Source organism: Acinetobacter sp. M5A5_2a (assembly GCF_053345265.1).
Genome location: NZ_JBKEZV010000016.1, coordinates 1 through 57,671, shown reverse-complemented (window position 1 = coordinate 57,671; position 57,671 = coordinate 1). Strand labels below are relative to the sequence as shown.

53 protein-coding genes and 4 tRNA genes (1 of these 57 running past the window's edge) are annotated in these 57,671 nt (G+C 39.7%); 40 read left to right on the top strand and 17 right to left on the bottom strand.

Annotated elements, in window-relative coordinates; translation table 11 throughout:
• A protein-coding gene (filE, locus tag ACLBWE_RS18505; protein WP_447604234.1) for a putative pilus assembly protein FilE crosses the window boundary here: on the top strand, positions 1 to 934 show its 3' portion. 326 nt of this gene lie to the left of the window's left edge; the window shows 934 of its 1,260 coding nt (coding positions 327–1,260); its start codon lies beyond the left edge, outside the window; it ends in the stop codon at positions 932 to 934.
• Positions 935 to 947: 13 nt separating this feature from the next.
• On the top strand, positions 948 to 2,957 hold the full coding sequence (filF, locus tag ACLBWE_RS18500) for a putative pilus system protein FilF (protein ID WP_447604238.1): 2,010 nt from the start codon (positions 948 to 950) through the stop codon (positions 2,955 to 2,957).
• A 55-nt stretch (positions 2,958 to 3,012) separates the two neighbouring features.
• Here the strand turns inward: filF and ACLBWE_RS18495 are convergent, their stop codons facing one another.
• Positions 3,013 to 3,561, bottom strand: a complete 549-nt coding sequence (locus ACLBWE_RS18495) for an NUDIX hydrolase (protein WP_045437523.1) — start codon at positions 3,559 to 3,561, stop codon at positions 3,013 to 3,015.
• 114 nt (positions 3,562 to 3,675) lie between these two features.
• Here ACLBWE_RS18495 and ACLBWE_RS18490 point away from each other — a divergent pair, with 114 nt between their 5' ends.
• The 6 genes from ACLBWE_RS18490 (at position 3,676) to fghA (ending at position 8,859) form a co-directional block, all read left to right on the top strand.
• Entirely contained in the window at positions 3,676 to 4,305 is a 630-nt protein-coding gene (locus tag ACLBWE_RS18490) for a CoA pyrophosphatase (protein ID WP_080026341.1), read from the top strand.
• Positions 4,306 to 4,324: 19 nt separating this feature from the next.
• Entirely contained in the window at positions 4,325 to 4,852 is a 528-nt protein-coding gene (locus tag ACLBWE_RS18485) for a gamma carbonic anhydrase family protein (RefSeq protein ID WP_447604237.1), read from the top strand.
• 136 nt (positions 4,853 to 4,988) lie between these two features.
• A complete protein-coding gene (tsaB, locus tag ACLBWE_RS18480; RefSeq protein WP_198078294.1) occupies positions 4,989 to 5,654 on the top strand; it encodes a tRNA (adenosine(37)-N6)-threonylcarbamoyltransferase complex dimerization subunit type 1 TsaB in 666 nt (221 codons plus the stop codon).
• A gap of 11 nt (positions 5,655 to 5,665) precedes the next feature.
• Complete coding sequence (locus ACLBWE_RS18475) at positions 5,666 to 6,457, top strand: class I SAM-dependent methyltransferase (protein WP_447604233.1); 792 nt, start codon at positions 5,666 to 5,668, stop codon at positions 6,455 to 6,457.
• A gap of 136 nt (positions 6,458 to 6,593) precedes the next feature.
• Positions 6,594 to 8,045, top strand: a complete 1,452-nt coding sequence (locus ACLBWE_RS18470) for a C13 family peptidase (RefSeq protein WP_348951752.1) — start codon at positions 6,594 to 6,596, stop codon at positions 8,043 to 8,045.
• Positions 8,014 to 8,859: an S-formylglutathione hydrolase gene (gene fghA, locus ACLBWE_RS18465; protein WP_447604232.1), complete on the top strand. Its 846-nt coding sequence runs from the start codon at positions 8,014 to 8,016 to the stop codon at positions 8,857 to 8,859. Before ACLBWE_RS18470 ends, fghA begins: the two co-directional genes overlap by 32 nt.
• Here the strand turns inward: fghA and ACLBWE_RS18460 are convergent, their stop codons facing one another.
• Positions 8,860 to 9,132 (bottom strand): DUF2218 domain-containing protein, encoded by a 273-nt coding sequence (locus ACLBWE_RS18460; RefSeq protein WP_447604231.1) that lies wholly within the window; start codon positions 9,130 to 9,132, stop codon positions 8,860 to 8,862.
• 184 nt (positions 9,133 to 9,316) lie between these two features.
• On the opposite strand from ACLBWE_RS18460, the gene rpe reads away from it, so the two are divergent.
• The 14 genes from rpe to ACLBWE_RS18390 all read left to right on the top strand — a co-directional run bounded on the left by rpe (position 9,317) and on the right by ACLBWE_RS18390 (position 19,458).
• Positions 9,317 to 10,003: a ribulose-phosphate 3-epimerase gene (gene rpe, locus ACLBWE_RS18455; RefSeq protein ID WP_003655878.1), complete on the top strand. Its 687-nt coding sequence runs from the start codon at positions 9,317 to 9,319 to the stop codon at positions 10,001 to 10,003.
• A 344-nt stretch (positions 10,004 to 10,347) separates the two neighbouring features.
• Positions 10,348 to 11,169 carry a Cof-type HAD-IIB family hydrolase gene (locus ACLBWE_RS18450; protein WP_426455927.1) on the top strand — a complete coding sequence of 274 codons (822 nt, stop codon included), beginning with the start codon at positions 10,348 to 10,350 and terminating at the stop codon, positions 11,167 to 11,169.
• 104 nt (positions 11,170 to 11,273) lie between these two features.
• Positions 11,274 to 11,669, top strand: coding sequence for a hypothetical protein (locus ACLBWE_RS18445; protein ID WP_003655883.1), 396 nt, complete (start codon positions 11,274 to 11,276; stop codon positions 11,667 to 11,669).
• Positions 11,670 to 11,709: 40 nt separating this feature from the next.
• Positions 11,710 to 13,626, top strand: coding sequence for a copper resistance system multicopper oxidase (locus tag ACLBWE_RS18440; RefSeq protein WP_447604230.1), 1,917 nt, complete (start codon positions 11,710 to 11,712; stop codon positions 13,624 to 13,626).
• On the top strand, positions 13,613 to 14,368 hold the full coding sequence (locus tag ACLBWE_RS18435; protein ID WP_447604229.1) for a copper resistance protein B: 756 nt from the start codon (positions 13,613 to 13,615) through the stop codon (positions 14,366 to 14,368). Before ACLBWE_RS18440 ends, ACLBWE_RS18435 begins: the two co-directional genes overlap by 14 nt.
• A gap of 28 nt (positions 14,369 to 14,396) precedes the next feature.
• On the top strand, positions 14,397 to 15,392 hold the full coding sequence (locus tag ACLBWE_RS18430) for a cation transporter (RefSeq protein ID WP_447604228.1): 996 nt from the start codon (positions 14,397 to 14,399) through the stop codon (positions 15,390 to 15,392).
• 149 nt (positions 15,393 to 15,541) lie between these two features.
• Positions 15,542 to 15,862, top strand: a complete 321-nt coding sequence (locus ACLBWE_RS18425) for a DMT family transporter (protein ID WP_311085339.1) — start codon at positions 15,542 to 15,544, stop codon at positions 15,860 to 15,862.
• An 11-nt stretch (positions 15,863 to 15,873) separates the two neighbouring features.
• The gene (locus ACLBWE_RS18420; RefSeq protein ID WP_447604227.1) at positions 15,874 to 16,353 is read left to right on the top strand and encodes a methylated-DNA--[protein]-cysteine S-methyltransferase; all 480 of its coding nucleotides are present in this window, start codon (positions 15,874 to 15,876) and stop codon (positions 16,351 to 16,353) included.
• 133 nt (positions 16,354 to 16,486) lie between these two features.
• Positions 16,487 to 17,707 (top strand): bifunctional glutamate N-acetyltransferase/amino-acid acetyltransferase ArgJ, encoded by a 1,221-nt coding sequence (gene argJ, locus ACLBWE_RS18415; protein ID WP_447604226.1) that lies wholly within the window; start codon positions 16,487 to 16,489, stop codon positions 17,705 to 17,707.
• A gap of 145 nt (positions 17,708 to 17,852) precedes the next feature.
• Positions 17,853 to 18,917 carry a quinolinate synthase NadA gene (gene nadA / locus ACLBWE_RS18410; protein ID WP_003655894.1) on the top strand — a complete coding sequence of 355 codons (1,065 nt, stop codon included), beginning with the start codon at positions 17,853 to 17,855 and terminating at the stop codon, positions 18,915 to 18,917.
• A gap of 142 nt (positions 18,918 to 19,059) precedes the next feature.
• Positions 19,060 to 19,136 (top strand) — tRNA-Pro (locus tag ACLBWE_RS18405).
• 56 nt (positions 19,137 to 19,192) lie between these two features.
• Positions 19,193 to 19,269: transfer RNA gene (locus ACLBWE_RS18400), tRNA-Arg, on the top strand.
• Between the two features lie 32 nt (positions 19,270 to 19,301).
• Positions 19,302 to 19,377 (top strand) — tRNA-His (locus tag ACLBWE_RS18395).
• A 4-nt stretch (positions 19,378 to 19,381) separates the two neighbouring features.
• Positions 19,382 to 19,458, top strand: a tRNA-Pro gene (locus ACLBWE_RS18390).
• A 250-nt stretch (positions 19,459 to 19,708) separates the two neighbouring features.
• On the opposite strand, the gene add is transcribed toward ACLBWE_RS18390, so the two are convergent.
• Complete coding sequence (gene add / locus ACLBWE_RS18385) at positions 19,709 to 20,704, bottom strand: adenosine deaminase (protein ID WP_447604225.1); 996 nt, start codon at positions 20,702 to 20,704, stop codon at positions 19,709 to 19,711.
• Positions 20,705 to 21,106: 402 nt separating this feature from the next.
• On the opposite strand from add, the gene ACLBWE_RS18380 reads away from it, so the two are divergent.
• Positions 21,107 to 22,282, top strand: coding sequence for a zinc-binding dehydrogenase (locus ACLBWE_RS18380; protein WP_447604224.1), 1,176 nt, complete (start codon positions 21,107 to 21,109; stop codon positions 22,280 to 22,282).
• Between the two features lie 104 nt (positions 22,283 to 22,386).
• Here the strand turns inward: ACLBWE_RS18380 and ACLBWE_RS18375 are convergent, their stop codons facing one another.
• Complete coding sequence (locus ACLBWE_RS18375) at positions 22,387 to 23,334, bottom strand: LysR substrate-binding domain-containing protein (RefSeq protein WP_191000684.1); 948 nt, start codon at positions 23,332 to 23,334, stop codon at positions 22,387 to 22,389.
• Positions 23,335 to 23,580: 246 nt separating this feature from the next.
• Here ACLBWE_RS18375 and ACLBWE_RS18370 point away from each other — a divergent pair, with 246 nt between their 5' ends.
• From ACLBWE_RS18370 to ACLBWE_RS18360, 3 genes are all read left to right on the top strand, one after another.
• Entirely contained in the window at positions 23,581 to 24,801 is a 1,221-nt protein-coding gene (locus ACLBWE_RS18370; protein WP_092710154.1) for an acyl-CoA dehydrogenase, read from the top strand.
• Positions 24,802 to 25,028: 227 nt separating this feature from the next.
• On the top strand, positions 25,029 to 26,351 hold the full coding sequence (locus ACLBWE_RS18365) for an MFS transporter (RefSeq protein ID WP_437119771.1): 1,323 nt from the start codon (positions 25,029 to 25,031) through the stop codon (positions 26,349 to 26,351).
• A 52-nt stretch (positions 26,352 to 26,403) separates the two neighbouring features.
• Positions 26,404 to 27,633 (top strand): CaiB/BaiF CoA transferase family protein, encoded by a 1,230-nt coding sequence (locus ACLBWE_RS18360; RefSeq protein ID WP_447604223.1) that lies wholly within the window; start codon positions 26,404 to 26,406, stop codon positions 27,631 to 27,633.
• Between the two features lie 85 nt (positions 27,634 to 27,718).
• Here the strand turns inward: ACLBWE_RS18360 and ACLBWE_RS18355 are convergent, their stop codons facing one another.
• Together ACLBWE_RS18355 and ACLBWE_RS18350 are read right to left on the bottom strand one after the other, a co-directional pair.
• Entirely contained in the window at positions 27,719 to 28,378 is a 660-nt protein-coding gene (locus tag ACLBWE_RS18355; RefSeq protein ID WP_447604222.1) for a VOC family protein, read from the bottom strand.
• Between the two features lies 1 nt (position 28,379).
• Entirely contained in the window at positions 28,380 to 28,940 is a 561-nt protein-coding gene (locus tag ACLBWE_RS18350) for a TetR/AcrR family transcriptional regulator (protein WP_447604221.1), read from the bottom strand.
• Positions 28,941 to 29,038: 98 nt separating this feature from the next.
• Between ACLBWE_RS18350 and ACLBWE_RS18345 the strand changes: the two genes are divergently transcribed.
• A complete protein-coding gene (locus ACLBWE_RS18345) occupies positions 29,039 to 29,572 on the top strand; it encodes an HPP family protein (RefSeq protein WP_447604220.1) in 534 nt (177 codons plus the stop codon).
• A 78-nt stretch (positions 29,573 to 29,650) separates the two neighbouring features.
• Here ACLBWE_RS18345 and tcuB read toward each other — a convergent pair whose 3' ends face one another.
• The 6 genes from tcuB to ACLBWE_RS18315 all read right to left on the bottom strand — a co-directional run bounded on the left by tcuB (position 29,651) and on the right by ACLBWE_RS18315 (position 36,743).
• Entirely contained in the window at positions 29,651 to 30,784 is a 1,134-nt protein-coding gene (tcuB, locus tag ACLBWE_RS18340; protein ID WP_447604219.1) for a tricarballylate utilization 4Fe-4S protein TcuB, read from the bottom strand.
• The gene (gene tcuA, locus ACLBWE_RS18335) at positions 30,774 to 32,180 is read right to left on the bottom strand and encodes an FAD-dependent tricarballylate dehydrogenase TcuA (RefSeq protein WP_447604218.1); all 1,407 of its coding nucleotides are present in this window, start codon (positions 32,178 to 32,180) and stop codon (positions 30,774 to 30,776) included. Before tcuA ends, tcuB begins: the two co-directional genes overlap by 11 nt.
• Positions 32,181 to 32,283: 103 nt before the next feature.
• A complete protein-coding gene (locus ACLBWE_RS18330; RefSeq protein WP_447604217.1) occupies positions 32,284 to 33,213 on the bottom strand; it encodes a LysR family transcriptional regulator in 930 nt (309 codons plus the stop codon).
• 131 nt (positions 33,214 to 33,344) lie between these two features.
• On the bottom strand, positions 33,345 to 34,139 hold the full coding sequence (locus ACLBWE_RS18325; RefSeq protein ID WP_424614537.1) for a substrate-binding domain-containing protein: 795 nt from the start codon (positions 34,137 to 34,139) through the stop codon (positions 33,345 to 33,347).
• Positions 34,140 to 34,224: 85 nt separating this feature from the next.
• The gene (tcuC, locus tag ACLBWE_RS18320) at positions 34,225 to 35,535 is read right to left on the bottom strand and encodes an MFS transporter (RefSeq protein WP_424614539.1); all 1,311 of its coding nucleotides are present in this window, start codon (positions 35,533 to 35,535) and stop codon (positions 34,225 to 34,227) included.
• Between the two features lie 278 nt (positions 35,536 to 35,813).
• On the bottom strand, positions 35,814 to 36,743 hold the full coding sequence (locus ACLBWE_RS18315) for a LysR family transcriptional regulator (protein WP_004641378.1): 930 nt from the start codon (positions 36,741 to 36,743) through the stop codon (positions 35,814 to 35,816).
• A gap of 298 nt (positions 36,744 to 37,041) precedes the next feature.
• Between ACLBWE_RS18315 and ACLBWE_RS18310 the strand changes: the two genes are divergently transcribed.
• The gene (locus ACLBWE_RS18310) at positions 37,042 to 38,427 is read left to right on the top strand and encodes a long-chain fatty acid transporter (RefSeq protein ID WP_447604215.1); all 1,386 of its coding nucleotides are present in this window, start codon (positions 37,042 to 37,044) and stop codon (positions 38,425 to 38,427) included.
• 33 nt (positions 38,428 to 38,460) lie between these two features.
• Positions 38,461 to 39,828 (top strand): amidohydrolase, encoded by a 1,368-nt coding sequence (locus tag ACLBWE_RS18305; RefSeq protein ID WP_447604214.1) that lies wholly within the window; start codon positions 38,461 to 38,463, stop codon positions 39,826 to 39,828.
• Positions 39,829 to 39,888: 60 nt separating this feature from the next.
• On the opposite strand, the gene ACLBWE_RS18300 is transcribed toward ACLBWE_RS18305, so the two are convergent.
• The gene (locus tag ACLBWE_RS18300) at positions 39,889 to 40,896 is read right to left on the bottom strand and encodes an AraC family transcriptional regulator (RefSeq protein ID WP_447604213.1); all 1,008 of its coding nucleotides are present in this window, start codon (positions 40,894 to 40,896) and stop codon (positions 39,889 to 39,891) included.
• Between the two features lie 217 nt (positions 40,897 to 41,113).
• Here ACLBWE_RS18300 and ACLBWE_RS18295 point away from each other — a divergent pair, with 217 nt between their 5' ends.
• The gene (locus ACLBWE_RS18295) at positions 41,114 to 42,139 is read left to right on the top strand and encodes a fatty acid desaturase (protein ID WP_133748106.1); all 1,026 of its coding nucleotides are present in this window, start codon (positions 41,114 to 41,116) and stop codon (positions 42,137 to 42,139) included.
• 87 nt (positions 42,140 to 42,226) lie between these two features.
• Here the strand turns inward: ACLBWE_RS18295 and ACLBWE_RS18290 are convergent, their stop codons facing one another.
• Positions 42,227 to 42,835 (bottom strand): LysE family translocator, encoded by a 609-nt coding sequence (locus ACLBWE_RS18290; protein ID WP_447604212.1) that lies wholly within the window; start codon positions 42,833 to 42,835, stop codon positions 42,227 to 42,229.
• Between the two features lie 255 nt (positions 42,836 to 43,090).
• Between ACLBWE_RS18290 and ACLBWE_RS18285 the strand changes: the two genes are divergently transcribed.
• From ACLBWE_RS18285 to ACLBWE_RS18265, 5 genes are all read left to right on the top strand, one after another.
• A complete protein-coding gene (locus tag ACLBWE_RS18285) occupies positions 43,091 to 43,963 on the top strand; it encodes a LysR family transcriptional regulator (protein ID WP_447604211.1) in 873 nt (290 codons plus the stop codon).
• Between the two features lie 366 nt (positions 43,964 to 44,329).
• A complete protein-coding gene (locus tag ACLBWE_RS18280; RefSeq protein WP_133748070.1) occupies positions 44,330 to 45,316 on the top strand; it encodes a DUF1852 domain-containing protein in 987 nt (328 codons plus the stop codon).
• Positions 45,317 to 45,337: 21 nt separating this feature from the next.
• Positions 45,338 to 46,381, top strand: coding sequence for a methionine synthase (locus tag ACLBWE_RS18275; RefSeq protein WP_005048816.1), 1,044 nt, complete (start codon positions 45,338 to 45,340; stop codon positions 46,379 to 46,381).
• A 187-nt stretch (positions 46,382 to 46,568) separates the two neighbouring features.
• Positions 46,569 to 47,060 carry a flavin reductase gene (locus ACLBWE_RS18270; RefSeq protein WP_004794389.1) on the top strand — a complete coding sequence of 164 codons (492 nt, stop codon included), beginning with the start codon at positions 46,569 to 46,571 and terminating at the stop codon, positions 47,058 to 47,060.
• Between the two features lie 686 nt (positions 47,061 to 47,746).
• Positions 47,747 to 48,298, top strand: a complete 552-nt coding sequence (locus ACLBWE_RS18265; RefSeq protein ID WP_447604210.1) for a TetR/AcrR family transcriptional regulator — start codon at positions 47,747 to 47,749, stop codon at positions 48,296 to 48,298.
• On the opposite strand, the gene ACLBWE_RS18260 is transcribed toward ACLBWE_RS18265, so the two are convergent.
• Together ACLBWE_RS18260 and ACLBWE_RS18255 are read right to left on the bottom strand one after the other, a co-directional pair.
• Positions 48,295 to 49,590, bottom strand: a complete 1,296-nt coding sequence (locus ACLBWE_RS18260; protein ID WP_447604209.1) for an ImmA/IrrE family metallo-endopeptidase — start codon at positions 49,588 to 49,590, stop codon at positions 48,295 to 48,297. The two genes, ACLBWE_RS18265 and ACLBWE_RS18260, sit on opposite strands and share 4 nt — an antisense overlap.
• Positions 49,591 to 49,691: 101 nt before the next feature.
• Positions 49,692 to 50,021, bottom strand: a complete 330-nt coding sequence (locus ACLBWE_RS18255; RefSeq protein ID WP_447604208.1) for a darcynin family protein — start codon at positions 50,019 to 50,021, stop codon at positions 49,692 to 49,694.
• Positions 50,022 to 50,142: 121 nt separating this feature from the next.
• Between ACLBWE_RS18255 and ACLBWE_RS18250 the strand changes: the two genes are divergently transcribed.
• Positions 50,143 to 50,742: a TetR/AcrR family transcriptional regulator gene (locus ACLBWE_RS18250; RefSeq protein WP_447604207.1), complete on the top strand. Its 600-nt coding sequence runs from the start codon at positions 50,143 to 50,145 to the stop codon at positions 50,740 to 50,742.
• Positions 50,743 to 50,767: 25 nt separating this feature from the next.
• On the opposite strand, the gene ACLBWE_RS18245 is transcribed toward ACLBWE_RS18250, so the two are convergent.
• Positions 50,768 to 51,631: a LysR family transcriptional regulator gene (locus ACLBWE_RS18245; RefSeq protein ID WP_447604206.1), complete on the bottom strand. Its 864-nt coding sequence runs from the start codon at positions 51,629 to 51,631 to the stop codon at positions 50,768 to 50,770.
• Between the two features lie 223 nt (positions 51,632 to 51,854).
• Between ACLBWE_RS18245 and ACLBWE_RS18240 the strand changes: the two genes are divergently transcribed.
• From ACLBWE_RS18240 to ACLBWE_RS18225, 4 genes are all read left to right on the top strand, one after another.
• Positions 51,855 to 52,748, top strand: coding sequence for a PhzF family isomerase (locus ACLBWE_RS18240; RefSeq protein ID WP_447604205.1), 894 nt, complete (start codon positions 51,855 to 51,857; stop codon positions 52,746 to 52,748).
• A 623-nt stretch (positions 52,749 to 53,371) separates the two neighbouring features.
• Complete coding sequence (locus ACLBWE_RS18235; RefSeq protein WP_447604204.1) at positions 53,372 to 54,904, top strand: TolC family outer membrane protein; 1,533 nt, start codon at positions 53,372 to 53,374, stop codon at positions 54,902 to 54,904.
• Positions 54,901 to 57,039 carry a type I secretion system permease/ATPase gene (locus ACLBWE_RS18230; protein ID WP_447604203.1) on the top strand — a complete coding sequence of 713 codons (2,139 nt, stop codon included), beginning with the start codon at positions 54,901 to 54,903 and terminating at the stop codon, positions 57,037 to 57,039. Before ACLBWE_RS18235 ends, ACLBWE_RS18230 begins: the two co-directional genes overlap by 4 nt.
• Positions 57,036 to 57,671 (top strand): biotin/lipoyl-binding protein (locus tag ACLBWE_RS18225; RefSeq protein ID WP_447604202.1); only part of this gene is annotated, 636 nt, incomplete at its 3' end. The genes ACLBWE_RS18230 and ACLBWE_RS18225, both read left to right, overlap by 4 nt.

The following is a 57,671-nucleotide window of genomic DNA, read 5'->3' as shown; positions in this document are numbered from 1 at the left end:
ATCAACTGCATCAACTGCATCAACTGCATCAACTAACACTAAATCTGCGGTTTCAACACAGACAAAAAAAGGTACAGAAAAGCCTGAAGCCATTGAGAAAAAGTTTGGTTTGGGTAGTAGTAAAGAAAAAATAATAATCAAGGATTCTGCTCTCAAACAAGCAGCTGAAGACAAAGTAAAGTCAAATCCAGTTCCATCCTCGACTAAGGATATAGTTACTCCATCAGGACTAACACAAAAAAAGGATGAGAAGAATTACATTACAATTAATGGTGTTGAATACGTTAATAATGAATACCTAGAGAAACAAGAGTTTAACCTTGAAGGTAAAAAACGTTTTTATATTATGCCAGATGGCTTAGGTCGTACGGAGTCTATTGAACGTAAAAAAGGTGTTAGTCAGTCTATTCTTGATAATGTATTAAATCGGTCACGAGAAGATCAAGTCTCTTCTGTTGTGCTGGCTCCTACTTATGTACGTCTTTCACACCAAGAGTTAGCAAGCACTTTTGAAAATGATATGTGCTTTATTAAAGATGATAATAAGTCAATTAAAAAATTAAGCCGGAATAAAGAAGTTGGTTTATGGCCAAGAAAACCGCTCAAAGAGAAGTTTGAATACGAAGTTGTAAAAATAGATTCACCTATTAAGAATGTACAGGTAGCATCTTATGCTACATCCAATGAAAAGCCAGTATATTATTGGCCACTCGCAGTCTTTTTAGATGAAAAGGGTTGTGTTTTAGAAGGAGCCAGTGGTTTTAAGAGTAAGGCATATCCTGCGACAATTTTACAACATGCATCGATTTCAGGTGTTTTACAAGTACCTGATCGGTCTTATTATATAATGTTGACGCCTTTATCTTCTGCTGTGGACATGCCGGATCAAGAGCTATCGAATCAGGGACAAATTAAAATTTCAGTATTACGTTAAAAATAAATTAGGAATTATGATGAGTAACAAAATTTTATTACCTTTTGCATTATCCACACTGGCAATCTTCTTAAATGGTTGTGGTGGTGGCGGTTCAACAATTAACGAAGATCCTACACAAGGAGGGGGTGGTATTCCAACCACCAATTTAGCTTGTAAAGCAGCTAATATTTCAGATGAATCTTGTTTAAACTTTGAACTGGATTATCCAATTGCTGGCCTAAATTTTGATTGTAGTTTATCTCCTAATCAGCATTACATTACAAAACTAGACCGTAACTCGGTTGGAGGCGCTTGTAGTATTAGTAGTGGTAGGTCAGATGAAACGATATCACTTTATTTGCAAGGAAGTAATGCGCGTAAGATCTCTTTAGGAACGATAAAGCTTGATTCACTTGGTAAGTATGGGACTGTACATTTAACTGTATTAGATATGGCTACAGCATTAACTGGTCAGACTCCAACTTCCATGAGCAATACTGATCCAACGATTAAAGTTGCAATGGCTTTAATTAAGTTATTTCAGAGTATTGGTATTGAACGTGGCGATAACGTGATTGGTGATTTACAGCCAACTCAATTTACTCAAGATAAGAAAGACTTACTGAGCAGTTTGACACAAGATGTGACAGTAGCTGAATGGAAAAGTGGTCAATATGCAACCATCTTAAAACCTTGGTTAGATGTAAGCAAAGTTTCTGATGACCAAGCTTACGAGTTGCTGGTTCAATCAACAAATATCGCTAATGCTGCATTATATCAAGCAAATGAAGCAATATATGCTGGGATTAATAATCTACCAGCACCTCTTCCACTGGGTTTTTATGGTTGCAATCAGACATCTTTAACTAATTGCTTTAGCACCTCTTCAAGTAATTTACGTCACATGATGGGCAATATGTTCTTGCTTACAGACCGTCAAGGCTATGGGTTTGGTTACGGTTTACAATGGCGAGGGGATGCCACTCTTTCCAAAGATGATAAAGGTAATGTTTTAGGTGTGTTGCCTGCCATTATTTTATTGACCAAAGCAAAACCTGTACAGATGGTTGCTTCAGGACAAAGAGGATGGTTGAGTCCAATTACCAAAGAAATTCAGTCTAGTCAGCCACTACGTTTAAGTATAGACAGTAACGCGAATAATGATTTACAAATTTATCAAGGTAAACTCGTTAATGAATATGCTGTAGCTGGGAACGAAGGTTTTTATAAACAGTTAACACGTACAACTACTGCTGGAAATGCACAACATTATGGTTTGTGGCGTCAAGCTGTAGGTACGGAAAGTTATAATGGTTCTTTAGATATTTTAAAAGCAAATCCAGTAAGTTATTTAGGAAAATCTATTTTTAAAACATCGAAAAATGTGAGCTCTGGCCAGCGTTATGTATTCCCATTGTATGCAACTTTAACTTTTAAGTTTAATACAGCAGGACTTGCTCCAATTGATTTGGGCATTGTGGTTGATCAGTATGGTGATATTCGTACAGATATTAAGCCAAATGCAACTGATACCGACAAATCAGGCCAATGTGCGACAGTAGCAGATAGTAGTCTGATTGATAGTAATGGTATTCAACAATATCGGATCGGGACTACAGGCGGTACACAATCTTCAGATAATGATAGTTCGATTACAGTTCGTATGATTTTATCAAATCCTCAGTTAGGTAACCTTAATGGGATTATGATGGGACTTAATTCTATAGTGAAACAGGATTCTGATATAGAAGATAATATAGATGATTCGATTTCAGTGAGTGGTGCTAAGATTAATATTTTCAATCTATTAGCCGGTCAAAATACGGGTAATAGTATTAATTTGAGTACATTTGAAAATACGACAGTGAATTGGATTAACTTACACGCTTATTATCAGGCTGTTTATAATAATATTAAGGATATTAGTCCGGCACCAACCGATGCTGAAAAAGCTTTGGCTCAACGCATGATTGGTACCGTAACGATTAAACTGGCGGATCAATCTATTTCAGCTTGTAATGCGATTAAAACTAAATCTTAAAATATTAAACAAATAAAAAAGACCGCTATGCGGTCTTTTTTATTTGTTTAATTGATTAACCGGTATGGTCTAAACGAGTGCCCAAAGTTTCAAGATGGGTTGGGAAAACTTGTTGTTTACGGTCTTCAAAATAATGTCTTAGTGTATGTTCAACGCTAGGAAAGGCAAGTTCGCCCCATGGAATTTCATGCTCTTCAAACAGACGACTCTCAATGCTTTCTTCACCTGCACCAAAAATTCCATCTTTCAGCTGTGCTTTGAAAAGTACATAAATTTGACCAATACGCGGAATATTGTACATACAATACAGTTGTTCTATTTCTATCTCGGCTTCTGCTTCTTCGCGAGTTTCGCGTGCTGCACCTTGTTCCATGGTCTCGAACAATTCCATATAACCAGCAGGTAAAGTCCATAAACCATAACGAGGTTCAATCGCACGACGACAGAGTAATACTTTGTCTTCCCATAACGCTAAGGCACCGCAGATTACTTTGGGATTTTCATAATGAATATTGCCACAATGAGTACAAACACGGCGTACTTTATGATCACCTAAAGGAATTTTTTGTTCGGTTTTATGCCCACACGCTACACAGAAACTCATAATTATCATCGAGTATAGAGATGCCTCAGCATAACTGAATTTTTAGACTTACGCATCAACTCTATTCCCTAAGTTTATTTTTCAGATATGATGCAAAGAGAGACAGAATAATAGGTGAATGGTATGGAAGAGCACTTGCTAACACAAAAGTTACAGCAAAGATTGCGCTTTTCCACCCGCATACAAGAAGCACAAGCAGCAGTACTGATTGCTATTACAAATGAAAATGATCCTAAGGTATTGCTTACACGCCGTTCAATACATATGAACAACCATGCGGGGGAAGTTTCTTTTCCGGGTGGAAAGCGTGACCCCAGTGATACCAGTAATATCGTTGTAGCTCTAAGAGAAGCTCAGGAAGAGACCGCTTTAAATCCTTTTGATGTGCAGTTGTTAGGTGATTTGCCAATGCAACGTGCAAGAAGCGGATTATCTGTAAAACCCATTGTTGGGCTTATTCCTCCAGAGGTTAACTTAATACCTCAGCCTACCGAAATTGATCGAATTTTTTTTGTGCCTTTGCAAGAATTAATTGATACAAGACCCATGCCTTACGAAGTACGTTATGCCCATCAATCTTTATACTTTCCGAGTTTACAGATTGATAATGAAATTATTTGGGGTTTAACTGCTCGTATGTTAGTTGCTCTGTTTAAATATGGATTGGGTTATCAGAAAGAGTGGCCATTTTTACTCAACTCACCAACATTTGGTATGCCAAAATTTTCTCATAAGAATAAGTGATCAGGATTGATAAATTATGATGTATAGCTATCAAGGACAGCATCCAAAAGCATTATATGAACCATGGGATGGTTGGGTTGCTCCAACTGCAACACTTATTGGGCAGGTGGAACTAGGCCGTCAGGTCAGTATTTGGTTTGGTGCAGTAGTTCGTGCTGATAACTGTGTAGTGCGAATTGGTGATTTTTCTAATATTCAAGAAAATTCTGTCTTACATACCGATGCTGGACTTGAGCTAAATATTGGTGAATATGTCACCGTTGGGCATAAAGTCATGCTGCATGGTTGTACGATTGGTGATAATAGTTTGATTGGTATGAACGCCGTAATTTTAAATCGGGCTCTAATCGGTAAAAATTGTATTATCGGAGCCAATGCCTTAATTCCTGAAGGGAAAGTCATTCCAGATAATTCAGTGGTTATGGGGTCGCCCGGCAAAATTGTTAAGACTTTAGATGAAGACGGTGCTGCAAAAATACGGTTGAGTGCATTGCATTATGCTGAACATTTTAAAAGTTATAGTGATTTAAAAGAATTTCACTTTTAACTCTTTTTTAGCAATATATTTTTTATGCCAAGTTAAATCTTGGCATTTTTATTTAGACAGAGAACAACTCGCCTATCAGAGCCGAGTGGGGTATCATAACCCTCGTTTTTAATCTGATTTAATACTAAGGTTGTGCATGAAATTGCTGGCGTTGGAAACTGCAAATGAGCAGTGTTCTATCTCATTAGTCGATGAAACCCAAGAACTGTTTTTTCAACTCGATACGCGGGCGAAAGCACAAACCCAAACCATTTTGCCGATGATTGAGCAGGGGTTACAACAAACAGGTCTTGAGGTTGCTGGTCTGGATGCAATTGCCTTTAGCCGTGGGCCGGGTTCTTTTAGTGGCGTCCGAATTAATGCAGCTGTGACTCAGGCGTTGGCATGGTCACAAGATTTACCCGTTATTCCCGTTTCGAGTTTGCAAGCTTTAGCACAAGCAGCATACCGACTTGAAGGTTTGGAACAGGTGACTGCGGTTCTCGATGCTCGTATGAATGAAGTTTATATTGCAAGTTTTGTTCTAGATGAGCATGGAATTATGCAATGTATTGATGAAGAAAAATTAATGGGCTATGAGCAAGCGGCTGCTTATGCAAAACATTGCTTAATTGGTTCGGGTGCGAAGCTCCTTCAAGCTGATGCAGAGCATCAAACAATCACTGCAACAGCACAAGACATCGCTTCTATTGCACGTGTTTATGCAGCACAAAAGCAGTGGGTTGATGCTGAACATGCTTTACCAGTTTATTTACGTGATGATGCATGGAAAAAAATAGCAGATCAGGGTAAAGCAAAATAAAGGCACTACTCATGCACATATATTTTGAAGTAGATTTTCAAGAGCAAGCACAGCACTACCAAGCTGTGCTTTGTTCTAGAGGTGTGACTGTAGAATTGCAGCCAGTTGAAAAGCTCAATGCACGTTTTTTGCGTTTAAATCCTGAATTGGCGCTTTGCGTAGATGAAAACGGGCTATGGTTATCAGCAAATGGCATGAAAATGCAGCCAGACTGGAAAGCCGAAATTTCCCGTTTAAAACGTGCGAGTCTTAAATCAGAAATGATTGCTCGGGCTTGTCAGTTAGGTGAAAAACCTGTCTTAATCGATGCTACGGCTGGTTTAGGCCATGATAGTTTGCTCATGGCTTATCTTGGCGCACAACTACAATTGGTTGAGCGCCATCCAATTTTATTTACCTTACTTGAAGATGCAAAAGCTCAAGCTAAACAAGATGGCTTTTTAAGTCAGTTTATGGATCGGATTCAACTGATCTTTGCTGACTCTGCAAGTTATTTACAACAGTTACAGCAAACAGCTCAAATGGTTGATGTGGTTTATCTAGACCCTATGTTTCCGCAGCGTGACCAGAATCATCAAGCAATCAAAAAACAAGCTCAAGTTAAAAAACAGATGCAGCTTTTACATCTACTTTTACCCGAAGATGGTGAAATGGATTTGGGGGATAATTTGCTGGTTTTGGCACAGAAAGTTGCTAAACGTGTAGTGGTTAAACGCCCACGTCATGCTATTTTCTTGGCAAATCAGGAGCCAGCTCATCAATGGCAAGGAGATGCTTGTCGTTTTGATGCGTATTTTCAGTAGGCTTATGTAAGGTTAGGTTTTATTGCTTGAATAATGCACAAATATATGTGATATAGTTCAAAAGCATGATTGCTAAAATTCTTAGCAGGCATACACTTAAGATGCCTGACAAAAACGAAATTTTTGAAAACCTTTTATGATTGATCTTAAACCCTCCATTAACTTTTGGCATGATTTTAAAAGCAACCAAATTGCCGGAATGTGGCTGTTTTTGGGATCAAGACGTTCTTTACAAATTGTACATCCATCAATTCTTCAGCTCATTGTCTGGGGAATTTTAGGGGGATGTACTAACTCTCTTTATAGCTGGCTTGTGGCTGGTCAAATCGGTGATTTCAATTCACAAGGTTTAATTGGTTACGCACTTTGGCCGTTTATTGCCTTAATTGTTGGTATTTTTTTATCACAGCGCACCAACCAACCTCGCTTAATGCTAGTACCTGCTTTACTTTGGTTGGTTCTAGATACAAATATCTTATTAATTCAATGTTTAATTCAGTATTTGGGTTCTAACGGTTATCTCAATTTTATTCCCGATGCTATTTATAACGGAATTTTACCAAGCCTATTTGTGGCTTTGTTCGTATGGCAAAGTTTAGCGGTGATTTGGGTTTTCTCACGCGAGCTCAAGTGGCCTTGGTGGGAACGTGCACTCGTCATGGTTGCGACTATTGCGACGATGGTGGTCTGGCAACTTTCTGTAAAAGATCAACCGATTTGGAAGGTCGAAGATTCAGCTCCAACATTTGCTGAAGATGCTTTTTATGCACAAAGTAAGCTACTGAATGACTCGTTAGAGCAAGTCCAATATGGTGAGCAGGCAAAAAGTCATTGGTATTTTTTAGGCGTGGCAGGTGATAGCTATCAAGATGTTTTCAAGTCGGAAGTAGTCCGTATTAAAGAACAGTTTGATACACGCTTTGGTACTGTGGGTCGTTCGATGATGTTGGTCAATAATCCAGATACCCGTACTGAAATCCCGATTGCCTCTAAAACCAGTATCGAGTTAGCCCTACGCCGTATGGGGCAGCAAATGAACCGTGATAGTGATGTGCTATTTCTATATATGACTTCACACGGTGAACAGAATCACTTCGAAATTGAAAATGCGCCATTAGATCTAGGGCAAGTAGACCCTAAATGGTTGCGTGAAACACTTGATAAATCCGGCATTCGCTGGCGTGTGATTGTCATCTCTGCCTGTTATTCAGGAAGCTTTATTCCTGCCTTACAGTCTCCTGATACTTTAATTATTACTGCCTCTGCTGCTGATAAAACTTCTTTTGGATGTAATAACGAAGCTGACTATACTTATTTTGGTCGAGCTTTGTTTGATTTGGCTATGCGAGAGCAATCTTCGATGAAAGATTCGTTTAACACAGCTAAGCAAACTGTAACCAAATGGGAAGTGGCCCAAGGTGTAGAACCTTCAGAGCCTCAGTGGATGATTGGTAAAAATATGGAACTTATGCTACCTCAATTGGAAAAGTATCTATTTCCTCAGCAAAATACCGGTAGTGTAGATATTGCTCAAACAAAAACAGAGGCCAAAAACGATGCAACTCCTGCAAACAAACCGCTGCTTTGAAGGTGAGCAACGTGTTTACCAATTTGAATCTCAGTTATTAAAAGGGCCAGCTAAGTTTGGTGTGTATTTGCCACCAGCCGCTTTAGAAGGTAAGCCTTGTTCAACTTTGTTTTATCTCGCTGGGTTAACGTGTACTGAAGAAACCTTTGCCATAAAAGCGCACGCACAACATATGGCGGCACAATTAAGTCTAATACTGATTACACCCGACACTTCTCCTCGTGGAGAACAAGTTGCAGCAGGGGATAATTGGGATTTAGGTCAAGGCGCAGGTTTCTATATTAATGCAACGCAAACACCTTGGTCTGAGCATTATCAAATGGAAAGCTATTTGATTGATGAGTTATATCCACTCATTTTGAAAAGCTTTCCTGTAAACGCTCAACAAGTTGGTATCTTTGGGCACTCAATGGGTGGCCATGGCGCATTAACTTTGGCTTTTAAATATCCTGAGAAGTTCAAGTCTGTATCTGCTTTTGCACCGATCTGTGCACCAACTGAATGTGCATGGGGTGAAAAAGCCTTTAGTCATTATTTAGGTACAGATCGCGAAAGTTGGCTTGCTCATGATGCCACAGCTTTAGTCTTGAAAAATGGTACAGTGTTTGATGAAATTTTGGTTGATCAGGGATTGGATGACCAATTTTATGAACAACTTCACCCTGAAAAATTTAAGCAAGCATGTTTAAAAGCAGGACAACCTTTAACTTTAAGACAACATGCTGGCTATGATCATGGCTATTACTTTATTCAAACCTTTATGGATGAGCATTTACAGTTTCATGCAATCCAGTTAGAAAAGGTAAATGGCTAATTAATGCTGCCATTCCACCTGAAATTCTTGTTGAGCCATGCGGTTTAGATGATCAAGCACGACTTTTTCTAAGTGGTCATGGTCATCTAGCTGACTATCAATAGCAACGTTTAACTGCTCTGTTTCAGGTGCAAGAGTAATAGTTGCTGTAGGCATTAAGATTTTGAAATCTTGTTCAGTCTCTTGTACTTCAAATTTGTGTTTCCAATGATTAACCAAACGCTTTGCAATACGTTTACCATCATTTGTTAATAGATGAGTTGCGCTTTTCATTATCAATCCTCACATTACTTTAATGTACCTTAACAAATTCATTTAGCGCTTAGCATTCTAATGTTGCAACGTTACGTTGCAAGTTTGAAATGTTGCGATTTGAGCAAGGAAGAGCAGGCCAAGTAGACGGTTTTTTGTTATAATTTTAAGCCTCTCCTTAAACTCTTAGCCAGGTCATCCACTTATGTCCAAGCCTTATTTGATTGCTCCTTCTATTTTATCTGCCGATTTTGCTCGTTTAGGCGAAGATGTAGACAAAGTGTTAGCCGCAGGTGCAGATGTAGTGCATTTTGATGTAATGGATAACCACTATGTTCCAAATTTAACTTTTGGTGCTGGCATTTGTAAGGCTTTAAAAAATTATGGAATTAAAGCGCCTGTTGATGTACATTTAATGGTATCTCCGGTTGACCGCATTATTGGAGATTTTTTGGAAGCTGGTGCTGATATTATTACGTTTCACCCAGAAGCCTCTCATCACATTGACCGTTCATTACAGCTGATTAAATCTGGTGGTGCAAAAGCTGGTTTAGTATTTAACCCTGCAACGCCATTACACTATTTAGATTATGTACTTGATAAAGTTGACCAAATTTTAATCATGAGTGTGAACCCTGGTTTTGGTGGGCAAAAGTTCATTCCAATGACCTTAGAAAAATTGCGTGAAGCTCGTAAAATTATTGATGCGAGTGGTCGTGATATTCGTTTAGAAGTGGACGGTGGTGTTGGCCCTGCAAATATTCGTGAAATTGCAGAAGCTGGTGCAGATATGTTTGTTGCTGGTTCAGCCATTTTTGGTCAACCAGATTATAAAGTTGTAATTGATCAAATGCGTGCAGAGCTTGCGAAAGTAGGTAGTGTCGACGCTTAAAAAAGTATGCTTAATCAAGGATAGGCTTGTGGATAACTTTGTTTATAACTGTGTTGATAACCATATGGATAAGATGTTGGTAAAATAAACAAAATTAGATCAACTGCTTATTCTCTAGGCTGAATGTGTAAAAAAAGAACGTTTTGGCGTTCTTTTTTTATGCGAGTTGGATACTTTATTACCTGATTTTTTATTAAGCTTTACTAAAAAATAACCAGTGCAAAAAACGATAATATCGTGTGTACGTCTTTTAATAGATATATAGATGTAAAACTGTAAAAGTGTCATGAAAAATAAAGCTAAATTTGGTTTAATAAGTTTTTAGTAAGAGATCTAGATAATTAATGACGATAAAAATTTTAGCGGTAGATATGGATGGGACTTTTCTTAATTCTAAGAAGCAGTACAACAAAGCACGTTTTTTAAAACAGTACGAACAACTCAAACAAAATAATATTCATTTTGTGGTTGCCAGTGGTAACCAACTCGCAAAGCTTGTTACCTACTTTCCAGAAATTAGTCATGAAATTGCTTTTATTGCAGAAAATGGCGCACATGTTGTAGATGCAGGGCAAGAAATAGCTTTTGCTCATTTAAGTCAGCAACAATTTATTGAGACATTAAAAGCAATTGATTCAACCTATACATCTAAAATGGTGATCTGCGGAAAGCAGAGCGCTTATGTGCACAAGTCTATGCAAGCCGATGACTATGCTAAGGTCGCTCGATACTTTGAAAAGCTAATAGTTGTAGAGGATTTTTATGCATTAAAAGATTTAGTGTGCAAAATTACTTTTATTGCTCAGAAAAACGAAAGTTTTGCTATTTTTCAAGATCTTCAGCAGCAAAGTTTTGTTGCAGATCAATTATTAGTTCCCGTTTCAAGTGGTTTTGACTTTATCGATCTTATTCTTCCTGACCAGCATAAAGCACATGGTTTGAAGCTTCTATTAGAAAAATGGAAGGTTGAACCTGATCAAGTCGTTGCGATTGGCGACAATAATAATGATATCCAGATGATTAAAGCAGTGGGTTATGGGTTTGCGGTTGAAAATGCAGTAGAAGCTTTAAAAGCAGTAGCGCCTTATGCGGCTGCGAGTAATGAGCAAGAAGGGGCATTGCAAGTGATTGATTTGGTGCTTCAGCATCAATCACCATTTGTTTAATTAATTTAAAACAAACAGTTAAGATGGAAAAATTGTATCTCTTTTAAAACTTAGTTATGCTAATGCACCTAAGATATATAAATTGCATAAGGCAATAAACGACAATGGCCCTACAACACTTACGCAAGTATGCTTGGTTTGTGTTCCTAATGACTTTGGTCATTGGGTGGAGTGGTGTGTCTATTGCTCAGACGCCTATGCAGCATGATCTTCACACGATGCCGTGTCATAGTGAAAAAATGACTCATCACTCTGTACATGTTCAAGCAGATGATCAGACTGTATGTCATCAAACCATGACGCAGTCTCTTCATTCGCACGGTGAGCATTGTAAGGACTGTAACCCCGTACATTGTCAAATCGTGAATCTGGCATTGCAGCAAGCTGTACCAGACCTTGAATCACAATTTGTTCCCATATCGTCTCAATTTAGCAGTATTTATCAGGCTCAGCATTTAGCCGGATACTGGCAAGAAATTTTACGTCCTCCTAAAGCTTAATCCTTTCTTACTTATTTTTTAATTAAAAAGGATTACAGCAATGTCTCATAAAACAATTAGCAGCTTAGTCGCTGTATTTGGGCTATTGGTTTCACCATGGTCCCTCGCGGCAATTAAGGAATATCACCTTAATATTAATGAACAACAGGTAAATGTTACTGGTCAACCGCTAAAACGAATTACAGTAAATGGAAAATTTACAGCACCACTCCTTGAGTTTGAGGAAGGAGATGAGGCTGTTATTCATGTGCATAACCAATTAAAGAATCAGGATACGTCTTTGCACTGGCATGGTTTGTTATTGCCAGGGTTAATGGATGGCGTACCGGGTTTCAATGGTTTTAAAGGAATCGCTCCAAACGGAGATTTTGTTTACCGCTTTAAGGTGAAACAAAACGGCACTTATTGGTATCACGCCCATAGTAAAGGCCAAGAGCAAGATGGTTTATATGGCCCGCTCGTGATTTACCCGAAAGGGAAAATACCCGTAGCTGCACATGAAAAAACTGATCGTGATTATGTGGTGATGCTTTCAGATTTTCATAATTCTTCTAGCGATAGCATTATGAAGAATTTGAAAAAATCTGCTGAGTATTATCAAAATCGCCGTGAAACTGTATCTGATGTCTGGAAGCAGGTTAAAGCACAAGGCTTAAAAGCAACTTGGCAAGATCGTTCGATGTGGAACCAGATGCGGATGTTAAAAACCGATATGTCTGATGTGACGGGTTATACCTTCTTAGTAAACGGTAAGACACCGCAGCAAAACTGGATAGGTGATTTTAAGGCGGGAGATAAAGTCCGACTACGTTTCATTAATGCCTCTGCAATGTCATTTTTTGATGTCAGAATTCCAAACTTAAAAATGACAGTCGTGAGTGCAGATGGGCAGCCAGTCAAGCCTGTGGCAATTGATGAGTTTCGTATTGGCACAGCCGAAACCTACGATGTGATTGTTGAACCTAAACAGGCAAATTATCAGATTGAGGCTGAGTCAATTGACCGTAGCGGCTTTGCTATCGGTACTTTGCATGATGAAAATACTCAGGCGGTTGGTCCAATTCAAATGCCACAGCCACGTCCGCGATCTTTATTGACTATGGATGATATGGGCATGAGTCATGGTGATGGAGCGAGTGATGAACATGCTGGCCATCAAATGAACATGCAACATGATATGTCGGCGATGCCTGAGATGAAAAATCAGGGTGCTGATGCAATGAAAATGGACCATGACATGAAAAATATGTCATCTGACAAAAATGATCATTCCATGATGCACATGAAGCACGACATGTCAGCGATGCCTGAAATGAAACATGATATTCAGGTAAAGCCATCTAGCGAGCATGATCACGCTATGATGAATATGAATCATGAAATGCCAGCTCAATATGAAAGTACGACTAAAAAAGATGAGCCAGTTTATGGCTGGGCAAATGCTTCAACACCAGCGGGAATGAAAGCACTGCAATATAGTGATTTGCAAGCTTTAACACCTCAACCAGACACCCGTGCGCCGGAACGCGAATTAGTTATTCGTTTAGGCGGAAACATGGAGCGTTATATCTGGACCATTAATGGCAAGAAATTTAGCGAAGCTGAGCCATTACAAGTTAAATATGGCGAACGTATTCGCTTGAAGTTCGTGAATGACAGCATGATGGCCCATCCAATGCATTTACATGGCATGTTTATGCAATTGGAAAATGGTCAACAAGCTGAAAACTTGCCAAATAAACATACCGTTATTGTTCCATCAGGAAAGACAGTTACTGCGTTATTGACAGCCGATGCATTAGGAGAATGGGCGATTCATTGTCATTTGCTCTATCACATGAGTGCAGGGATGATGAATAAGTTGATTGTGGCTCAAGTGAATGATGGGGCAAAACCAGCATCTGAAGCACCTGTTCAATCTGAAAATGAGAAAGGAGCTAGTCATGCGCATCACTAAGTTATTTTCTCAAATGATATGTTGCAGTGCTTTCTCGAGCGTATCTGTATTTAGTTTTGCTCAAGAACCTTTAACACATGATCATTTACGCGAACATGGTGGTCAGGTTTATCAGGCGACTACGATTGATACGGGCTGGACTCAAAATGAAGAGGGAGAAGGTAGTTTTTCTTCTGAATTAGAAAGTTGGGTGGGAACTGATGAAAACAAACTATTTATCAAAGCTCATGTTGAAAAGGCCGAGTCAGAAGATACTAATTACGGTGGCTCATTACTTTACAGTCGAAATGTAGCTGATTATTGGGATGTACAGGCTGGGGTGAACTATGAACGTTTACAGCGGGAAGACCAAAAGCAAGATCGCTGGGCTGGTGTAGTTGGTTTACATGGCATGGCACCTTACTTTTTTGAAACCGATGCCTATCTCTATGCCGGTGAAGATCAGTTGTGGAAGCTAAGCTTAGAAACTGAAAGAGACTTACTCTTTACCCAAAAGTTAATTGGTAAACCTTATTTAAAAGCAGATGTTGTTTTGCAAGATGAATCTCGCTATGCCAGTAAAACAGGTCTATCGAGTTTACAAGCAGGCTTTCAAACCCGTTATGAAATCAATAAAAAGGTCATGCCTTTTGTTGATGTCGGTTATGGCTATGAAAAAGGCTTAAAACAAACTGCTTGGCAAACTGGAACCGACTCTGAACATGGTTGGTATTATGGAGCAGGGTTAACACTTAAATTCTAATTGCAGAACAAAAAGTAAGCTTAACGACATGCCATTGGTTTATACTAATGGCATTGTTTTTTGTGTCAGTTATGGTGCACAGATGGCTTTAGAAAAACAAGAGAATCAAATACATTTAAGTAAAAGTGGCTCTAGTTGCGGGTGCTCAAGCATGCCTTCTCAGGAGTATTCTACGCCTAGTGAACCTGTGGCTAAGAAGAGCCAATGGGTGAGTTATTATCATATTCCTCACATGGATTGTGCAGCCGAAGAGCAAATGGTACGGATGGCTTTAGCCTCTTACGCTGACGATATTCAGGAACTTAATTTTGACTTACCGACACGCCATTTGGCGATTTATCACAGTGCTCAAGCTGAAATGATTACCCAAAGCCTACAACGTTTAGGATTAGGAGCCGAGTTACAACAAACGCAGCCACATTATGAACCTGTTGAAAAACCTAAAAAGGTTAGAGCCAGTTCTTCAATGAATGCAGCACAAAAGCAAGTTTTACAATGGTTGTTACTGATTAATGGGGTCATGTTTGTCATTGAGTTTATGGCAGGCATCATTGCATCATCGACAGGGTTAATCGCCGATTCACTCGATATGTTCGCAGATGCTGCAATCTATGGTATTGCCTTATTTGTGGTAGGTAAAAATCTTAATGCTCAATTAAAGGCTGCACATCTTTCTGGTTGGTTGCAGTTCGGCTTAGCCATAATTGTGTTAATTGATGTCCTGCGCCGCTTTATATATGGCAGTGAACCTGTTTCAATTTTAATGATTTTAATTGGTGGATTAGCCCTTGCGGCGAATATTACTTGTCTTTATTTAATGAGTGACCATAAAGAGAGCGGGGCACATATGAAGGCGAGTTATATCTTTTCTGCAAATGATGTCATTGTAAACTTAGGTGTTATTGTTGCGGGAATATTGGTCGCAATGACAGGTTCTCCTTATCCTGATTTAATTATTGGACTGATTATTGTTTTATTTGTTTTAAATAGTGCCCGAAAAATTTTACAGTTAAAAAACCAATAAGATTTTCTAAGACAGGCTAGCTTTAGATAGGGTTTGCCTTCATTTTTTATTTTAAAGTAAACTGAGTCCTCACATAAAGGAGGAACGACCTCCCCCATAATGGGTCATCATGTCAGGACGACCTGACAATATAAAAATTAGTGAATGTTATGGCTTGGGCTATTTTAATTTTAGCAGGTGTATTTGAAATCATTTGGGCATATTCTATGAAAATGTCCGAAGGTTTTACACGCTTAACCCCTAGTATTATTACCGTAGTTTTTATGATTTTGAGTGTAGTTCTACTTTCAATTTCAATGAAAACTTTACCTCTTGGCACTGCCTATACGGTTTGGACAGGAATTGGTGCAATTGGGTCATTTTTAGTTGGTATATTTTTTCTCAATGAACCCATTGGAGCTATGCGAATGATTGCCGCTGTATTGATTGTGTCAGGTTTGGTTTTAATGAAAGTTTCGTCGCCGTCCTAAGAGAATAAACTATGTTGCTGTCTTATAAGTATATCAATTCGCCTGTTGGGCAATTAAAGCTGGTTGCGAATGAAAATGCTTTAGTGGCAGTACTCTGGGAAAATGAAAATCCAAAACGTGTTCGGCTGGCTGAGCTGGTCGAACAAGTTGAACATCCAGTTTTATTAAAAACTGAGCAACAATTAGAAGAATATTTTGAAGGCAAGCGATGTGAGTTTTCTTTGCCACTAGATTTCGAAGGAACCGCATTTCAAAAACAGGTATGGGCTGCGTTACTTACCATCCCTTATGGGGAAACAAGAAGTTATAAAGAGATTGCACTTCAAATTGGTAATGAAAAAGCTGTACGAGCAGTGGGCGCTGCAAATGGGAAAAACCCGATTTCGATTATTGCGCCTTGTCACCGAGTAATTGGTGCAGGGGGGGCATTAGTTGGTTTTGCTGGTGGTATTGATAAGAAAGATATTTTATTAAAGCTAGAGCAACAATGAGCCGTTTTGCGCTCGATTTTTTTAGACTTTTCTACTAAGCTGTTAACACTGATATTTCATGAAGAAGGTGCTTCATGGCATCGCTTTTTTGAAATATTAATCTTATTCATAACAAACTCTGGATGTTCTAAAAATGGCTGTCGGTGACGTAACAATGCCACAAATGCATGTGGTAAAAGGTGTAAAAATTGGCTCAACAGAAGCATATGTACGTTACCCAAACCGACGAGATTTAGTCATTTTTGAGTTTGCAGAAGGTTCAAATGTTGCAGGTGTATTTACCCAAAATGCATTTTGTGCTGCACCTGTTCATGTCTCTAAAGCCCATCTTACCCAAGATAATCCTCGCTATTTAGTGATTAATACGGGTAATGCCAATGCAGGTACTGGACCTACAGGCTTGAAAAATGCTCAAGATACTTGCGCAAAATTAGCTGAGATTGCTGGGGTAAATAGCTCAGAAATTTTACCGTTTTCTACAGGTGTGATTGGCGAACAGCTTCCAATGGAGCGTTTACTCGCTGGACTTCGACCTGCATTAAATACTTTGCAAGACGCTGCTTGGTATGATGCAGCATCTGGCATTATGACCACAGATACAGTACCAAAAGGCGCATCTGAACAATTTGAGCTTGATGGCATTACTTACACCATGACAGGTATTAGTAAAGGCGCTGGCATGATTCGTCCAAACATGGCAACCATGCTGAGCTTTGTAGCTACAGATGCACCTATTAGCCGTGATTTAGTACAAAGCTTATTAAAGACAACAGTTGAGCATTCTTTTAACCGTATTACGATTGATGGCGATACCTCAACCAATGACTCTTGTATTTTTGTGGCAACAGGTCAGGCCGGTGGAGCTGAAATTACTTCAATTAACGATGCACGATATGCTCAAGTGTTAGAAGTACTGGCTCGTGTTATGAATCGTTTAGCACAGTTAATTGTACGTGACGGCGAAGGTGCAACGAAGTTTATTACTGTTGCTGTAGAAGGCGGTGGCAACACTCAAGAATGTTGTGATATTGCTTATAGTATTGCTCATTCACCACTCGTCAAAACTGCACTTTTTGCATCTGACCCGAACTGGGGCCGTATTTTGGCAGCAATTGGCTATGCTGGAGTGAAAGACTTAGACGTATCTAAAATTCAGGTATGGCTAGATGATGTACAAATCTGTAAAGACGGTGGAGCTGCCGAGGACTATACCGAAGAGGCGGGTGCGCGTGTTATGGCACAAACAGAAATTACCATTCGAGTTGATTTAGGACGCGGTCAGGCCAAAGACACGGTATATACCTGTGACTTATCTTACGACTATGTCAAAATTAATGCTGATTACCGTTCTTAAATATCAGTTATAATCAAGCCTCGACAAAGAGGCTTTTTTATTAGCCCCATCTTTTGATATTAAATGATTCAAGTTAGTAAATCATTTAAGCAGTAACGTTATATGCGAGCAGGTATGCCAGCATGAAGGATAGAGAAGACGTTTTATGAGTGATGCGACTTTAATTGCCAACGATGCAAAAAACATTGTACAAGCGCATTTAGACCGTTTAGGTGAGCCAAAAGACAACCGCTTAAGTGAAGAAGCAAAACAACAAAAGTTTGCTCAGATCGAAGCAGAGCTCAAAAAACGTGATGCTGTCCTTGTTGCTCATTACTATTGCGACCCTGAAGTACAGGAACTTGCCGAAAAAACAGGCGGGTGTGTTTCTGACTCTTTAGAAATGGCCCGTTTCGGACGAGATCATGCTGCCTCTACACTAGTTGTGGCAGGTGTTAAATTTATGGGAGAAACAGCAAAAATTCTGTCTCCTGAAAAAACAATTTTAATGCCGACACTCGAAGCGACTTGTTCACTCGATTTAGGTTGTCCGGTTGATGAGTTCACTGCCTTTTGTGATCAGCACCCTGACTACACCGTAGTTGTTTATGCCAACACATCGGCTGCTGTTAAAGCACGAGCAGATTGGGTGGTGACTTCAAGCTGTGCAGTCGAAATTGTTGAGCACCTAGATAGCTTAGGTGAAAAAATTATTTGGGCACCAGATCAGCACTTAGGTCGTTATATTCAAAAGAAAACTGGTGCTGATATGTTGCTTTGGGATGGCGCATGTATTGTGCATGAAGAATTCCGTGCACGTGGCATTGCCAACATGAAAGCACTGTACCCAGATGCGGCTGTATTGGTACATCCAGAGTCACCAGAGTCAGTTGTAGACATTGCAGATGCTGTAGGTAGTACTTCTCAGTTGATTAAAGCTGCGCAGACTTTGCCAAATGAAAGACTTATTGTGGCAACTGACCGTGGTATTTTCTACAAAATGCAGCAAGCTGTACCAAATAAGATTTTAGTTGAGGCGCCAACAGCAGGTGAGGGCGCAACTTGTCGTTCATGTGCTCACTGTCCGTGGATGGCAATGAATGAACTCGATGGAATTTTAGAAGTTTTACAAAAAGGTGATCAGGAAATACACGTAGATCCAGCACTTGCTGAACGTGCCAAAATGCCTTTAGATCGAATGTTAGCCTTTAGTGCATCGTTAAAGCGTTAAAAATCCTCAAAATGCTTGTTAAATATACATTTGATAAGGATTTTTAACTTTTTTTGACAATAGGTGTTGACGTCTGAGGGCGTCGCGCCTAGAATGCACACCGTACCGCACGATGTGCGATACAGCAAAAGCTGAGATAGATCGGAGCATAGCACAGCCTGGTAGTGCACCTGGTTTGGGACCAGGGGGTCGTAGGTTCGAATCCTACTGCTCCGACCACTTAAAATAATATTTTAAGATCGGCGAAGTATCGCATGATAAGCATCATCGGTTAAGCGCCTGTAGCTCAGTTGGATAGAGCATCCGCCTTCTAAGCGGATGGTCACAGGTTCGAATCCTGTCAGGCGCGCCACTCGGTAGCTTGGTACATAGAACTATTTGATGGTGGATGTAGCTCAGTTGGTAGAGCCCTGGATTGTGATTCCAGTTGTCGCGGGTTCGAATCCCGTCATTCACCCCAATTTCGGAGCATAGCACAGCCTGGTAGTGCACCTGGTTTGGGACCAGGGGGTCGTAGGTTCGAATCCTACTGCTCCGACCATATTTTAAAAGCGTTCAAGCTTTAAAAAAATATCCCAAATATTAAAAAGAATTTCTTCTTGTCTTAACGATAGAAGGAATTTTTTTGTTTTTATATATTTAAATTTTAATTCATACACACTCCAATATTTGAACTTATTTATATAAGCTCTGTTCTCTGTTCTCTGTTCTCTGTTCTCTGTTCTCTGTTCTCTGTTCTCTGTTCTCTGTTCTCTGTTCTCTGTTCTCTGTTCTCTGTTCTCTGTTCTCTGTTATTGATATTTCTGTCTTAACTCATCCTTTTCTTGATCTGATAAAAATGCGATTTTAAGTCCATTTTCTTGAGCTGTATAAATTTGCTCAGGGCTTAATCCTACTAAAGGGGCAGCAGTTAAATATTCATGTTGTATCTCAATACCTTCTACCGCAGGGTCATCTGTATTAATAGTGGCAAGCACACCATGTTCTAAAAATGTCTTTAATGGATGTTGTGCTAGTGAGGGTACTGTGTTGGTTTGAATATTTGAGGTGAGGCAAGATTCAATACCAATCTTATGTTTAGCTAAATAATCTAAAAGTTTTAAATCTTGAACTGCTTTAACACCATGTCCAATTCGTTCAGCACCTAATTCTTCAATAGCTTGCCAAATACTTTCTGGACCGGCAGCCTCGCCTGCATGTACCGTAATGTGCCAACTTGCATCACGTGCTTTTTTAAAGTGATTGATAAATAAGTTGCCCGGAAAGCCAAGCTCATCTCCAGCGAGATCCAACGCTTTAATATCATTTTTATGGGCAAGTAGGGCATTTAATTCTTTTTCGCAGGCTTCTTGACCAAAAGTACGACTCATAATGCCAATTAAATTCGCTTTCACCCCGTAAGTTTGACTGCCTTCTTTTACACCCGCAATGACTGCTTCAACAACGCCTTCAAGCGGTAGTTGATGCGTCATTCCCATATAACCTGGTGAGAAACGAAGTTCTACATAGTCTAGGCCTTGTTGTGCAGCATCTTGCATATTTTCAAATGCAATTCGTTTACAGGCATCTAAACTCGCTAATACTTTTACCCCCCAATCCAACTTCGATAAAAAACTTAATAAGTCAGGTTGGTTGTCAATCACTTGTACGTGTGGGCGTAAAGATTCAATGTCGTAGGCAGGCAAATCTAAATGGTATTGTTGCCCTAACTCTAAAATAGTTTGAATACGGATATTGCCATCAAGGTGGCGATGAATATCTGTAAGCGGAAGTGTTTTTGTAATCATAGGTTTCTTCTTATCTGTTCGTATCAATTCATCATGCCTGTTTAGGGTCACTGATAAAAGTTTGGATTTGCTATGTTTTTGTGAAAAGGGATTTAGTTGAGTTTTTTGAACTTAAGATATTCGTTTAAGTTTTAATTTTGATGACATTGTTCTGGCCTAAGAAGATAACGCAGTCTGTGTAAGATACAAGCACTAAGATTTTTATTGTTTTTAATCTCGCTGAGCCTGTCTACTGTTGACTCTTTAACAATGGATTGGCTAAAGAATGGTCATTGGTATTTCGTCTGTTACTTGTAAAGATGAGCAAAGGCTTGCTAAAGACCAAACTGATAAGGCGATTAATTTATCTGTAGAAATCTATTTCTGGCAAGTAAATGAAAAGAAGAAATAGGAAGCGTTCAAATGAAGTCGGTACTTTGTCATCAAGCAAAATTACAAGTGGTGGACCAACCGAAATTAACTCCTACAAAAGGACAGGTGTTATTAGAGGTGGTGCGATGTGGAATTTGTGGCTCTGATTTACATATGCAACACCACTGCGACCACATGCATGATTTGGCTGCACGTGTCGGGTTTAATGGTTTAGCCAAGTCTACAGATCCGTTTGTATTGGGACATGAGTTTTGTGGCAAAGTTTTGGATTATGGCCCAAAAACACGTCACAAATTTAAAGCCGATACACTCGTTTGCACAATGCCACTTTTAAATGTAGATCAGCATGGTTATTTATCTACAGGGCTTTCTCCAAATGCATCTGGTGGCTATGCAGAGCAAGTATTGGCTCAGTCGAGCTTGATGTTTGAAGTACCCAACGGTCTAGATGTAGATAGTGCTGCCATGACTGAACCTATGGCGGTTGCATTGCATGCTGTTCGCCGTAGCCGTGTGAAAACCAGTGAGCCTGCTATTGTGATTGGCTGTGGTCCTGTCGGATTAGGTGTCATATTAATGCTTAAAGCTGCTGGGGTTAAAACTGTGGTTGCCAGCGACTTTTCACCAAACCGCCGTAAGCTTGCCGAGCAATGTGGTGCCGATATTGTGGTAGATCCGAAAGAGACATCACCATTTGCCAACTGGAAAGAGTTTGGTTTGTTGGGCAATGTTTCTGATGCAATTAACATGGGCATGGGGCTGTTTGATAAGTTGCAAGCGACTCGCTTACCTTGGTGGCATGGATGGCGCATGATTGATAAGTTGGGTGCTCTGCCAAAACGTCCCGTTATTTTTGAGTGTGTGGGCGTACCGGGTGTTTTACAGCAAATTATTGAAGGTGCACCTTTGTTTTCCCGAATTGTCGGGGTGGGTGTATGCATGCAAAGTGACAAAATAGAACCAGCACTTGCAATTAATAAAGAGTTAGAAATTCAATTTGTGTTGGGCTATACACCGCTTGAGTTTCGAGATGCCCTGCATATGATTGCAGAAGGTAAAGTGAACTGCTCACCACTGATTACGGGTGTTGTTGGTTTAGAGGGTGTTACGAGTGCATTTGAAGCGTTACGCGATCCTGAACAGCATGCCAAAATTTTGATTGACCCGAAACGTAGTGGTTCAGATATTCAATTGATGAGTCATTAATTCAAAGTCATTTTCGCTTAACTAAAAAGGTTGTGATCTCATTAATCACAATCTTTTTTTATGAGTATTGATTGCAATATTGGGCATAAATAAAAACTGCTGAGCTAATTTGTATTGCTCTTTAGTTGTTCTAGTTCTTGGTAAATCCAGTCGACAAATTTCTGAATGGTCGGTGTGATGTCTTGGCTCGAGTGAATCAGGTAGTACTTTCGGCTGCCTTTTAGTTTCTTATTGGAAACAATCACCAGTTCTTTTTTTTGTAGTTCAGATTCAATCAACATTTGTGGAATTAGAGCCATTCCCATGTCATGACTGGCGGCAACCGCAAGCATTGAAAATAACTCATGGCGTTGTCCATCAAAGGGCTTTGGATGTTGCATGTGATGAGTCAGAAACCATTCTTGCCAAATGCTAGGCCGAGTGGTTTGTTGAAGTAAGGGAATTTTTAGTAAATCTTCGGAGCTTAAATCATAGGTATTTTCATTGATCATCACTGCATCTGGAAAATACTTTTCGATCAGCCTTGGTGAGCACACAGGTACAATTTCTTCATCCATTAAATAATGTGCTTGTATGCCGGGCCAGTGGTCAATTTGCTGCTGCGTACCTGCAAAAATAGCAGCGTCAAAAATATTGTCATTAAATAAAAAAGGCTTGGTACTGGTCTCTAAGTGAACCGTAATTTCAGGGTGCTTCTGATTTAACAGATGGAGCTTGGGTAACAGCCAGCGTGTTGCAAAGGTAGGCACCACACCTAACTTTAATGTTCCACCTAAACCTTTATGAGAAATCACATCGGCTGTACATTTCTCTAAACCTAATAAATAGGGTTTAATACTTTTAAAATACTGCTGACCAGCAATGGTCAGCTCAACGCCGTGCCGAGTACGTATAAATAATTCAACTCCCAAGAAATCTTCTAACTGCTGAATTTGGCGAGAGACTGCACTTTGGGTAATACATAACTCTTGCGCAGCATAGGTATAACTTAAATGTTTTGCTGCACTTTCAAAGCAAATCAGGCCCTGAATTGACGGGATACTTCTTCGCATAAATAAAATCCTTTTATTTGTCGTCATATTTCAAAACAGCATATGACCTAAATGCAGATATCGGAGTTTAGTATAAAAATAAGCCATTTTTAATGAAATACAACCAATTAAATATCTAAATTTAACGCGACTCATTTTAAATATGCGTAAGTCGCATATCTGCATGAAGATTTATCGTTTGATTACTGCATTTTTCACGCATAACATCGAGTTAAATAAAGAAGATCAAATCAAGCAGAGGATGCGATGAATCACATGGTGACAACAAAAAAAGCAAAAGTTCAATTTAACTGGCAAGACCCATTTTTAATTGAGCAACAGCTTACCGAAGATGAACGCATGATTCGTGATGCGGCTCATGCTTATTGCCAAGAACGCCTGCAACCACGTGTACTTGAACAATTCCGTCATGAAACTACAGATCCATCTATTTTCCGTGAAATGGGAGAGCTCGGCTTATTGGGTCCAACCATTCCTGAGCAATATGGCGGCGCGGGTTTGAACTATGTGAGTTATGGTTTGGTTGCGCGTGAAATTGAATATGTCGACTCGGGCTACCGCTCTATGGCGAGCGTGCAAAGCTCATTGGTGATGGTTCCAATTCATGAATTTGGTACTGAAGAGCAAAAGCAAAAGTACTTACCTAAACTAGCTACGGGTGAATACATTGGCTGTTTTGGTTTGACCGAACCTGACCATGGCTCAGACCCAGGCAGTATGATTACCCGTGCTAAAAAAGTTGACGGTGGTTACCGTTTAAGTGGCGCAAAAATGTGGATTACCAATAGCCCAATTGCCGATGTGTTTGTAGTGTGGGCCAAAGAAGTTTCTGCTGAAGGCAATGTTGGTGATATTCGCGGCTTCATTTTAGAAAAGGGCTGGGAAGGTCTATCTGCACCTGCCATTCATGGCAAGGTCGGTTTACGTGCATCGATTACGGGTGAAATTGTGATGGATAACGTTTTTGTACCTGAAGAAAATGCATTCCCTGAAGTTCGAGGATTACGTGGTCCGTTCACTTGCCTAAATAGTGCCCGCTATGGCATTGCATGGGGCGCAATGGGCGCTGCCGAGTTCTGTTGGCATACTGCGCATCGATATACAATGGACCGAAAACAGTTTGGCCGTCCGTTGGCTGCAAATCAGTTGATTCAAAAGAAACTGGCAGATATGCAAACTGAAATTGCATTAGGTTTGCAAATAGCTTTACGTTTTGGCCGTATGAAAGATGAAGGTATTGCGTCAGTTGAAGGCACATCTTTAATTAAGCGTAACAACTGTGGAAAGGCGCTTGATATTGCTCGCATGGCACGTGACATGATGGGTGGAAACGGTATTAGCGATGAGTTTGGCGTGGCACGTCATTTAGTTAATCTTGAAGTCGTAAATACCTATGAAGGCACACATGATGTTCACGCCTTGATTTTAGGCCGTGCGCAAACAGGCATCGCAGCATTTAGTAACTAACTCGTTAATTTTTAAAAGATAGAGGTGTTCTTTCGAGAGCACCTTTAGGGATTTTTACGCAAAAATTTATGGATAATGACAAGATTCATCGTAAGGATACTCATGTGAAGATGTACCTCTGTGTACTTAAAATTGAATATAAGATGATGAAAAGTATAGAAGATTAAGTCATACAGAAAACATAAGTAGGCTGTCGATGACTCATTTGGGAAAATGAGGAACTAAAGATGAACAATGACGTTCAAGTAATATCGAAAGAGTTAAGAAATACATTTCCAAGTAATCTTGGAACATATGAAAAGATTGGACCACATACATGGAAATGGGCGTTGCTATTTGCCTATTTTGCGATGGTGGTCGATGGCATTGATATTATGCTGCTGTCTTATAGCTTGACCAGCTTAAAGGCGGAGTTTGGTTTAAGTACCTTTCAAGCAGGTGCATTGGGTAGTGCTTCCTTGGCAGGTATGGGCGTTGGCGGTATTTTGGGTGGCTGGGCATGTGACAAGTTTGGTCGTGTACGGACCATTGCCAACTCAGTGACCTTCTTTTCAGTAGCAACCTGTTTATTGGGTTTTACGCAAAGCTTCGAGCAATTTATGGCTTTACGTTTTATTGGTGCTTTAGGAATCGGAGCACTCTATATGGCTTGTAATACCTTAATGGCTGAATATGTGCCGACAACTTACCGCACAACGGTATTGGGCACGTTACAGACTGGCCAAACAGTGGGTTATATTGCTGCGACGCTGTTAGCTGGTGCAATTATTCCTGATCATGGCTGGCGTGTTTTGTTCTTTCTGACCGTGGTGCCTGCTTTTGTTAATATTTTCCTACAACGATTTGTGCCAGAGCCAAAATCTTGGCAGCTCACCAAAATTGAAAGTTTACAAGGCAATAGACAGCCTAAAGAAATTGTAGCGACTGAGAAACCCAAAAGTGGCAGTATCTATAAGCAAATTTTTAATAACTTTAAGCACCGTAAAATGTTTCTGTTGTGGATGACTACAGCATTCTTCTTACAGTTTGGTTATTACGGCATTAACAACTGGATGCCAAGTTATTTAGAAACAGAAGTGCATATGAACTTTAAAAACTTAACCAGTTATATGGTGGGTTCATATACTGCAATGATTTTAGGCAAAATTTTAGCGGGTTATCTTGCTGACAAATTTAACCGCCGTGCTGTTTTTGTGTTTGGAACAATTGCCAGTGCCGTGTTCTTACCAATCATTATTTTCTTTAATACGCCTGACAACATTTTGTATCTATTGATCACCTTTGGCTTCCTATATGGCATTCCATACGGTGTGAACGCGACTTATATGGCCGAAAGTTTTTCAACCGATGTACGCGGAACAGCGATTGGCGGTGCTTATAACATTGGTCGTGTCGGGGCTGCAATTGCACCAGCCACCATTGGTTTCTTGGCATCGGGCGGTACGTTTACCATGGCCTTTATTGTGATGGGCGCTGCGTATTTTGTTGCGGGTGTATTGCCAGGCTTATTTATTAAAGATCGTCAGTACGATCCGCAAAAACAATCATAAACAATGACAAGAAGGTGCGTTGAGTACCTTCTAAAAAGATAAGGGTATCGTTATGGGTGCATTACAAGGAATTCGGGTTTTAGATTTAAGTCGTGTGCTTGCGGGACCGTGGTGTGGACAAATCTTGGCAGACCTTGGCGCAGAAGTGATTAAAATTGAACGTCCTCGAGTCGGTGATGACACCCGCATGTGGGGACCACCATGGATGCCCGATCAAGATGGAAACATGACCCGTGAATCTGGCTATTTTCAGTGTACCAACCGCAATAAATATTCTGTTGCGGTAGACATTACCACACCTGAAGGTCAGGCCTTAATTTATGAAATTGCCAAGACTGCCGATGTTGTAATTGAAAACTATAAAACAGGGTCTTTGGCTAAATACGGTTTGGACTACGCGTCATTAAGTGAGCTCAACCCAAATATTGTTTATTGCTCGATTACTGGTTTTGGGCAAGATGGCCCACGTGCAGAAGAACCCGGCTATGATTTTATTATTCAGGGTATGTCAGGCTTAATGAGCATTACTGGCGAGCCTGATGATGTGGCAGGCGGTGGTGCACAAAAGGTTGGTGTGGCTGTGGTAGATATTCAAACTGGATTGTATTCCACCATTGCCATTCAAGCTGCTTTGATTGCACGCTCGCACACAGGGCGTGGTCAATATATTGATATGTCATTGCTGGATGTGCAGGTCGCGGCATTGGCAAATCAGGGAATGAACTATTTAGCTTCGGGTAAAGCACCGCAGCGCATGGGTAATCAGCATCCAAGTATTGTGCCGTATCAAACCTTTAAGGCTAAAGATAAAGAATTTATTATTGCTTGCGGTAACGACAAACAGTTTAAAGATTTATGTATTGCGATTGGTTACCCAGAGCTGCTCGAAAATGAAAAGTTTGTGCGTAATCAGGACCGCGTCAAATATCGAGATGAACTGATTCCTTTATTTTCGGAGCACTTTTTGCAGAAAACTGCCAAAGAATGGGTTGAGATGATTCATGCTTTAAAAGTACCAGTAGGTGTCATCAACTCTATTGAAGATGCCTTGGCTGAACCACAAATTGTGCATCGCAACTTGGTGGTGAATATTCCTCATCGTTTAAATGAAAACTTCCAAACCATTGGTTCACCAATAAAGTTGTCTGATACTCCGGTTGAATACCATCATGCACCGCCAGAGTTAGGTGAACATACTGCTCAAATCTTATCGAGATTTAAAACAGCAGAAGAGCTGGCTACGTTAAAAGAGAAAGGCATTATTGATGGAAAAATTGCTTAAGCTATTGCCATTTTTAATGTGATTCAATTTAAAAAAAACTGTGATTTGAAATGAATCACAGTTTTTTTATTAGAAAACAAGAGCCTTAATATTTAAAAATAAGTGGCAGCTCTGGTCTGAAATCATGAATCATTCCTTGAGGTTCATGATCAAAACTGATTTCCATTAAATGCTCTGATCCATCTGTCACTTCAAAATGATCGAGCGTGTTGAACAGTAACGAAGTAGGGTGCTGTTCAATGTTTGGAATAGAAACTTTGATAGAAGTTATTTCTGATAAATCTTTGCTATGTGCAAGAGGTTGTTGTTTTTCTTTAGAGGCGAGGTCTGGTCGTGAAGCAAATGAAAGGAAGAACCACATCGGTTCAGATACAACAGAATCTTTAGCAACATTTACTTCTAAGCTGGCTGGTAAATAGCTTGGCTTGTAAACCCAATGAGGAAATTTTGCACCGTTATCATCTTTATTTTTAGGTCGAAAACAAATACCAAAAGGGGACGCGATATTATTTTGAGTACTTAGTCGCTCAAAAAGCAGAGTAGGTTTTGTGAGATCACTTGAGGCTTCTTCTGGGTTATTTAAAAAGATTAATTCGATAAAGCTATTTTTAAAGAAAAAGCGTCTGTTTTCTGTACCTTGACCTGGGTGCTTATTGGATGAACCTTCTGTTAGACCGAATTTTTTTAAAGTTTCAGCTTCGGGAGCGCCTGATTGTACACAAATAAAAATATGGTCCACTTCCATTTTAAGTTCTCATGTTTTGTTGATGAATATTAAATAATTGATTAATAGAATTTTTCATGTTTATCGCAAGTGTTTCATCGAAACCATCGACTAAAAAGCGGCTAATTAAGCCTTCAATCACCGTATAGATCAGCTCAGATAAAGCTTCACCATTGGGTACATTGCAGTTCTGTGCAATCAGTACTTTAATCCATTGTTTATGGGCTTTAGAAATAGAAATAATGTCTTGATCATCTTGGTTAGATTCAGCGACCGCTCTTACAAATAAACAGCCTTTAAAAAAATCTTGCCTAAACCAATTGGTATGCCAATCAAGAATTTTATTGATGGCCTCTAACCCCGTTGCATCTCCCACATAGCCTAAAAGACTTTGCTTAAACCGTTCATCACGAGCAATCAGTACAGACTGAACCAGTTGATTTTTATTTTTATAGTACGTGTACATTGTGGTTTTGGAACAACCAGATTCATCGCGAATCAGGTCGACGCCAACCCCGACAAAACTATTTTCATTAAATAACTTCTCGGCTGTATCTAATATTTTTAAGGCAGATTTTGACATAAAACTTTTCCAAAAAATAAAATAGTACAGATCTGTACTATTTTTAATTTTATCTATATGCTTTTTAAAAAGCAACTTTTTGTTTGAGGAATAAAACCATGTTCTCGATCTTTTATGGCAAAGAAAAACTGGCTCCATCGCCCAATAAAATTGATATTTTAAGAAGCCTTATTGGGGGGACAGTCAGTATTTTTCTACTTCTGTGGTTGAGTAAGCTCACACACAATATTTTTATCATGGCGCCGTTTGGTGCGACCTGTGTATTGCTCTATACCGTGTCGCAGTCTCCTTTAGCACAGCCGAGAAATATCATATTTGGGCATCTTATCTCGGCTTTTGTGGGTTTGTTTTTTCTAAAATTTGTGGGTGTTTCTATTTTTACAATTGCTTTTTCAGTGGGCTGTGCAATTGCACTCATGCAGATTTTTAAATGCGTTCATCCACCTGCTGGGGCCAATCCTTTGGTTATTTTGCTTACTGCGAGCAGCATACATTACGAGAGGAGCTTCTTAATTTTCCCTGTTTTGGTCGGCGCAGTGTCGTTAGTTTTGGTGGCGATACTGATTAATAATATTAAAGCGAGCACCAAGTGGCCGATGTATGGCTTGGGAATTTTAAATAGTAAAAAGTAGGGAAGGCATGAAGTGTTTTGAGCTGAAAAATAATAAAAGTATTCACTATGCCAAGATAGTGAATACTTTTGAATGAAATTATGACTTCTTTGAAATACGCTCTTCGATGGCAAATTTGAGTAAAGAAGCACTGCGGTAAAAACCATGTGCGAACTTTCCAAATGGCATGGTAATAAAGAATGTCATGACTGTGGCTAAATGGAAAATCAGTAAAAGTGTCATGTAAGGGGTATTACGAAATGCCATGAGTGCTAACCCTGAAGCGCTAACGATAAGTAGAAGGAAGATAAAGCCTCGATCTACAGGTTTTTGCTCACGGTCACCATGTAACGGATGGCGTTTAAGATTTAAATAGAGCAAGCCAGATGGCCCGATAACTAAGCCAAGTCCACCCAAAGTACCCAGAATAACAGGTAAGCTAAAGATAGGGTAAGGCGCATGCAGGTCAAGAAAATAGTGGTATAAAGTCGCTACACCTGTGGCTGCAAAGCAGAGCATAAAGCCATAAAAAGTCATGTGATGGAACACACGGCGGATTTGCGTGTAACGGTCATCTTGCTCATTACAACCTTTGCCATGACCACCATCTAAATATTTAAGCGTTAATACATTTTGGGTGGCTTGAACCAGGTCTGGTTTCTCAACTTTGCCATGAATGACTTTAGATGTTTGTCGCCAGAACTTACTAATTCCAATGCCGAGCAGCACAATGGCAACTGTAAAGGTCGCTCCAAAAAGTAGAGCTAAAAAGTTATGCGGGAAAATCGCATAGAAATTACCTTGGTAGCCTGCAAACAGGTCAGTGCCTTTGTACCACACCACAGCTAACATGCATAAAAAGAAAATAAGTGTTAATGCCGAGACAAAAGGAATCCCGACAGACTTATAAAGTCGGCCTAAAGGCTGAGGGGTCGCAAACTCTTGGTAAGTTTCCAAACGTACTTGCGCCATCGCTTTTGGAATGTTTACACCAAACTCATGTGGCGGGGCATATTGGCAAGCATGTAAACACGCACCACAGTTATGGCATAGGTTTGCGAGGTAATGAATATCGGCTTGATTAAACTCAAGGCGCTTAGTCATGGCAGCAAATACAGCACAAAACGACTCACAGTAACGACAAGCATTACAAATCTGTAGCGCTCTTTGAACTTCTTGTTCGTGATCAGAGAGCTGAACAACTGGAATTAGGGCTTTAGTACTAGCATTCATGTTCAACTCCTTGTGAAAGTGCATAGTGGGCTGCATTTTTTCCGGCAATGCGTCCAAAGGTCGTGCCAATCGACATGCCGACTCCTGCGGTATAACCCTGACCGAGTACGTTACCTGCCATCATTTCACCTGCGACAAACAGGTTGCGGCTGGCTTTATTGTTAAAACGCACAGCAGCATCGTCTTCGACTTTTAAACCTAAATAGGTAAAGGTAATGCCGGGCTTAAGCGCATAGGCATAGAAGGGTGGTTTATCAAGCGGAACGGCCCAATGGGTTTTGTTGGGAACAATATTTTTGGTGGTGCAGTCATCTAAAACCGTATGGTTAAAGGTACCTTGCACACAGGCTTGGTTAAATTCTTCTACCGTGTGACAGAAGGTTTTTGCATCTAGCCCGATTTTTTCGGCCAGTTCTTGAATGCTGTGTGCTTTTACACCCGCAAACACAGGTGGCATAAAGCGCCCAATGGCTTTTGAGTCGATAATGGAATAGGCAATTTGCTGTGGTTGTTTGGCAACAAGACGGCCCCAAATCGCATAACGTTTTGGCCAGAAGTCTTCGCCCTCATCGTAAAAACGTTCGGCTTTGTTATTGACCACAATTCCCAGTGAAACGCAGTCAATACGGGTGCAGATACCGCCGTCATATAGCGGTGCTCGTGCATCTACAGCGACGCAATGAGATTGTGATGGGTCACCAATAATATCGGCGCCTTGATCTATCATAAATTTGAGTAAGTTGCCTTGATTAAAGCGAGTACCACGAATAATGAAATTATCGGCAGGCCATTCGCCATTTTCATTTTGTCCCCATGCTTCTCTTAGCCACTCCAAATTTGACTCAAAACCACCTGCGGCCAATACACAGCTTTTTGCTTTAAACACACGACCATCTTCAGCAATTGCGGCTTCAAAATGTCCTTGGTTTAACTTTAAATCTTTAATTTTTGTGTTGTATAAAATTTCAATGCCAAGTGCTTGAGCACTACGGTAATACGCATTAATGAGAGCTTTACCACCACCCATAAAAAAGGCATTGGTACGTGCAACATGCAAAGCACCCGATAGTGGGGGCTGAAAATTCACACCATGTTTACGCATCCAGTCACGGCAGGTCGCCGTGCTACGAATCACCAGACGAGCTAAGTGTTCATTGGTTTTTCCGGCAGTTACTTTAAGTAGGTCTTGCCAATATTCTTCTTCGGGGTAGGCATCCACCAATACATCTTGAGGAGCATCATGCATGCAGCGAAGGTTACGAGTGTGTTGTGAGTTACCACCACGCCATTCTTTAGGTGCTGCTTCTATGACAAGCACAGACGCGCCACTTTCTTTTGCCGTGAGCGCGGCACACAGTGCGGCATTCCCACCACCAATTACAATCACATCATGCATGGATTTCTCCCTTTCTCAGCTCGGGCTAATGTAGCTTTAAAAGAGAGGGTGGAGTGAGAGGCTGGGCTTGAATGGGTGTTTAGTAAAAATAAACACTAATGGCTTAAGTGTTTATTATCTCCGCACCCGGCCAGCGTTTTTCATTAATCAGGTTGGTGACACAGGCACGAATCACCACTTTCGTGGCTAAGGTGGCAGGCGAGAGCTCTTCTTCAGACAGACTAATTAAATAGTTAATGCGTTCAATGGCAGGTTCTACAACGCGTAGCAAACATAGGTCTTGCCGTGAGTTTAATGATGCACCCGCAGGTTGGATGGTTGCCATTTCCAGTTGGCTAATGCTTTCCATTAGCAAATGTAGCCCATCAATTTCATAGGCCACTTTAAGCTGATGAATTTTTTGTTCGAGCAACAAACGCAGCCCATGTCGTTGACTCGGTAAAATCAGGGGCAGTTCTTTAAGCTGTGAATGAGTAATGGTTTGAGTGTCTATACAGCTTTCAAGGTGGTACTGACTCAGCACTTCTTTAGGTGAGATTAAAAACATTTGTTCTTTGACTAAAGGCTGTATCGCCCATTGTGGGTCTACATCGTCACTAAAGATGATTGCAACATCGAGCTGTCTTGCATTAACTAAGGCTTTGAGATCACCAGATAAGCCTTCAATTAAACGTACTTTAATGTCGGGGTAACGATTTCTCATGAGTTTTAAAAAGTGCGTGCCAATAACCGCTGCAACACTCGGCGAAAATCCAACGGTGACATGTCCACTTAAACGTGAAGAATGAGCAGAATCTACGGCATGGTCTAGGTGTCTAAGTGCCAGTTGAACCTGTTGAAAAAAAGCTAAACCCGCAGGGGTGGGAACTGTACCCAAAGCAGTACGTTGTAAAAGGCGAATAGAAAGTTCGCTTTCTAATTTTGAGATTTGCTGACTTAATGCAGACGTTCCAATATCGAGATTTTTTGCAGCTTTACCCAAGCTTCCTGACTCGATCACTGCAATAAAATACTTTAATTGTTTGAGTTCCACGGCAAATACTACATTGACCTTTATTGATTATTCTACACTGGTTTATTGCTATACATTTTGTTCTATTACGCTGAGTAAACCACCAACAGAGTAAAGGCAACATCACCTCAAGATGTTGCCTTTTAGAGCTTTTATTGTTTAACCTGCTCAAGACCCTGTTCTTCAATAATTTGTGTTGCTTGAGGCGATTTCACAAACTTGATTAACTCTTTTGCAACTTTTTCATGTTCAGAGTTTTTACCAATGCCAGCCGCAAACACGGTGACTTTCTGATAAGGCGCAGGAATTGGACCCACTAAATCAACCTGACCATATTGACCAGTAAAAGGTTTGATTTCACTGATTTGCTGGAAACCAATATCAAACTGACCTTCAGCAATACGCTTTGCAACGCGGTCACCTACCACTTTTTCTGCTTTACCAGAAATCACTTTGTATTCGACAGGTGGGAAGCTTGGGAAAACATCTTTTTCAAGATGCGTACCGCTCGCACTTGCTGAATAGCCAATGTGCTTAGCATTTAATAAAACTTTTTCGAATTTTGCAGCAGAACTAATGTCTGGTTTTGGCGCACCTTTAGGTACAGCCATGCCAATGCTTGAATTAACCAAAGCACTTTGCGAATTTGGATCTACATAACCCTTTTCTGCGAGTTTATTGAGTTCAGGAGCAGCCAACACTACGACATCAAAATGTTCACCACGATCGAGTCGGTTTGGAATTGCCGTTGACGATGCACCCATGGATGAACCAGATGAGAGATGAACGTTATGGCCAGTTTGCTTTTCAAATATTGGAATGAGTTTTTCCATAGATGAATAAAAACCGCCTGAGCTAATCACTTCGAGTGTATCTGCGTTAGCAAGGGTCGAGCCTAAGCCTGCACCAGCTAAGCAAATGGTCATGAAGATAGGGGACTTTTTCATAGTATCTCGCTTTAATGATAGGAGAGCACAGTACGGCTGCAAATGCGCCGTACTGTTCATTAAAATTTCAGGTTAAGTTGTTGTTTTAAGCGCTAACCTTCACAGGTTCAGCAATTGCGTCACTATTTTTCTGTTGAGAACCACGGCATAGATATAAGCTTGAGATCAGGCTACATACCGCAGCTAACATCAGCCAGAATGCTGGTGTACTTGCGTTACCTGTGTGTTCAACTAGATATGTACATGCAATTGGAGTCATGCCACCAAAAATAGCTGCTGCAAGACTAAAAGCTAAAGAGAAGCCGACTGTACGTACACGCTTTGGCATCACTTCGGCGAGTGTTGCTACCATGGTGCCGTTGTACAGACCAAAGAAGAACGAGAAGTAAGCAAGCGTAATAATCAGATTGGTGAAACTAATATCACTCACTAACCAGCTTAAAACTGGATAAGTTGTAAAGATGGCAAGTGTCGTAATGCCGACTAAAACAGGACGACGACCAATTTTGTCTGAAAGTAAGCCACCCATTGGTAACCAGAAGAAATTCGATAAACCAACAAACACAGTCGCTAAAAGACTATCTGTTACCGACATTTCTAAAGTACGTTTTGCATACACTGTGGTGTAAACCGTAATGAAATAGAAAGTGGTTGTGGTCATCGCACTCATCATCATGCCCGCAAGTACGATGCGCCAGTTGCTTGCAAGTGTGCTGAAAATTTCTTTGGTTGATGGATGAGTTTTTTGAGCTTTAAAGTCTTCAGTTTCCTCTAATGTACGGCGGAACAAGAAGATTAAAGGAATAATCAAACAACCAATTAAGAACGGAATACGCCAGCCCCATTCACCCACTTGAGCATGAGTTAAAATGGTGTTGAGCCAGTAGCCAAGTAATGCTGCAAACACAACCGCAATTTGTTGGCTGCCAGACTGCCAGCTTGTGATAAATCCACGGTTTTTATCTGTTGCAATTTCAGCTAGATAAATCGATACACCGCCAGATTCAACACCTGCCGAGAAGCCTTGTAATAGACGTCCAATCACCACCAAAATTGGCGCAATAATACCAATGGTTTCATAACCCGGTACAAAGGTAATTAAGATGGTTCCGATTGCCATAAGGCTCAAGGTAACAATAAGACCTTTACGTCGACCAACTCTGTCGACATAAGCGCCCAAGAAAATAGCGCCGAGAGGACGCATAAGAAAGCCCGCGGCAAACACGGTAAATGTCATCATTAAAGAGACATATTCATTTTCAGAGTGGAAAAATTTTGCTGCGATATAAGTGGCATAGAAACCAAAAAGAAAAAAATCGTACTGTTCTAAAAAGTTGCCACTCGTTACATTTAATATTTTTTTAAAAGTAGCCCTACGGTTATTCACGACATCCATTGGAGACCTCCTTGGCCTGACAAAATGGAAACATTCACGATCTTCAATAGAGGGCCTTAAATAGACTCATTCAATAAACCTAAATAGCAAATGGGTTAGAGATGAGATTTAAAGGTGTCCTTCGTAGAAAATGTGATGCCTTGTTTCCAGTTCAAACTACACATCTATAATTCGATAAACAGAAATTCACTTATCATTCAGATGAAAATGTAATCTCAAACAGCAGGAGGGAGTGAGAGGGCAAAATTAATTAGGTATTTAATAAAATTAATGACCCTTTATAAAATAATTTCAGAACATGGCCAAATTTGGTTTTGAATCAACTCTTTCACACAGGCTTTAATTGCCGATTTTGCAGCGAGTGCAGCAGGTGATAATTCTTCTTCGGCAAGGCTGACTAAGTAATTGATTCGCTCAACTTCAGGATCAATCAATTTAAGTAGTTGAAGCTTATGTTTGTACTCTTGTAGACAAGCACTTCCGGGGCGGACGCTGGCAAGGTCGAGGTGAATCAGGCTATCCATCAGCAAGTGCAGGCCATCAATTTCATAGACGACATTGAGTTGTCCAATCTTGTGCTCAAGCAGTTTTCTTAAGCTATGACGCTGCCGTGGCAACACTAAAGGAATATCACCAATTTGTTGAGACCGAATAATGCCGCTTTTGATGCACTCCGCAAGACCGTATTTTTCGAGCACTTCTTTTCGTGCCATTAAATACATTTGCTCGCGTACCAGCGGTTGTATTGACCATTGCTTGTCAATTTCATTGGTAAAAATAATGGCAATATCAAGCTGACGTGAATTAATCGACTGAATCAGGTTACCTGACAGTGTTTCCACAATTTCTAGGCGAATGTCTGGATAGCGTTCAGACATTAATTTCATTAAAGGGATGCCAATTAAAGCGGTAATGGTGGGTGGAAAACCAAGGCTCACATGGCCTGAAAGCCGTGCCGAATGAGCAGCATCCACAGCAAAGTTAATCTGACGTAAAATGAGTTGAGAATGTTTTAAAAAGGCGAGGCCTGCGGGAGTTGGGGTCACACCAAAAGCATTACGCTGTAATAGGCGAATGCTTAGCTCTTGCTCTAGCTTGCTAATTTGTTGACTGATTGCTGACGCACCGACATCGAGTTTTTGAGCAGCTTTACCAATACTGCCTGCTTCAACTACCGTCAAAAAATATTTTATTTGCTTGATTTCCATAATAAATATATTCGCTCATCATCCTTGATTTATAGAGATATGAAGGATTGGGAAATCTATCATGTGCTTTAATATTAACAGCAATAAATACAAAAGTTTCTTAAAAAATTATCTGAAAGTTTTAAATCTTTGTCGTCTTTAGTCTTGAGTTCAATGGAACTTATCTCATTTCAGAGAGACAATCTTATAATTTTTAAATATGGCATCCACAGTCAAATCATTGGCGTTTGGGGCTAAGCACACCACTCAAAATCTAAATAAAGTGAACAATCAAAATAAAAAAATCCAGGATGGATCCATGATTTTTGTAGTAAGAAATAGAACATTAGTATTGGGAATAGCTTCAATTTGTACAAGTGCATTACAAGCTGCTGCATTTGATAAAACAGGCCAATCCGTATCAGCATTTTTACAACCGGGAAATTACTTTGAAGCAAGTCTTGGTGTGACAGATACTGATTTAAAAGGAGTGGAATCTGGTACTAACCCTTCCCATCAGTCAATTTCCGATATCGCTAATACAGATTATCGGCCGACTGCGGCTTTAAAGTTTCAGCTTGCACCACAGTATTCATTTGGGTTGCTTTACGATCAGCCTTTTGGTGCTGACACCGAATATTCAGGACTAAATGGCTTTGTCGCAACGCCGAAAGACACAGTTATGCTTCCTGGTATTACGACTACAAGCCTTGCAAATGCTACTTCTGGTCAAGTTCCTACAGGAAATGCAAAATCAGAATTTGATATTCAAAGTTTTAGCTTCATTGCTGGATATCAACCTAATAAAAACTGGAATATTTTTGCAGGGCCGGTTTATCAAACTTTCAAAAGTCAGGTCAATTTAAGAGGCAATGTATTTAGTCTTTATAATGGTTATGACTTTCAAACTAAAACTGTGGGTGATTGGGGCTGGTTAGCTGGACTGGCTTATCAAATTCCTGAAAAGGCCGTTAAAGTTTCGCTTACCTATCGTTCTGCCATTACCCACAAAGTAAACGCAACTGAAAATGCGCCGTTAATTGATATGTTAACGACTCAGCAAGGACGCGATTTAGTTAGCCAACATCTCGACTATATGATTTCTATCGGGCAGATGACCGAGCAAAAGAAAAACTATTTAAATCATATTATTTCAGAGTTACCCAATAGCGAAGGCTCTGGTCCAACCAAATTTAAATCTCCAAACTCAGTGAATTTAGAGTTTCAAACAGGTTTACGTCAAGGAACTTTATTGTTTGGGAGCTTGCGCTGGGTAAATTGGAGTGATTTGGCGCTACAACCTTACCGTTTTGGTGAAATTTCAAAAGTTATTGGGGGATTATCAACACCGAGCCGTCCAGAAGGATTTAATTTGGTTCGTTATGATGATGACCAGTGGGCTTTAAATTTAGGACTAGGGCAACGTTTTTCATCTAAATGGTTAGGCTCTGTGTCAGTGGGTTGGGACTCTGGTGCAGGTGATAAAGTCTCAACGGGTGGCCCAACCAAGGGATATTACAATTTAGGAATCGGTGCTCAATATAGCCCAACATCCCAATACTTTATTTCTGGGGGTGTGAAATATTACTGGTTAGGCGATGCAAAAGCTCAGCTTGGCGCACAGGCAGGCAGTGACTATTATGTGGGTGAGTTTAAGGATAATCACTCTATAAGCTATGGCTTAAAAATAGGATATAAATTTTAAAATTAAATCATTCATTTATAAGGTTTTAATTACATGAATAAAATCATCAAAAACGGCATACTTTTAGGGTTATCGACTTTGATTGCAGGTTATGGAACTGTCCTCCATGCCGAAGTAAACCCATCTAATTTACCTACTGTCTCACAAAAAGCGTTAACGATTATTGATGGACAAACAGAATGGTTAAGTAAGGTTTATAAAGATATTCATGAGCACCCTGAACTTGGGTTTATGGAAACGCGTACCTCTGCCATTGTTGCCAAAGAGCTTAAGTCATTAGGGTTTGATGTTAAAACTGGCATAGCCAAGACAGGTGTGGTTGGAATTTTAAAAAACGGTAATGGGCCAACGGTCATGTACCGTGCCGACATGGATGCCAACACAGTTCAAGAAGCCACGGGTTTACCTTATGCAAGTAAAGTACGGGTAAAACTTGACGATGGAACCGAAACGCCTGTTGCACACATGTGTGGTCATGATGCGCATGTGACATGGATGCTCAGTATGGCAAAAACCTTAGTGGCTTTGAAAAAGGAATGGAGCGGAACTATTATTTTAGTCGCACAACCTGCTGAAGAGCCTATAACGGGTGCTAAAGCCATGGTGACTGATGGTTTATGGACCAAATATAATTTACCAAAACCTGATTATTTCTTTGCAGTTCATACCACACCTGCGCCTGTTGGGGTGGTTATTAATGCACCGGGGCCACGCATGGCGGGAACCGACCAACTTGATGTTTTATTTAAAGGGGTAGGTGGGCATGGCTCATTACCAATGCTAACCAAAAATCCAATTAGTATGGCGGCAAATGCAGTAACTCAATATCAAACTATTATGGGTAACGCAGTCGACCCTCAACAAGCGGCAGTTTTATCGATTGGATCGATCCAAGCTGGAAATTCAAATAATGTGATTCCTTCTACTGCATTGGTCAAAATGAACTTGCGCTGGTTTGATCCAAAAGTACGCGAAACCATGTTAAATAACATAAAGCTTATGAGCGAAGGTGCTGCGCAAATGCAAGGCATGGGTAAAGACCAATTTCCTACTTTTACCTTTAAAGGTTCAAGTACGCCTGTAGTCAATAATAAAGAATTCTCTGCGCGTTTAAATGGACCACTAAAAGTTTTGCTAGGTGACAAACATGTTCTAACTGAATATCCCGCCGTTATGGGTTCTGAAGATGTTCACCATTTGTTAGGTGACCAAAAAGACATTCCATTTAACTTTATGTTCATTGGCGTGGCAGATCCGGTTGTGTTTGCCAATTCAGTCAAGCAAGGCAAACCTGTGCCTTATATTCCACATAGTCCAAACTATGTTGTAGATTTAAAAGCCTTGCCAGTCGGGGCTAAAGTCACCACAGTGTCTATGCTTGAACTGTTAAATAAAAAATAAGATGATCATAAAAAAAGATGCACATAGAGGCATCTTTTTTTATTTAAAATTTTGAGAAACTTAAGAACAAGACAGATGTTTTTCCCGATAGTGCAGCGGTGATAAATCTGTCCAGCGTCGAAAAGCGCGGGTAAAACTACTCACATCGGTAAAGCCAAGAATATAGGCAATTTCTGTAATATTGTGGCTTGAATTTTTGATATACGACAACGCGAGTTCGTGCCGTGTATTATCGAGTAGCTCGCTATAAGAAGTATTTTCTGCCGAAAGCTTGCGTTGCAGACTACGTATACTTAAGCCTAAACTTTTCGCAACGTCTTGCTGTTGAAAGTCACCTGTAGATAATTTTTCAATGAGTTTTACTTTCACACGAGCCAATATATTTTCTTTATCAAACCGAGCGAGATAACGATTAATAATCTCATCATATTCTTGGGTGAGGTGTGGATTCCCACCATCTAAAGGCTGTTCTATGGATGCCGTGTCAAACACAATCATGTCTTTGGGCGCATTAAACACAATCGGGGCTTTTAAAATGCTCTGAAAAGTTTGCAGATCTTCTGGCTCTGAACGTCTCAGTTCAATGCGTAAGGGCGAAAAAACAGAACCCTGTAACGCACGACTTGAACGAATAAAAACAGAGATAAAAGCATCGATAGATTCGGGTTGAACTTCGTCGGGAACATGAATAACGAAATAATGATTTTTTCCCTCGCCATAAAACTCGAGTTCAGGAATGTCGGTCACTATGCGGAAGTAACGAATAATTCTTAAAAACATTTCTTTTAGGGTGGTGCTGGTAATGAGTGAATGGCCCAACACATGAAATGTATTTTGGTTGACTTGGCTAGCAACTTTAAGGCCAAAGCTCGAGTCTTGAGTCGCTTGAACGGCTAATTTCCATAAATTTGCTGTGTTTTTTAATGAATAGCGCGCATCTGGATCGTTTAGGGCCTGAACATCTAAACCTGCTTGTTTTAATAAAGGTTGGCTATCCACACCTGCTTTCTCAAGCGCTTTTTGAATCGCTTTAACCCAGCTAGCCAGTGCCGTTGCTGTCTGTGGCATGTTATGTCCTATAACTTGTGACTCATATTCCTGTTAACAGTATAAAAGATTCAAAACTAAAAAAACTTTTGTTTGTTTTGAATATTTTTATTTTTGGCATCCATAGCCAATAGATTGGCGTTTCGAGCTAAGCGTACAAACATAGATATAAATAAAGTAGGGGCATGAGAAAACTGAGGAATAACGGATGACCTACATATATAAAAATCCTGCTGGAATGACCGATAGCGAAAAAACGGAACACATTAAAAAAGTGGTCACAGCGGAAGGCGTGGCTTTACGCAAGCGCCATCCCATTTTGAACCATCAAAATGCAATAGGGGCGATGATTCTATTTGTTTCCCTTGTTGGAATGATTGCTACAGCCGTACTCTATATCAATCATCAGCTTTCAGCTTGGTTCGCAATTCCAATTATTGCGTTTTTTGCATCTCTTACCCATGAGTTAGAACACGACCTTATTCACTGGATGTATTTTAGAAAAAAACCATGGGCACATCATTTAATGATGGGCTTAGTGTGGTTAGCTCGCCCAAGTACCATTAACCCGTGGAAACGCCGTGAGCTGCATTTTAACCATCATAAAAACTCAGGCACTGAAGTTGATTTAGAAGAAAGAGCGCTAACCAATGGAGAGCAATGGAGCATTCGCCGACTCGTCGCCATCGGTGACAATGGTTTTGCAGTTTTGCTACGGATTATTGCGGCAAACAATTGGACGGTTAGAAAAGTTATTTTTAAACGTGCGTTCTTAGCCTATTTTCCACTTGGAATTATTCACTGGTCACTTTGGTATATCTTCTTAGGGTTCCACGCAGTTGATATGGTTTCAAGCTTGGTAAATGCACCGATCGCATGGTCAGCTACAACCCTAAATGTTATGCATGTGATTAATATTCTGACTGTGGTGTGGATTGCGCCAAATGTGCTGCGTACCTTCTGCCTGCACTTTGTGACAAGCAATATGCATTACTACGGTGATGTTGAATTGGGCAATGTGATTCAACAAACGCAAGTGTTAACACCGTGGTGGATGATGCCGTTCCAACTCTTTTGCTTTAACTTTGGTTCGACACATGCCATTCACCACTTTGTCGTGAAAGAACCATTCTACATTCGACAAATGACTGCGCCTGTTGCCCATAAAGTCATGCGTGATATGGGCGTACGGTTCAACGATGTCGGTACTTTTAAAAGAGCAAATCGTTGGAACGTAAATAATTTATCTGAATCGAATACTTAACAAATAGATTCTTAGCTCGCTTGAATGGACTGAGTTCTGTATCTAGGGCTCAGTCCCACTCTACAATTTCTTAAAAAATAACCAGCCCTACTGAAACTGAGTAAAAAGCAGAATCACACCTAATGCACATAAAATTGAACCAATCACCTTATTAATTTGCACTTGCTTGGCTAACATTTTTTGTCTCAACAGCATTGATGAAAACAGCACAGCTACAAGTGAGAACCACACGAAATGGGCAAATGACATAAAAAAGCCATAGGCCAAAAGAACGGTTTTAGGCGTGGTTAAACTTACAATTTGGGTATAAGTACTGATCACGAATAGCGTGGTTTTCGGGTTTAATGCATTGGTAAAGAAGCCGTATTTTATGGCTTGAAAAGTACCTATAGAAGTTAAAGCAGCAGTGTCTAAAACAGGTTTTTGCGTAAAAGTTTTATAGCCAATATAGATCAAATAAAGCGCACCAATATACTTAACAATATTCAAAATTTGCGGCGTATAAGTCATCACAAAAGCAACAGCCACAAGGGTATAGGTCACATGTACCAATACACCGAGTGATATTCCGAGTGAAGTTAAAACCCCTATTTTTCTGCCGTACAAGTAACTATTTTTCGTGACAATCGCAAAGTCAGCTCCGGGGCTTACCACTGCCAAAATCGTAATCAGAATAACTGCGATAAACTCTGCCATTACCTTGTACCATCACTGAAAACGAGGGGATTGGTCTGTACTTTTTGGAATATATTGGAGAGAGCAGATCTTTTGCTTAAAGCAGCTATTCTTTCAGAATAAGAAGTTGTATCTATAAGGCTATGAAGATAGATATCGATATTCAATATGTTTTTCATCATCTAAAATGGGTTTTAATAAAGATGATTTTTATTTTGAACAGAAACCTAGAAATAAAAATCGATAAAAACGACTAACTACCTATGAGTTTTTGGAATGATCGAAAGAATATCGCTGAATTCACTAAAATTTTTCTATTTTGTGGCGAAGTATGGCAGTGTCACTTTAGCTGCAAAGAAATTGTTTGTGACGCAAAGTGCGGTCAGTAAACAGATTTATAATTTAGAAGAAGCTTTAAATACGGCTTTGTTCGATCGAAAAAATAAAACACTTGTGATGACTGAGCAGGGTGAAATTTTATTGAGTTGTTGCCATCAGGTTTTTGGTCAACTCGATGAATGTTTAATACAACTAAGCCAGCCTAAAACTCATAACAAACAACTGGTCTTGTCCTGTGAACCGACGCTTTCGATGAAATGGCTCATACCGCGGTTATCAAAATTTAAAAAGCTCGGTCATGGTTTTGAGGTTGTGCTACTCACAGCAGGCGGAGTAGTCGACTTTGAAAAAGATAATATTGATATCGCAATTCGTAGAAATGACTTTGATTGGGGAGAGCATATCTTTAGTGAGAAAATTGCAGATGAATATATCGCAATGATTCAAGCAACCAAGTCATCGGAAACCGAAGATGTACTCATCTCAACTTCTAGACCGAATTTTTTCAAAAATATCAGCCGCATTTCTGAGTTAAAGCAGAGTTTAAAAGGGTACACCAAAGTTGAGCTTGAACATTTTTATCTATGTTTAGAAGGCTGCTTAGCTGGACTCGGCGCAACAGTCATCTCAATTTATATGATTGAAAAAGAGCTAGAGTGGAATGTACTGCAAAAAATTTCACCAGTTGTACAAGACGGTTCAGCCTATTTTTTACTTTCTCATAGCGCTTTTGAAGAAGACCCGCGAAAGATTATATTTTTAGAATGGCTAAAAGCAGAGATGAGCGAGAGTCAGCACACCTTACTTTAGGTCTAGCCATTCTCCCTAAGTTTTTATTGATTAAGATATTGAAAATAATAATAAATATTTAAAATAATTAAGGCGGTTTGCTAGCGCCGTATATTGAGTTTCTGCTGTTTAAAATTCCCTAAGATGAAAAATATTTAACTTCATACTTCTTTATTAAATCTTAAACATGAATTTCACTCAGTTTTGAATGAGACTAAATCATTTTTATTCATGTTGTGATTGCGGTATAAATCTATTCACGCTCTGAAGCGTTCCAGTAATTCACTTTTGATAAGACCATAAGGCACAAATCTGACAAGGCTGGAAAGTTTAAAAAGAGCTCGAAATATTTTTAGGTTTATCTCAGAAATTAGGGTACTGATCAAAATGAGTAAAGAATTTACATTTACGATTAAGAGTATTTGTTTCGATGAAAACTATCGTCCAGCAGACAATACGCGTATTACAACCAACTTTGCTAACTTAGCGAGAGGGATGAGCCGTCAAGAGAATCTGCGCAACACATTACAGATGATCGACAATCGTTTTAATACTTTAGCTCATTGGGATAACCCTAAAGGCGATCGCTATGCGGTTGAACTTGAAATTATTTCAGTTGAAATGAATGTTGATGCTGCAAGCCATAACAGTGCGCTTCCTTTAATCGAAATATTGAAAACCAATATTGTTGATAAAAAGACCAATGAACGTATTGAAGGTATTGTCGGCAATAACTTCTCGTCTTATGTACGTGACTATGACTTTAGTGTGCTTTTGTTAGACCACAATAAAAATCAGTCTACCTTTAGCACGCCAGAAAACTTTGGTGAATTGCACGGTAATTTGTTTAAGAGCTTTATTAACTCTGAGACTTACAGAGCAAACTTTAAAAAAGCGCCAGTGATTTGCTTAAGTGTTTCAACAACTAAAGTGTACCACCGCACTGAAAACGAACATCCAGTTTTGGGTGTGGAATACAAGCAAGAAGACTATTCATTAACTGATGAATATTTCCAAAAAATGGGCTTAAAAGTTCGCTATTTCATGCCGAAAAACAGTGCTGCACCTTTGGCGTTCTATTTTACTGGTGATTTGCTGAGTGATTACACCAACCTTGAGTTGATCAGCACCATCAGCACCATGGAATCGTTCCAAAAGATTTATCGCCCTGAAATTTACAATGCAAATTCAGTTGCTGGAAAATCTTATCAACCAAGTTTGAAGAATGAAGATTACTCACTTACTCGAATTGTGTATGACCGAGAAGAACGTAGCCGTTTGGCTATTGAGCAGGGGAAGTTTGTTGAAGAGCAATTTATCAAACCATACCAAGCGATTCTTGAGCAGTGGTCTGCTAATTACGCTCCTAATTAATCAACATACGGGTCATTGATCATGAAAAAATTATTACCAACTTCAACTGCTGGCAGCTTACCTAAACCGTCTTGGCTTGCAGAACCTGAAAAGCTTTGGTCGCCTTGGAAACTCGAAAACGAAGGCTTAATCGAAGGTAAAAAAGACGCGTTACGTTTGGCGTTGCACGAACAACAACTTGCTGGCATCGACATTGTGAGCGATGGCGAACAAACCCGCCAACACTTTGTGACCACGTTTATTGAACACTTAAATGGCGTAGATTTTGAGAAGCGCGAAACAGTTCGAATTCGTGACCGTTACGATGCAAGCGTACCGTCTGTAGTGGGTGCGGTGTCTCGTCAAAAGCCTGTGTTTGTTGAAGATGCGAAATTTTTACGTCAACAAACCAATCAACCCATTAAGTGGGCATTACCTGGCCCAATGACCATGATTGATACGCTTTACGATGGTCACTACAAGAGCCGTGAAAAACTTGCTTGGGAATTTGCTAAAATTTTGAACCAAGAAGCACGTGAGTTAGAAGCTGCTGGTGTAGACATCATTCAGTTTGACGAACCTGCATTTAACGTATTCTTTGATGAAGTAAATGACTGGGGCGTTGCGACTTTAGAGCGTGCAATTGAAGGTCTTAAATGTGAAACTGCGGTCCACATTTGCTACGGTTACGGCATTAAAGCCAATACAGACTGGAAAAAGACACTTGGTTCGGAATGGCGCCAGTACGAAGAAGCTTTCCCGAAACTGCAAAAATCTAACATCGATATTATCTCGTTAGAATGTCACAACTCACATGTGCCTATCGATTTACTTGAACTCATTCGCGGTAAAAAAGTCATGGTCGGTGCAATTGATGTTGCATCTAACCAGATTGAAACTCCAGAAGAAGTTGCTAACACACTTCGTAAAGCGCTTCAGTTCGTAGATGCTGACAAGCTTTACCCTTGCACAAACTGTGGTATGGCACCTCTTTCTCGTGAAGTTGCGCGTGGCAAGTTAAATGCTTTAAGTGCAGGCGCAGAAATCGTTCGTAGAGAACTTACGGGTTTTGAACTCTCTGCTTAATATTTACCAATAAGTGGTATAAAGGGTTACTTTTTTGATGTTAGTTGATAATCAAACAAGTAACCCTCATTTTACTTACTACATGTCGTTCTAATCAGAATGCATGTCGATCAAGTACCTTCCTGATGGAGTTGGGTGGTATAGCAAACACTTAGGACAAGGTACGGTTCAATTTAGGAATAATGTCATGGTTCAAGCAACAGACTTTAGAAATGCAATGTCTTTACTCACAAGTGCAGTTAGTGTTGTGACTACGGCAGGCATGTCTGGCCGTTTTGGATTTACTGCCTCTGCTGTGTGTAGTGTGACCGACACACCTCCGACATTATTGGTCTGTATGAACCAGTCTGCGAGTTCACATGCACATTTCCTAGATAACAAAATCTTAACTGTGAATGTTTTAGGCGCACACCACGAACATATTTCAAAAGCATTTTCATCTAAACTTACGCCAGAAGAACGCTTTAAACATGGCGAATGGATTGAGTTAGAAACAGGTTCACCTGTGTTAGATGATGCTTTGGTAAGTTTCGATTGTGAGATTGAACAAATTCAACAAGTGGGCACACACACGATTCTGATTTGTCCGATTGTTGCGATTAAACAAAGCCAGCATGACCAAAGTTTGGTTTATTTTAATCGTGCTTATCACCAAGTGGGGCAGACAGAGATTGTCTAAACCGACTTTCCGCTGTGTACTTTCCCATTAAAAGTTAAAAGATAGAAATGAATAAGCATGGATCGCTTCATTTAATTTAAAAATACAATTAAATATAATATCTAAAATAATAATTAAGTTAATCTAATGAAAAATAATAATAAATTTAAATACTTGTCATAAAAGCTACATTGACACCTACCAACTCTCGGATTATCCTTTGCCTGCTGGCCTACATTGCCAGCCGGCTTTGACAGGCCAGAACCTAAGTACATTGAAAAAACTTGTTTTTTTAATGTAGACTCGTTCGTCCCCCTTTTGTTGCGGTAGGACGGAAGGGGGACACCCTCGGGTGTGCTGATTCTTAGGTTCAGTCTGTCAACCCTCTTTCGTTCTACCACCATTATTTGACAGTAATGCGGTAGGACTTCTTTTACCTAAGGAGTCGCTCATGCGCAACATTTCTATTTTATTGGCAACCATTGCCAAGCCTTTTATTCCAATATCGTTTAGCTCATCTTTAAAACTGTTTAATTGAAAATACGTTTTAAAGCTTTAGCTCGTCACGACTAAAAACTTATATCAACAATAAAACTTGAGATGTGCCAAGCACCGTCTTACGGCTTTGCTGTGCCTTTTTTTCTCCCAGAAGGGGCACAGGCTTTTTATCTCATTTAGAAACAACAAGAATTTAAAAAGGTAAAACTATGCCAACTTTAGAAACGGCTTCAAAAAAATTAAAAGCAATACGTACCGCAATAGACCTATTTAATCTCTATGGATTTCACAACACGGGCGTAGACCTGATTGCCAAAGAAACTAAAATTCCAAAAGCCACGCTTTATAACTACTTTCACTCCAAAGAACACCTTATAGAAACATGTATAAGCTTTCAAAAAAGCCGACTGAAAGAAGAAGTGCTGGCAATTGTCTATTCACACCGCTACTCAAAACCAAGCGATAAACTTAAAGAAATTGTCCGTTTACATGTCGATGTGAATAGCCTTTACCACCTTTTGTTTAAGACTATTTTTGAAATAAAACAGCTTTATCCAACGGCTTACCGCATGGCGGTTGAATATCGAAAATGGCTACTTCGAGAACTTTTTGATTTGGTCTTTAGTCTGGAAACCAATGCATTCAAACCCGATGCCAATATGGTTTTAAACTTAATTGATGGCTTGATGCTACAGGTTTTAAGTTCTAATCGTTTAGATGAACGGGATGTGGTGTTGGAGAGGTTTTTGGGGAGGACTTAGAACCGATCTATATATGACCTCTTTATCTTATGGGTAGAAGTAGGTTGAAAAGCAAATTGAGCTAAACCTAATTCTGTTAGTCTAATTTTCATTGTTTCTTGAGAAACGTTAAAAATTTCAGTCAAAGGTAAAATGATTCTTCTATAATTTTCAAAGTTACATGGTTGTGAGTCAATGTAGAGTGGTGAGAATCCTCTATTTCTGATGCCATAATGTTGTAAATAATAGTTTAAAGTTGCTTTTAACCGATTTTCAGGCAGTAGTAAGCAACCTGCAAAATAATTTGCTTGAAATTCTAGTCGATCAATATTCTGGGTAATCTCTATATTTACAGAGTGAGATTCCATAGTTGGAGAAAAATTCTCTGAAATTAAATACTTGTTATGATTAAGAAAAACATGAGCTATTTCATGTGCTTTTGCAAAATTAATTTGATGTTGAGAAAAGAAGCCACTTCCAAAAATGGTAATAGTTTTTAATTTGGTTTCTAGCTTACCAATAATATTTGGATGTTCGGGAGTATTAATCTCAATAATTTTATAACCTAATGTATTTATTATTTCGTTTAAATCTATCTCATCGTTTTTATAAAATTTATTAAATAAGCTTTCTGCAAGAATACTTAACTCTTTTTTAGATTTATAAGGGATAGTTTTAGAGTATGAATTTACGCGATGTTGCGTGAAAAATTCTTTTGGAGATACATTTTTCTGTAATGAAAGGAAATCATAAATTAGATCTTTTGGAATACTTGTAAAGCGTAGAGGTGTTTGTATAAAGATATTTGAATAAGAAATATCTTGGAAGTTTTCTGATGTCAGAGCATTACTTATAATTTCATCATTATTTTTTACTCTATTAATCGTTCTGTTAAAGATAATTTCATGATTATCATTGGCTGTAATTCTCCACAGCCCTATCTTTCTATTTTTTGCAACATTTAATGCTCCTTTCTGAAAGCCATTTTTAGTAATGCAGATAGCCTTTGTATAATGTTTTCCGACTTGACTAACTTTGGTTGAAAACTCTTCAATATCGTCCACAGGAACATTTTTTTCATAATTTTTACATTCAATTAGGATTAGTAAATATGGTTCCTTTTGATCAAATAAGAAAACTTCAATAGCTACATCGAAGGTAATGTAGTCTTCTCGATCCTTTGAATAATATTTCTTTTGCTTGTAAATTTTAGTGTGACTTGGATTAAGCCCCATATAACCTTTTTGGATTAGAGCCGAAAAGTAGTCAAAAACAAAATTTTCAAAAATATCGCCTTTCTTTTTAGTATTCATATATCAAAAAAGTATTGAATTTTTTTGATCATATATAAAAATCAGTAACTTGGCTATATAGATATAACGCCTTAAGAACTAAATAAGGTTATTCCCAACTTCTATAAAGAACCCTCGTACTCCACATACCCATCTTCAATTGCAGGAATAATCTCTACAAACTCAAAGTAGGGCACTGTACAAAACTCAGAGTCTCGAATCGCATCAATCACAAAATAATAATCTTGCAGAGATGTCGTCTCAAACACAGCAATATCACTGGCTTTAGTACTAAACGCTTCAGCGTCATACCACCGAACTTTTACAGTTGGGTACTTCTCAAAAATAGGTTCAAGCTTTTGTGCACTAAACTCAGCCCGCTTTTCACGAGCTAAAGCCAACCAAGCAGGCAAAGCTCTTAAATGAATAAAAAAAGTATAGGTTCTAGACATAACCACTCCATGACTGGGCCGAGTTGTAGTTCAACGGAAAAGACAGCATTTGCTTGTCATATCAAAATGACTCAGTCAGTATATGAGTGATTGCTCACATTACATACTCGCATTTCGACCCATGTCAGAAACATTTCCAGACCCACGTAAACGCCCGCGTCAAGCCCGCTCAGTGGCTACCTTTGAAGCTATTTTAGAGGCGGCTGCTCGCATTTTAGAATCTTTAGGCTTTGCTGGATTTAACACAAATGCCGTGGCTGAACTTGCTGGTGTAAGCATTGGTAGCCTATATCAATACTTTCCATCTAAAGATGCCTTAATCGTTGAGTTAATTCGACGTGAGCGTGCCAAGCTTTCAAATCGTATTGTTGAAGCCATAGAGCAAAATGATGCTGCAGACTTAAAAGAAAAATTAAAACTCATCATCCAAGCTGCTGTGCAACATCAATTGAGCCGTCCGCAGTTAGCACGAACACTAGAGTTTGCTTCTGAACTCATTGGAAAAGATATTGAGGAAAGTGAACTTCAACACGAGCTTGAAACTATAATTTCTGATCTGTTTATACGTTCTGGCATTTCACATGCACAGACGGCCGCACAAGATGTGATTGCGTTGAGTAAAGGAATGATTAACGCGGCAGGCATAGCAGGGGAAACGGATTTAAACCATTTACAGCAGCGAGTTGAAAAGGCCGTATTTGGTTATTTGAATTTGGCTTAAATATCAGAGTAAAAGCTAATTTTTATTACAACAGATATTCTTGTAGCTCTTTTTCAATCGTCTCGCTAATCAACGTTGAATAGTCACTATTTTTAGTATCTAAATGACGCATTAACCACACATCTTGTTTTAAATTCTGCTCAGGTAGTATTGGCAATAACCCCGAAGCCTTTGCAACAAAACAAGGCAGGGCTGTAATTCCTTGTCCTTCAATAACTGCTCGTAGTTGCGAGTGCATGTTATCAAAAGACAAAGCAGGGGCTGCATCTTGGGTGAGTTCACGCATCCATTGTGCTAAGAAAGTATATTGAAGGCTTCGGTCCCAACCGATTATACGATGATTCAATAAATCATCCGTCGTTTCAGCATGCTCTGTGAAACTGGCGAGATAATCTTTACTACAATAAAGCCCATACTCTAGTTGGCCAAGTCGCCGAATAATGTAACGCCCACTTTCAGGTCGAACAAGTCGAAGAATAATGTCAGCTTCCCGTCGAGAAAAATCAACAGGAACGACACTCGTTGAGATTTCTAATTGTAAATCTGGATGCTTCAGTTGCAACGCTGTTAGCTTTGACTGAAGCAACTGCTGCCCAATTAACTCAGGTAAAGCAATGCGGAACAGTGATTGCTGTCCTTGATCGTTGTAACGCTCCATCGCTATTAAATGCTCTTCTGCTTTTTCAGCCAAAGAAAAAAAATGTTTTCCAACGTGGGTGAGTGTATAGCCATCACTGTCTCGGGAAAAAAGAATCGCCTTGAGACTTTTCTCGAGTTCAGCAGCTCTGCGATGTACGGTAGAAACACTAATACCAAGCAATTTTGCACTGCGGCTCAACCCGCCAGTTCGCCCAATAGCTAACAAAATTTTAGTATCGTCCCAGTTCATACCTTTCCATATTTGAAAAATGCGTTTGCAAGAAAAACTATAGTATCCCCGATCTTTAGATTTATACAATTCAAACAACCACTACAGGAACTCAAAAACTAATTATGAGGCGACTATAAGCCTTTTAGAGCGGTGATATGTGTTGCTGCAATTAAATAAGATTTTCTGGTCATGGCGGGAGCTATTTCTGAGATCACAATATTAACAACAGAGGATTTGCGCCATGACTAATATTTATGTGGTTGATGCATTTACCACCAGACCAAATACAGGAAATCGAGCGGGAGTTGTTCTAGATGCTGACCATCTTACAACTCAAGAGATGCAAGATATTGCTGCATTCGCAGGGTATTCAGAAACTGCCTTTGTTTTGTCAGCTAAAGATCAAAGTCATGACATACATGTTCGATATTTTACCCCTACAAATGAAGTCCCAATATGTGGGCATGCGACGATTGCTACTCATTTTTTACGTGCAACTACAGGCCACCACTCAGACTATCCATTAATCGCAAAAACGGGGGCAGGTGATTTACCTGTTTCAATATTTGGAAGTCCTGACGAGTTATTGGTGAAAATGACTCAAGGTCGCGTAGAGTTTTTTCCACCTTTTAATGCGAATCAACGGAGTGAACTTGCAAGCGCACTGGGTGTGAGTGAAAGTGATTTTGCTGACTTACCAATACAAGTGGTTACGACGGGGCATTCCAAGGTGATGGTGCCAATGCTGAGCAGAAGTAAGCTTGATGGATTAATTCCAAACAATGAAAAACTGAAAGCTATTAGCGCTGAAATAGATTGCAATGGTTTTTTCCCATTTGTTTTGGAAGGTAGTAAGCAAGAACCTATTACTTATGGTCGAATGTTCGCACCCGCAATCGGTATTAATGAAGATCCTGTAACTGGTAATGCAAATGGTCCAGCGGGAGCGTACCTTGTTCACCACGATTTAATCGAATGTGACCAGAAAGTAACTTATTGGGGGTATCAAGGCCTCGCAATAGAAAAACCGGGGCGGGTTTTAGTGACAGTTGAGAAAACAGATTCAATATTACACGTTAGCATTGCAGGCCAAGCCGTTTTAGTTGGCTCAGTTTTGTACTCGGGAAAAGGTTGATTATATTTAAGAAATGATGTCATCTTGCGAGTTTTAAAGCAGTTCTTTTATTTACAGCAGCGAGTTGAAAAGACTTTATTGGGTTATTGGGATCTCACATAAAGATCATATATTTTTATAAAGTTGTGAATGTAAAAAGGGCTTCTATTGGCAATTTTTTAAAGCACATGTGTTGTGCCCTAAAATAAATAGAAAATATTTTATTCATTTTATATGTTTTTAATCATATGTTTTAATTTTATTTTAAATTAATCATTATTGATGAATTTAAATAAATAATATATTTTTGAATGTACATATTTAAAAGTTTATAGCCTGCCGCTTCCCCAAGAGGTAGGTTTTTTTTATGGAAATTATTTATTATAATAATTGAATTTTATAGTTTTTATAGGTGTTTAATTGGTTTTAAATATATGTGTTTAAAACTCACCTTTATAATTTAAATTATAAATAAATTAGATGTTTAGTTGCTGATACTAAAAATTAATCATTTTTTGCTTTATTTTTTCGCAAAGAAAATTATTCTGAAAATTATTTATTTAAAGTATGGAATTTAATATTTTTGATAATTTTTAACTGAGTTTTGGATTGTTTTACAATATTTCAAGAGATTAGATCTTCTAATGAGTAAATTGCCTTTTTCCCACAATGATTTCCAACTTATAATCAGATCAGGTACGAAGTTTTTTTTATATTTTTGTATTGCTTCTAGTGTATCAATATCAATTACAAAGGCAGAGACCGCGTCTGTTAACTCGGGAAAAAGCTTAACAAAAAAAGTTTCTCAACTCTTTAAACCCACGCCCGATGAAAGCTACCGATCTGTCGATTTCCAAAAATTAAGCAATTTAGGGTTTGATCAGAGCCAATTTCAGCGACTAGGAAATGATGGGAACTATTTACCGACGTCTACTGCGATGTGGAACAATCAAGTCAGTTTAATTGATGCGATTCAATATGCAGTTCAACGAAACCCTAATATTTCTCAAGCCATTTCAACTTTAGCAGGCCAAAACGCAGGTATTGATTATGCCAAGGCGGGTTATTATCCCCAGCTTTCAGGTGGTATTACCACAGGTGATTTGGGTAGTGGTGAGCGGGGGAGACAGTTACTGACGTTATCTGCGACTCAAATGCTTTTTGATTTTGGCAAAGTAAAATCAGGTGTATCGGTTCAGCGTGCCAAAGTACAAGTCGAGCAGGCCAATGTGCTGGTCAGCATTGATGATATTGCACTTGATGTGGCGCAGTCGATTGTCAATATTCAGCGCTATCTTCAATTAAATAAAATTGCCGAGCAGCAAATTGCCGGGATTCAGCGAATTCAGGAAATTGCCAATTTACGTGCAAATGCCGGTATTAGTAGCCAAGCTGACCCAGTTCAGGCACAAACATATTTAGAATCTGCACAGTCGACACTCATTGCTCAACAATCTTTATTACGTCAGTACCAACAACATCTAAGAACTCTGGTAGGAGTAGATGTTTTTAATAAGGTATGGGTCATTCCTGATGATTTGGTAAAGCAATCTGGTCTCTATAATGAGCCTGAGTTTAATACCATTCCAAAAATGATTGCGGCGCAAGCGAGTGTTGAAGTTGCTAAAGCACAAAAGCAACAGACTCGTTTAACACGTTATCCGACTTTGGCGGTCAAAGGTTCCTTAAGTCAGGCCATTAATGGCAGAAACCCGAATAATGATAAAGATGATGGCTTATATAGTTCTGTCATGCTTGAAGCAACCAGTCAGTTTTATCAAGGTGGGGCCGTTTCTTCTCAGGTCAAAATGGCAAGTTATGCAGAAGAAGCAGCTAAATCTCAGGTCAATTCAGTTTATATGGATGTTCTTGATCAGATCAGAACCAGCCGTGAGCAAATTGAAAATAAACAACGTCAAATGCAGGTGCTGACCAATCGTCAGGCCACGACTGTTCGTACACGTGAACTTTATCAAGAGCAGTACAAACTTGGTACACGCTCATTGGTCGATTTATTGAATGCAGAGCAGGCCATTCATAGTGCCAATTCAGAACTCGAATCTGCACGTTATGACATCTATAACAGTATTGTGCAATACATCTCGGCAACAGGACGTTCCCGCCAAGCCTATGGCTTAAATAATATTTCAATTCAGGGGTTCGAAGTACAACCATGATGACAAAAATAAATTACCAGCCCTGGTTACAGGCGGTCTTAACGATTGCTAAACATTATCGAATTGAGCCTTCAGAAGAAAGAATCCGTTTACAGCTTGACTGGAACCAGAATCAAAACCTGGATGATGTTTTACAGTTAATGACACGTCAGGTTGGGCTAAACCTACGTAAGGTACCTTTTTCACTAGATTTACTTAATCCGTGGCGGCTACCTGTTCTGGTCGAGTTTCATGACGGGCAGGTCGGTGTTGTTGATAAAGCCGATACCCAAGGAAATGTCAGTATCCAGTTTAGTGGTGATCAGGGACTTTCTCAAAATTTAAGCCTAGATGTCTTAAAAAATACAATTAAGAATGTCTATATCCTGCGTCCTGAAAGCTCCATTCCCGATGCGCGTATTGATGAATATATCAAACCCTATGAAGCAAGCTGGTTCTGGTCAATTGTTCTAAGAGACTGGAAGCGCTACGTTGATATTATGTTTGCCTCACTCATTGCCAATATTTTGGCACTGGCAACTATTATTTTCTCAATGCAGGTCTATGACCGTGTTGTGCCTTCACAGTCTGTTCCAACCTTATGGGTGCTGGCTGGTGGTGTACTCATCGCAGCACTTTTCGAATTTACCTTACGTATATCACGGGTGTATTTATCCGATATTATCGGTAAACGTGCCGACTTACGGGTTTCTGACCGCGTATTTGGTCATGCCTTAAGAATCAAGAATAAAGATCGTTCAAAGTCTACCGGTAGTTTTATTTCGCAGATTCGTGAGCTCGAAGGTGTTCGTGAACTGGTAACCTCTACCACCATTAGTGCGATTGCCGATTTTCCATTCTTTTTCCTGTTCCTGACCATCTTTGCCATTATTGGCGGGAAACTGTTTTGGGTGATGTTGCTGGTTGTGCCACTTATGCTTTTGCCGGGTATTCTGGCACAGAAAAAGCTAGCGCAACTCGCACAGGAAGGCATGAGAGAATCTTCAATCCGTAATGCCATTCTGGTAGAAGCGGTGCAGGGTATTGAAGATATCAAGTTGTTGCGTGCTGAATCACGTTTCCAGAACCAGTGGAACCACATGAATGAAGTTTCAGCCGATATCGGTATGAGACAACGTAAAATTGTCGGGACCTTAATGGCATGGACTCAAATGCTTCAGGGTCTGACCTATGCGATTGTGGTTTTGGTGGGATGTTTTGCGGTGATGGATGGTGAAATGACCACGGGTGCATTAGTGGCCTGTTCAATTTTATCTTCACGCATGCTAGGTCCGATTGCACAAATTACGGGTGTTTTAGGACGTTTACAGCAGGCGAAGGTTGCAAAACAAAGCTTAGATGAGCTTATGCAACGTCCGATTGATCAGGCTGACCGTTCACATCTGGTACATAAAGCTGCTTTAAATGGCGACTATGAATTAAAAAATGCCTTGTTCCAATATGGAGAAGAAGACCCGAGACCGAGTTTGGCAATCCGTCATTTAAAAATTCGCGCTGGTGAAAAAATTGCAATTCTGGGGCGTAATGGAGCAGGTAAATCGACATTGCTTCAGCTTTTATCAGGCATGCAAGTTCCAACTCAAGGTTCAGTGCATTTAGATGGCTTAGATCTTTCTTTAATTGATCCATCTGATGTACGTCGTGATATGGGTTTACTTAACCAGAATGCGTATCTTTTCTACGGTACGATTCGTGAAAACCTCACTTTGGGTGCACCGCTTGCAACCGATGAAGAGATTCTTCGAGCTTTGGTGGTGACAGGTGCATTACCTTTTGTTCAAGAGAAAAAAGAAGGACTCGATCACCTGATTTTAGAGGGTGGTGTTGGTTTCTCGGGTGGTCAGAAACAAGCGTTGTTATTGGCTCGTCTATTGATTCGTCAACCTAATATTTTATTACTCGATGAACCAACAGCTGCGATTGATGATGTGGCAGAGAAGCAACTGATTGATCATTTAAAAGGATGGCTGGCCCATCGAACTTTAGTGGTTGCGACTCACCGCCGCGCTGTTTTAGAACTGGTGGACCGTATCATTGTCGTTAACGACGGCAAAATCGTGATGGATGGTCCAAGAGATCAGGTCCTTAATCAATCAACAGCCCAACAAAAACAAGTGCAAGGGGGTAATTCATGAGCGAGCCACAACAAGAACAAGAACTCACCCGTTCAATGAATGTCTCTTATACTGAACCACCATTACCACGTGCCAGCTTAGTGATCTGGATTGTGGGGATTGGTTTAGTTATTTTCTTTGTCTGGGCATGGGTATTTAAACTTGAAGAAGTCTCTACCGGCACAGGTAAAGTAGTTCCATCGTCTAAGGAACAGGTCATCCAGTCCTTAGAAGGCGGTATTTTAACCAAGCTGAATGTACAAGAAGGCGATATTGTTCAAAAGGGTGAAATTCTTGCGCAATTAGATCCAACCCGTTTTGCATCGAATGTCGGTGAATCAAGATCTTTACTGATCTCCGCTCAGGCAACTTCAGCACGCTTACGTGCAGAGGTAAACGGCACACCATTGGCTTTTCCTGAAATGGTGCTGAAACAACCAAAACTTGTACATGAAGAAACTGCATTATATCGCTCACGTCGGGCTGATCTTGAGCAAACACTCTCGGGTTTAAAGCAAGCTTTGCAATTGGTACAACAAGAACTGGCAATGACCGAACCGTTAGTTGCTAAAGGCGCGGCCAGTGAGGTTGAAGTTTTACGTTTACGTCGCGAAGCAAATGACCTTAGAAACAAAATGAATGATGCGCAGAAC

Coding starts and splice junctions, on each gene's coding strand:
- ACLBWE_RS18450 (WP_426455927.1), top strand. CDS start 10,348: ATGACGATAAAAATTTTAGCGGTAGATATGGATGGGACTTTTCTTAAT.
- tcuB (WP_447604219.1), bottom strand. CDS start 30,784: ATGAATGCTAGTACTAAAGCCCTAATTCCAGTTGTTCAGCTCTCTGAT.
- ACLBWE_RS18355 (WP_447604222.1), bottom strand. CDS start 28,378: ATGGAAGTGGACCATATTTTTATTTGTGTACAATCAGGCGCTCCCGAA.
- ACLBWE_RS18245 (WP_447604206.1), bottom strand. CDS start 51,631: ATGAACTGGGACGATACTAAAATTTTGTTAGCTATTGGGCGAACTGGC.
- ACLBWE_RS18275 (WP_005048816.1), top strand. CDS start 45,338: ATGAAAAAATTATTACCAACTTCAACTGCTGGCAGCTTACCTAAACCG.
- ACLBWE_RS18300 (WP_447604213.1), bottom strand. CDS start 40,896: ATGCCACAGACAGCAACGGCACTGGCTAGCTGGGTTAAAGCGATTCAA.
- tcuC (WP_424614539.1), bottom strand. CDS start 35,535: ATGGATGTCGTGAATAACCGTAGGGCTACTTTTAAAAAAATATTAAAT.
- ACLBWE_RS18265 (WP_447604210.1), top strand. CDS start 47,747: ATGCCAACTTTAGAAACGGCTTCAAAAAAATTAAAAGCAATACGTACC.
- ACLBWE_RS18240 (WP_447604205.1), top strand. CDS start 51,855: ATGACTAATATTTATGTGGTTGATGCATTTACCACCAGACCAAATACA.
- ACLBWE_RS18345 (WP_447604220.1), top strand. CDS start 29,039: ATGTTCTCGATCTTTTATGGCAAAGAAAAACTGGCTCCATCGCCCAAT.
- tsaB (WP_198078294.1), top strand. CDS start 4,989: ATGAAATTGCTGGCGTTGGAAACTGCAAATGAGCAGTGTTCTATCTCA.
- ACLBWE_RS18235 (WP_447604204.1), top strand. CDS start 53,372: ATGAGTAAATTGCCTTTTTCCCACAATGATTTCCAACTTATAATCAGA.
- ACLBWE_RS18365 (WP_437119771.1), top strand. CDS start 25,029: ATGAACAATGACGTTCAAGTAATATCGAAAGAGTTAAGAAATACATTT.
- ACLBWE_RS18290 (WP_447604212.1), bottom strand. CDS start 42,835: ATGGCAGAGTTTATCGCAGTTATTCTGATTACGATTTTGGCAGTGGTA.
- ACLBWE_RS18440 (WP_447604230.1), top strand. CDS start 11,710: ATGTCTCATAAAACAATTAGCAGCTTAGTCGCTGTATTTGGGCTATTG.
- ACLBWE_RS18425 (WP_311085339.1), top strand. CDS start 15,542: ATGGCTTGGGCTATTTTAATTTTAGCAGGTGTATTTGAAATCATTTGG.
- ACLBWE_RS18295 (WP_133748106.1), top strand. CDS start 41,114: ATGACCGATAGCGAAAAAACGGAACACATTAAAAAAGTGGTCACAGCG.
- ACLBWE_RS18280 (WP_133748070.1), top strand. CDS start 44,330: ATGAGTAAAGAATTTACATTTACGATTAAGAGTATTTGTTTCGATGAA.
- ACLBWE_RS18380 (WP_447604224.1), top strand. CDS start 21,107: ATGAAGTCGGTACTTTGTCATCAAGCAAAATTACAAGTGGTGGACCAA.
- add (WP_447604225.1), bottom strand. CDS start 20,704: ATGATTACAAAAACACTTCCGCTTACAGATATTCATCGCCACCTTGAT.
- ACLBWE_RS18255 (WP_447604208.1), bottom strand. CDS start 50,021: ATGTCTAGAACCTATACTTTTTTTATTCATTTAAGAGCTTTGCCTGCT.
- ACLBWE_RS18475 (WP_447604233.1), top strand. CDS start 5,666: ATGCACATATATTTTGAAGTAGATTTTCAAGAGCAAGCACAGCACTAC.
- ACLBWE_RS18460 (WP_447604231.1), bottom strand. CDS start 9,132: ATGAAAAGCGCAACTCATCTATTAACAAATGATGGTAAACGTATTGCA.
- nadA (WP_003655894.1), top strand. CDS start 17,853: ATGAGTGATGCGACTTTAATTGCCAACGATGCAAAAAACATTGTACAA.
- ACLBWE_RS18230 (WP_447604203.1), top strand. CDS start 54,901: ATGATGACAAAAATAAATTACCAGCCCTGGTTACAGGCGGTCTTAACG.
- ACLBWE_RS18485 (WP_447604237.1), top strand. CDS start 4,325: ATGTATAGCTATCAAGGACAGCATCCAAAAGCATTATATGAACCATGG.
- ACLBWE_RS18305 (WP_447604214.1), top strand. CDS start 38,461: ATGAATAAAATCATCAAAAACGGCATACTTTTAGGGTTATCGACTTTG.
- rpe (WP_003655878.1), top strand. CDS start 9,317: ATGTCCAAGCCTTATTTGATTGCTCCTTCTATTTTATCTGCCGATTTT.
- ACLBWE_RS18315 (WP_004641378.1), bottom strand. CDS start 36,743: ATGGAAATCAAGCAAATAAAATATTTTTTGACGGTAGTTGAAGCAGGC.
- ACLBWE_RS18420 (WP_447604227.1), top strand. CDS start 15,874: ATGTTGCTGTCTTATAAGTATATCAATTCGCCTGTTGGGCAATTAAAG.
- ACLBWE_RS18260 (WP_447604209.1), bottom strand. CDS start 49,590: ATGAATACTAAAAAGAAAGGCGATATTTTTGAAAATTTTGTTTTTGAC.
- ACLBWE_RS18370 (WP_092710154.1), top strand. CDS start 23,581: ATGAATCACATGGTGACAACAAAAAAAGCAAAAGTTCAATTTAACTGG.
- ACLBWE_RS18430 (WP_447604228.1), top strand. CDS start 14,397: ATGCCATTGGTTTATACTAATGGCATTGTTTTTTGTGTCAGTTATGGT.
- ACLBWE_RS18375 (WP_191000684.1), bottom strand. CDS start 23,334: ATGCGAAGAAGTATCCCGTCAATTCAGGGCCTGATTTGCTTTGAAAGT.
- ACLBWE_RS18285 (WP_447604211.1), top strand. CDS start 43,091: ATGATCGAAAGAATATCGCTGAATTCACTAAAATTTTTCTATTTTGTG.
- fghA (WP_447604232.1), top strand. CDS start 8,014: ATGCAACTCCTGCAAACAAACCGCTGCTTTGAAGGTGAGCAACGTGTT.
- ACLBWE_RS18250 (WP_447604207.1), top strand. CDS start 50,143: ATGTCAGAAACATTTCCAGACCCACGTAAACGCCCGCGTCAAGCCCGC.
- ACLBWE_RS18470 (WP_348951752.1), top strand. CDS start 6,594: ATGATTGATCTTAAACCCTCCATTAACTTTTGGCATGATTTTAAAAGC.
- tcuA (WP_447604218.1), bottom strand. CDS start 32,180: ATGCATGATGTGATTGTAATTGGTGGTGGGAATGCCGCACTGTGTGCC.
- ACLBWE_RS18495 (WP_045437523.1), bottom strand. CDS start 3,561: ATGAGTTTCTGTGTAGCGTGTGGGCATAAAACCGAACAAAAAATTCCT.
- ACLBWE_RS18360 (WP_447604223.1), top strand. CDS start 26,404: ATGGGTGCATTACAAGGAATTCGGGTTTTAGATTTAAGTCGTGTGCTT.
- ACLBWE_RS18310 (WP_447604215.1), top strand. CDS start 37,042: ATGATTTTTGTAGTAAGAAATAGAACATTAGTATTGGGAATAGCTTCA.
- ACLBWE_RS18325 (WP_424614537.1), bottom strand. CDS start 34,139: ATGAAAAAGTCCCCTATCTTCATGACCATTTGCTTAGCTGGTGCAGGC.
- ACLBWE_RS18270 (WP_004794389.1), top strand. CDS start 46,569: ATGGTTCAAGCAACAGACTTTAGAAATGCAATGTCTTTACTCACAAGT.
- ACLBWE_RS18350 (WP_447604221.1), bottom strand. CDS start 28,940: ATGTCAAAATCTGCCTTAAAAATATTAGATACAGCCGAGAAGTTATTT.
- argJ (WP_447604226.1), top strand. CDS start 16,487: ATGGCTGTCGGTGACGTAACAATGCCACAAATGCATGTGGTAAAAGGT.
- ACLBWE_RS18445 (WP_003655883.1), top strand. CDS start 11,274: ATGGCCCTACAACACTTACGCAAGTATGCTTGGTTTGTGTTCCTAATG.
- ACLBWE_RS18435 (WP_447604229.1), top strand. CDS start 13,613: ATGCGCATCACTAAGTTATTTTCTCAAATGATATGTTGCAGTGCTTTC.